The 57,671-nt window shown below is 69.7% G+C and carries 40 protein-coding genes and 1 riboswitch (1 of these 41 running past the window's edge); of the genes, 22 read left to right on the top strand and 18 right to left on the bottom strand.

The features are described from left to right. The 3 genes from GXY85_01890 to GXY85_01880 all read left to right on the top strand — a co-directional run. Positions 1-141, top strand: partial view of a hypothetical protein gene (locus GXY85_01890; GenBank protein ID NLW49582.1) — the 3' portion only. It extends 4,560 nt beyond the left edge of the window; the window shows 141 of its 4,701 coding nt (coding positions 4,561-4,701); its start codon lies beyond the left edge, outside the window; it ends in the stop codon at positions 139-141. Between the two features lie 64 nt (positions 142-205). Next, positions 206-2,167 (top strand): peptide transporter, encoded by a 1,962-nt coding sequence (locus GXY85_01885; protein NLW49581.1) that lies wholly within the window; start codon positions 206-208, stop codon positions 2,165-2,167. 16 nt (positions 2,168-2,183) lie between these two features. Next, positions 2,184-3,569: a hypothetical protein gene (locus GXY85_01880; GenBank protein ID NLW49580.1), complete on the top strand. Its 1,386-nt coding sequence runs from the start codon at positions 2,184-2,186 to the stop codon at positions 3,567-3,569. 3 nt (positions 3,570-3,572) lie between these two features. Here the strand turns inward: GXY85_01880 and GXY85_01875 are convergent, their stop codons facing one another. Then, on the bottom strand, positions 3,573-5,012 hold the full coding sequence (locus GXY85_01875) for an MATE family efflux transporter (protein NLW49579.1): 1,440 nt from the start codon (positions 5,010-5,012) through the stop codon (positions 3,573-3,575). Between the two features lie 139 nt (positions 5,013-5,151). Here GXY85_01875 and GXY85_01870 point away from each other — a divergent pair, with 139 nt between their 5' ends. From GXY85_01870 to GXY85_01850, 5 genes are all read left to right on the top strand, one after another. Then, entirely contained in the window at positions 5,152-6,543 is a 1,392-nt protein-coding gene (locus GXY85_01870; GenBank protein ID NLW49578.1) for an MBL fold metallo-hydrolase, read from the top strand. Between the two features lie 150 nt (positions 6,544-6,693). Further along, positions 6,694-8,049, top strand: a complete 1,356-nt coding sequence (locus GXY85_01865; GenBank protein ID NLW49577.1) for a TrpB-like pyridoxal phosphate-dependent enzyme — start codon at positions 6,694-6,696, stop codon at positions 8,047-8,049. A gap of 38 nt (positions 8,050-8,087) precedes the next feature. Next, positions 8,088-9,410, top strand: a complete 1,323-nt coding sequence (locus GXY85_01860) for an aminotransferase class V-fold PLP-dependent enzyme (protein ID NLW49576.1) — start codon at positions 8,088-8,090, stop codon at positions 9,408-9,410. A 27-nt stretch (positions 9,411-9,437) separates the two neighbouring features. Continuing rightward, positions 9,438-10,946, top strand: coding sequence for a DUF2817 domain-containing protein (locus GXY85_01855; protein NLW49575.1), 1,509 nt, complete (start codon positions 9,438-9,440; stop codon positions 10,944-10,946). 19 nt (positions 10,947-10,965) lie between these two features. Beyond that, on the top strand, positions 10,966-11,268 hold the full coding sequence (locus tag GXY85_01850) for a hypothetical protein (GenBank protein NLW49574.1): 303 nt from the start codon (positions 10,966-10,968) through the stop codon (positions 11,266-11,268). Positions 11,269-11,279: 11 nt separating this feature from the next. On the opposite strand, the gene GXY85_01845 is transcribed toward GXY85_01850, so the two are convergent. Next, the gene (locus GXY85_01845; protein NLW49573.1) at positions 11,280-12,716 is read right to left on the bottom strand and encodes a bifunctional folylpolyglutamate synthase/dihydrofolate synthase; all 1,437 of its coding nucleotides are present in this window, start codon (positions 12,714-12,716) and stop codon (positions 11,280-11,282) included. Between the two features lie 245 nt (positions 12,717-12,961). Between GXY85_01845 and GXY85_01840 the strand changes: the two genes are divergently transcribed. The 5 genes from GXY85_01840 to GXY85_01820 all read left to right on the top strand — a co-directional run bounded on the left by GXY85_01840 (position 12,962) and on the right by GXY85_01820 (position 21,109). Beyond that, positions 12,962-13,729, top strand: a complete 768-nt coding sequence (locus tag GXY85_01840; GenBank protein ID NLW49572.1) for a creatininase family protein — start codon at positions 12,962-12,964, stop codon at positions 13,727-13,729. Positions 13,730-13,737: 8 nt separating this feature from the next. Beyond that, positions 13,738-14,547, top strand: a complete 810-nt coding sequence (locus GXY85_01835) for a creatininase family protein (GenBank protein ID NLW49571.1) — start codon at positions 13,738-13,740, stop codon at positions 14,545-14,547. A gap of 14 nt (positions 14,548-14,561) precedes the next feature. Beyond that, positions 14,562-16,289 carry a family 10 glycosylhydrolase gene (locus tag GXY85_01830; GenBank protein NLW49570.1) on the top strand — a complete coding sequence of 576 codons (1,728 nt, stop codon included), beginning with the start codon at positions 14,562-14,564 and terminating at the stop codon, positions 16,287-16,289. 141 nt (positions 16,290-16,430) lie between these two features. Then, complete coding sequence (locus GXY85_01825; GenBank protein NLW49569.1) at positions 16,431-19,109, top strand: hypothetical protein; 2,679 nt, start codon at positions 16,431-16,433, stop codon at positions 19,107-19,109. Positions 19,110-19,201: 92 nt separating this feature from the next. After that, positions 19,202-21,109, top strand: coding sequence for a hypothetical protein (locus tag GXY85_01820; GenBank protein NLW49568.1), 1,908 nt, complete (start codon positions 19,202-19,204; stop codon positions 21,107-21,109). A gap of 16 nt (positions 21,110-21,125) precedes the next feature. Here the strand turns inward: GXY85_01820 and GXY85_01815 are convergent, their stop codons facing one another. The 5 genes from GXY85_01815 to GXY85_01795 form a co-directional block, all read right to left on the bottom strand. Beyond that, positions 21,126-22,319, bottom strand: coding sequence for an aminotransferase class I/II-fold pyridoxal phosphate-dependent enzyme (locus GXY85_01815; protein NLW49567.1), 1,194 nt, complete (start codon positions 22,317-22,319; stop codon positions 21,126-21,128). Between the two features lie 26 nt (positions 22,320-22,345). Next, positions 22,346-23,302, bottom strand: coding sequence for a D-2-hydroxyacid dehydrogenase (locus GXY85_01810; GenBank protein ID NLW49566.1), 957 nt, complete (start codon positions 23,300-23,302; stop codon positions 22,346-22,348). A 273-nt stretch (positions 23,303-23,575) separates the two neighbouring features. Next, positions 23,576-23,666, bottom strand: a riboswitch (glycine riboswitch). A 51-nt stretch (positions 23,667-23,717) separates the two neighbouring features. After that, the gene (locus GXY85_01805) at positions 23,718-25,097 is read right to left on the bottom strand and encodes a hypothetical protein (GenBank protein NLW49565.1); all 1,380 of its coding nucleotides are present in this window, start codon (positions 25,095-25,097) and stop codon (positions 23,718-23,720) included. A 166-nt stretch (positions 25,098-25,263) separates the two neighbouring features. After that, positions 25,264-30,096, bottom strand: a complete 4,833-nt coding sequence (locus GXY85_01800; protein NLW49564.1) for a hypothetical protein — start codon at positions 30,094-30,096, stop codon at positions 25,264-25,266. A gap of 257 nt (positions 30,097-30,353) precedes the next feature. Next, positions 30,354-31,562, bottom strand: coding sequence for a Glu/Leu/Phe/Val dehydrogenase (locus GXY85_01795; protein ID NLW49563.1), 1,209 nt, complete (start codon positions 31,560-31,562; stop codon positions 30,354-30,356). 250 nt (positions 31,563-31,812) lie between these two features. On the opposite strand from GXY85_01795, the gene GXY85_01790 reads away from it, so the two are divergent. Genes GXY85_01790 through GXY85_01770 form a run of 5 tightly spaced genes read left to right on the top strand, consistent with a single transcriptional unit; the run spans position 31,813 to position 35,635 of the window. Further along, the gene (locus tag GXY85_01790; protein ID NLW49562.1) at positions 31,813-32,568 is read left to right on the top strand and encodes an SDR family oxidoreductase; all 756 of its coding nucleotides are present in this window, start codon (positions 31,813-31,815) and stop codon (positions 32,566-32,568) included. Next, positions 32,558-32,923: a dihydroneopterin aldolase gene (gene folB, locus GXY85_01785; GenBank protein NLW49561.1), complete on the top strand. Its 366-nt coding sequence runs from the start codon at positions 32,558-32,560 to the stop codon at positions 32,921-32,923. Before GXY85_01790 ends, folB begins: the two co-directional genes overlap by 11 nt. Positions 32,924-32,926: 3 nt before the next feature. Then, a complete protein-coding gene (gene folK / locus GXY85_01780; GenBank protein NLW49560.1) occupies positions 32,927-33,457 on the top strand; it encodes a 2-amino-4-hydroxy-6-hydroxymethyldihydropteridine diphosphokinase in 531 nt (176 codons plus the stop codon). Next, positions 33,385-34,023, top strand: a complete 639-nt coding sequence (gene folE, locus GXY85_01775; GenBank protein ID NLW49559.1) for a GTP cyclohydrolase I FolE — start codon at positions 33,385-33,387, stop codon at positions 34,021-34,023. Before folK ends, folE begins: the two co-directional genes overlap by 73 nt. 28 nt (positions 34,024-34,051) lie before the next feature. Then, entirely contained in the window at positions 34,052-35,635 is a 1,584-nt protein-coding gene (locus GXY85_01770; protein NLW49558.1) for an FAD-dependent oxidoreductase, read from the top strand. 128 nt (positions 35,636-35,763) lie between these two features. Here GXY85_01770 and GXY85_01765 read toward each other — a convergent pair whose 3' ends face one another. The 4 genes from GXY85_01765 to GXY85_01750 form a co-directional block, all read right to left on the bottom strand. Further along, a complete protein-coding gene (locus GXY85_01765; protein ID NLW49557.1) occupies positions 35,764-36,930 on the bottom strand; it encodes a hypothetical protein in 1,167 nt (388 codons plus the stop codon). Between the two features lie 41 nt (positions 36,931-36,971). After that, positions 36,972-41,369: a hypothetical protein gene (locus GXY85_01760; GenBank protein NLW49556.1), complete on the bottom strand. Its 4,398-nt coding sequence runs from the start codon at positions 41,367-41,369 to the stop codon at positions 36,972-36,974. Between the two features lie 75 nt (positions 41,370-41,444). Further along, a complete protein-coding gene (locus GXY85_01755) occupies positions 41,445-43,898 on the bottom strand; it encodes a hypothetical protein (protein NLW49555.1) in 2,454 nt (817 codons plus the stop codon). A 202-nt stretch (positions 43,899-44,100) separates the two neighbouring features. Then, positions 44,101-45,219, bottom strand: a complete 1,119-nt coding sequence (locus GXY85_01750; GenBank protein ID NLW49554.1) for a hypothetical protein — start codon at positions 45,217-45,219, stop codon at positions 44,101-44,103. Positions 45,220-45,660: 441 nt separating this feature from the next. Here GXY85_01750 and GXY85_01745 point away from each other — a divergent pair, with 441 nt between their 5' ends. Further along, positions 45,661-47,376: an ABC transporter ATP-binding protein gene (locus tag GXY85_01745; GenBank protein ID NLW49553.1), complete on the top strand. Its 1,716-nt coding sequence runs from the start codon at positions 45,661-45,663 to the stop codon at positions 47,374-47,376. A 39-nt stretch (positions 47,377-47,415) separates the two neighbouring features. Here the strand turns inward: GXY85_01745 and GXY85_01740 are convergent, their stop codons facing one another. The 4 genes from GXY85_01740 to GXY85_01725 are packed head-to-tail and all read right to left on the bottom strand — an operon-like array spanning position 47,416 to position 51,815. Then, positions 47,416-47,949: a GNAT family N-acetyltransferase gene (locus tag GXY85_01740; protein ID NLW49552.1), complete on the bottom strand. Its 534-nt coding sequence runs from the start codon at positions 47,947-47,949 to the stop codon at positions 47,416-47,418. Further along, complete coding sequence (locus GXY85_01735) at positions 47,949-50,150, bottom strand: hypothetical protein (GenBank protein ID NLW49551.1); 2,202 nt, start codon at positions 50,148-50,150, stop codon at positions 47,949-47,951. Before GXY85_01735 ends, GXY85_01740 begins: the two co-directional genes overlap by 1 nt. Positions 50,151-50,181: 31 nt before the next feature. Beyond that, positions 50,182-51,348: a hypothetical protein gene (locus GXY85_01730; protein ID NLW49550.1), complete on the bottom strand. Its 1,167-nt coding sequence runs from the start codon at positions 51,346-51,348 to the stop codon at positions 50,182-50,184. After that, a complete protein-coding gene (locus GXY85_01725) occupies positions 51,345-51,815 on the bottom strand; it encodes a RidA family protein (GenBank protein ID NLW49549.1) in 471 nt (156 codons plus the stop codon). Before GXY85_01725 ends, GXY85_01730 begins: the two co-directional genes overlap by 4 nt. A gap of 105 nt (positions 51,816-51,920) precedes the next feature. Here GXY85_01725 and GXY85_01720 point away from each other — a divergent pair, with 105 nt between their 5' ends. The 3 genes from GXY85_01720 to GXY85_01710 are packed head-to-tail and all read left to right on the top strand — an operon-like array spanning position 51,921 to position 54,954. Then, positions 51,921-53,345 (top strand): PKD domain-containing protein, encoded by a 1,425-nt coding sequence (locus GXY85_01720; protein NLW49548.1) that lies wholly within the window; start codon positions 51,921-51,923, stop codon positions 53,343-53,345. 47 nt (positions 53,346-53,392) lie between these two features. Beyond that, a complete protein-coding gene (locus tag GXY85_01715) occupies positions 53,393-54,034 on the top strand; it encodes a ThuA domain-containing protein (protein NLW49547.1) in 642 nt (213 codons plus the stop codon). Further along, complete coding sequence (locus tag GXY85_01710) at positions 54,031-54,954, top strand: D-hexose-6-phosphate mutarotase (GenBank protein NLW49546.1); 924 nt, start codon at positions 54,031-54,033, stop codon at positions 54,952-54,954. The genes GXY85_01715 and GXY85_01710 overlap by 4 nt, the downstream gene beginning before the upstream one ends. 4 nt (positions 54,955-54,958) lie before the next feature. On the opposite strand, the gene GXY85_01705 is transcribed toward GXY85_01710, so the two are convergent. The 3 genes from GXY85_01705 to GXY85_01695 form a co-directional block, all read right to left on the bottom strand. After that, positions 54,959-55,981 carry a hypothetical protein gene (locus tag GXY85_01705; protein ID NLW49545.1) on the bottom strand — a complete coding sequence of 341 codons (1,023 nt, stop codon included), beginning with the start codon at positions 55,979-55,981 and terminating at the stop codon, positions 54,959-54,961. Between the two features lie 620 nt (positions 55,982-56,601). Next, positions 56,602-56,982 carry a transposase gene (locus tag GXY85_01700; protein NLW49544.1) on the bottom strand — a complete coding sequence of 127 codons (381 nt, stop codon included), beginning with the start codon at positions 56,980-56,982 and terminating at the stop codon, positions 56,602-56,604. Between the two features lie 444 nt (positions 56,983-57,426). Then, a complete protein-coding gene (locus GXY85_01695) occupies positions 57,427-57,645 on the bottom strand; it encodes a transposase (protein ID NLW49543.1) in 219 nt (72 codons plus the stop codon). Positions 57,646-57,671: the final 26 nt, after the last annotated feature.

Here is a 57,671-nt window from a genome sequence, read left to right as displayed (position 1 = left end):
TGGCACCGGATGAACCTGGGATTCCTCAAGGACCTGCGCAAGCAGTTGCTGATCTGGCGCCTGGTCACGACCGACGCCAAGAAGCGGCTGACCGCCGAGGGCCGGGCGCGCCTCAGCGGGCAGGCCGTTCAGACGAGCTGAATGCCGGCCGCCCCCGCCGGGGCGGCCGCTGGGCCATGAAAACGGACCGGAGCATAGGCGACCAATGGCTGGCGGCGAAGACTATCTGAAGATACGCGAGGAGCAGGAAGAGCCCACGGCATTCGCCGACGGATTCGGCATCAAGGCCATCCTGGCGGGCCTGTTCGTCGCGTTCGTCGTCATGCCCGGCTCGATGTTCATGTTCCTCATGCTCGGCCAGCAGCTCGGGCAGCCGGCCGTCTGGGTCACCCTCATCGTCTTCCTGGAAATCGCCAAGCGCTGCCGCACGACGCTGAGCCGCCAGGAGATGTTCGTCATCTACAGCGTGACCTTCAGCGTGCTGGGCGCGGCCATACCGAACCTGTGGATGAACACGTTCGTGGGGATGACGTACTTCGTCCGCAGCGATGCGGCGGTCCAGTTCGAGATCGCCAACCAGATACCGTTCTGGAAGGCACCGCCGCCCGGCAGCGAGGCGTTCATCCAGCGGTCCCTGCTGCACAGGGACTGGTGGCCGCAACTGGGGCTGCTCGCCCTGTTTACGATCTGGGGGCGCCTGAGCTTCTTCAGCCTCGGGTACGCCGTCTTCCGCCTGACCAGCGACGTCGAGCGCCTGCCCTTCCCGATGGCGCCCATCGCCGCCAAGGGCGTGACGGCCCTTGCCGAGAGCGACGAGGAGACGTGGCGGTGGCGCTGCTTCTCGATCGGCAGCACGGTGGGCATCGTCTTCGGCCTGATCTACGTGGCGATTCCCCCGCTCTCGGACGTCTTCCTGCGCAAGCCGCTCTACCTGATCCCCGTGCCGTTCTACGACTTCACCACCAAGCTCCAGAATGTGGGGTGGTTCCGCGCCGTGCCTCTGGCCATCGGCACGAACCTGGCACTGATCTTCTCCGGCTTCGTGCTGCCCTTCTGGATGGTCGTGGGCAACTTCTGCGGCGGCGTGCTCGGGCGGCTGATCCTCAACCCCATCCTCTACCGCATCGGCATACTGAACATGTGGCAGCCCGGCATGGACTACATCGAGACGGGCCTGGCCAACCAGTTCGACTTCTGGCTGAGCTTCTCGATCGGCACGGCCGTGGCCATCGCCCTGCTGGGCTTCTACGCCGCCTTCAGCCAGGCCATCAAGGCCCAGGCCGCACGGTCCGCCACCAGCGGCGGGTCGCTGGCACCCCCCAAAGGCCGGGGCGACGTGCCCATCCCGGTGGCCGTGCTGTTCTACATCGCCGGCACGCTCTGGATGATCATGCTTTGCCACTGGCTGGTGCCCAAGTTCCCCGTCTGGCTGCTGCTCCTGTTCGGATTTGTCTGGACGCCGATGATCTCCTACGTCAGCGCGCGCCTGCACGGTCTGACCGGCCACGCCGTGGGCATCCCCTACGTTCGCGAGGCCGCCTTCGTCCTGAGCGGCTACAAGGGCGTGGACATCTGGTATGCGCCGGTGCCCATGGGCGACCAGGGCGGCAGCGCCCTGCACTTCCGTGAGGTGGAACTGACGGGCACGAGGTTCACGAGCATCTTCAAGGCGCAACTTCTGATGGCGCCGATCGCCGTCGTCGCCGGCCTCCTGTTCTGGTCCTTCCTCTACAAGATCAGCGACATCCCGGAGGACTACCCGAACGCCATGCGGTTCTGGCCGCGCGACGCCACCATGACCGCCTTCTGGATGACGGCCACGACCACGGGCAACGCTTTCTTCCTCAAGGCCCTCAACTGGCGCGTCATCGGCTGCGGCACCGGCTATGCCGTGGCCATGTACACGTTCCTTCGCCTCATCGGAGCCCCCACGCTCTTCCTCTACGGAACGATCACCGGGCTGGTCGGCGACCCCGCCTGGGCCGCACCCATGCTGGCCGCCGCCCTGCTGGGCCGGTTCTACATGCAGAAGGTCTTCGGCCGCCAGCGCTGGGGCAACTTCACCCCCGTACTTGCCGCCGGCTTCGCCTGCGGCACCGGCCTTGTGGGGATGGGAGCCGTGGCCATCCTCCTGATCCACAGAGCCATCACCATGGTGCCATTCTGACAGTCGAGTCCCCACAATGAGCGAAGCAAGCCGCATCGAGCAGGAACAGCAGACCCCCACGCTGCGGGAGGCGGCCACCGGTCCGCTGCTTCCCCGGTGGTTCACGGTCCCCTTCTACGTCATCTTCGTGCCCTTCTGCATCTACAGCGTCCTGCACATCTCGTTCTCGGTGGTGACGCAGGCCCGACTGCGGGCGGCGATTCGCGACCTGCGCGGCAGCCTGGGCGCCGAGGCGGTCGATCTGCAGAGCGACACGGGGCGCCGAGCGATGGAGGTGCTGCAGCGCCGGCCGATGCTCTCCTTCCTCTATGTGAACCAGGAACTCCTGCAGAACGAGGAGGACGACCCCCGGATGGCCCGTGCTCTGGCCCTCCGCAAGGCCGTCGAGTGGCGTGTCACCTCCGCCCGCCGCAGCCTCGTAGGAACCCTCCTGGCCAGCATGTCCGCCGACGGCACGCTGCCCCCTGAGTTCGCACTGAGCGACGAGGATCGCCAGGTGCTGGACGACATGATCGCGGAACGCCGGGCCGACGCCGAGATGACGTACGTCGAGAACCAGATCACCGAAGTGCTCGTCTGGGTCGCCGAAGGACGCCCGGGCCGGGCGGCCGGAACCGAACGCCGCCGCCTGACGGCACTCCAGGAGCAACTGCGCAAGAGGGTGTTCGTGGGCGCCGAGGCGTCGGCCCTCCGGGCGCTCATCGAGGAATCCTCCGCGGCCTCCGAACCCGTTCGCCGCCAGGCCGTCGGGAAGTTCGTGGACATGCTGGCCGACCGCCCCGCCAGCCTCTCCGACGAGGAGGCATCCTACTGCACCGCCGAGGCCGATCGCATGGAGGCGGCGTATAAGGACGGCATGACGAGACTGGCACAGGCCGGCCGCCTGGTCGTCGACGACATCACCCGCCTCATGGCCGAGGGCAAGCGCCTGGACCATCCGCACATCTACCAGTACCTGAGCCTGCTGAGCCACCGATTCGACAGGGTGCGGGAGTTGACGGCCGAGGGCGCCTGGCTGCTCCGGCACAACCAGTTCACGATCCGCTTCCTCTCCTACTTCGCCACCAAGACCACGATCAACCCCTTCATGGCCGTCGAGACCCTGCGCCTCACCCGCGAGGAGAACGAACGGGAGATGCGCCGCGCCAACGTGCGCCGCATGCGGCTGGCTGTGGACCTGCTCGGCCGAATCGGAGCGGACTACGCAGCCCGGGAGGGCGAGTACGACCTGTCCGTCCCGAATCCCACCGAGTTCGTGCACCGGCAGATCGCCAGTGCGCTGACGGAGGTGAGCGAAGAGGAATCCATCGCCGACGTCGTCGCCGAAGCGCTCTCCGCCCTGCGTGCGGCCGATGCAGCGCGCTCCGACGGCCCCCTCTACGGCCCGATCCTGGACAGGTAGCGCCTACGAGGCGGGCGGCGGCGGCTCCCCTTCGTCTTCGTCGCTCCCCTGTGCAAGCCCGCCGACCACGCCCGTCTCCCACCCTCCTTTGAGGAACAGGAAGACCGACAGCAGCGCGCCGGCGACGTTGCCGGCGACCATCCCGAGGTAGGCCCCTACGCTGCCCAGGTGCAGCCAGAAGGCCAGCATCGCCCCCGCCGGAATCCGCACGCCGAACACCCGCACGAACGAGATGGCCATCACCGGACGCGTGTGGCCGGACCCGTAGAACGCCGCCATCAGCACCATCACCACCCCGAAGAAGTAGGTCGACGCCGGCACGATCCGGAAGAACCGGCCGCTCTCGGCGATGACGTCCGCGTCCTGGATGAAGATGCGCGCCACCCACTGCCCCCGGAGCATCAGGAAGGCCGTGGGCGCCAGCAGGATCAGGGCCATCGTGATGACGCTCATCCGCACGGCGCGGCGCGCCAGCGCCACCTTGCCGGCCCCCAGGGCCTGCCCCACGATCGGTGCGGCCGCGTGCGCCACACCGTGCATGGGGGCGTCGAAGAAATGCAGCACCTGAAAGCCGATGGTGAAGGCCCCCACCACGGCCGTCCCGAAGCTGTTGATGATCGTCTGGAAGATGGCCAGGCCCACGGAGTTCATTGCGGACCCGACGCCGGCGGGCACGCCCACGGCGATGATCCGGCCGATCAGCGTCCAGTCGGGCACGAACTCGGCCAGTCCAACGTGCAGCCCCGCCCGGCCCCGGCGCATGCAGACGTAGCACCCGAACGCACTCAGAACCTGCCCGATCGCACTGGCCAGAGCGGCCCCCCGCACCCCCAGAGCCGGCAGCCCGCCCCAGCCGAAGATCAACACCGGATCCAGGGCGAAGTTCAGCAGGTTCGTCGCGCCCACGATCACCACGGCCGTGATCGTGTCGCCCAGCGCCCTGAGGACCGACGCATACGCCATCGAGAAAGCCATGAACGGCAGGCCGGCAATGAAGATGCGCAGGTAGGCGGAGGCGGACGCCACCACACCCGGGGGCACCCGCATGAGCCGCAGAATCCCCGGCGCCAGCAGGACGATGGGCAAGGCAGCCAGCACTCCCATCGCGCTGAGCAGAAGCAGCGTCTGGCCGGCCGCGCGGTCGGCCCGGCGGTGCTCTCCCGCCCCGGTAAACTGCGCCACAAGCGCCGTGCCGCCCATGCTCAGCCCGAACCCGAGCGAGACGGCAATGAACAGAACCGGCCGCACGACGCCGGGCGACGCGACGGCCACCACGCCCTTGCCCTCGCCCAGCCGGCCCAGCCAGAACGTATCGGCCATGCTGTAGAGCGACTGCAGCACGATGCCCAGCACCGTCGGCCAGGCCATGCGCACCAGGTGCCCCATCAGGGGGCCTGATGTCAGGTCGATCTTCTCGGTCCGTCCGGTCTGTCCCGCAGCCATGGCGAAGTCGCCAGTATGGGGCCTCGGCAGGCGAGATTCCAGTTGACGGACCGGACCGTGCCGCTGTTTGACCCGACGGGGCTTCCCGGGTATCGTGGAGCGTTCCCCACATTCCTGTGTAGACTGTCCGGGAGGCGGAATGGACCTTCAGTTCTTCGGCGCCGTCGGCACGACGACGGGCTCGATGCACCTTCTCACCGTCGACGGCAAACGCATACTGCTCGAGTGCGGGCTCTACCAAGGCAAGCGCAAGGAGGCCTTCGAGCGCAACCGTGAGATCCCGCTGGACTGCTCGTCCATCGACGCATGCGTGCTCTCCCATGCACACATCGACCACAGCGGCAACCTCCCCTCCCTGCTCCGGCGGGGCTACCGGGGCCCGATCTTCGCCACGCCCCCCACGCGGGGCCTGTGCGAGATCATGCTGGCGGACTCGGCTTACCTGCAGGTTCAGGACGTCGCGTACGTCAACCGCAAACGCCGGCGCCAGGGCAAGAACCCGTTCGAGCCGCTCTACACACCCGAGGACATACCGGCGGTCCTCGAAGCGTTCCGGACGGTCCCCTACGGAAAGCCGCAGGAACTGACCTCGCGGGTGACGCTCACGTTCCACGACGCGGGGCACATCCTGGGCTCGGCGTTCGTGCAGCTCGACGTGCGCGAGAACGGCACGACGCGCCGGCTCTTCTTCACCGGCGACATCGGGCGACGCGCCATGCCCATCATCCGCGACCCGCACGTGCTGCACGACGTCGACGTCCTGATCACCGAAAGCACCTACGGCAACCGCCTGCATCCGGCCCGCCAGGACGTCAAGGCCACGCTGGGCGCGCTGTGCGAACAGGTGCGGCACGACCGCGCGCGGCTGATCATCCCCGCCTTCAGCGTCGGTCGCACCCAGCAGATCGTCTACTTCCTCAGCGAGCTGTGCCGGGAAGGCGGCATGGGCGAGATCCCCGTGTTTGTCGACAGCCCCCTGTCGACCAAGGCCACTGCCGTACACCGGCGCCATCCCGAATGCTATGATGAGGAAGCCGCCGCCCTTCTGCAGAAGGGAGAGGACCCCTTCCGCTTCCCCACCCTCACGTACACGGAAGACGCCGAAGAGTCCAAGAAGCTCAACGACATGTCCGGCCCCGTCATCATCGTCTCCGCCTCGGGCATGTGCGAGGGCGGCCGAATCCTGCACCATCTGAAGCACTCCGTCGGCGATGAGCGCAACGTCATCCTGATCGTCGGGTACCAGGCCCGGCACACGCTGGGCCGGCGGCTGGTCGAGCGGCAGAGCCCCGTCAGGATATTCGGCGAAAGCTACGACCTGCTGGCGCAGGTGCACACCATCAACGCCCTGAGCGCCCACGCCGACCGAAAGGAGATGGGCGACTACTTCGCGGAGATGGGCCCAGAGGTAGACAAGGCGTTCGTCGTCCACGGTGAGGACGAGGCCGCATCGACGCTGGCTGCCGACCTGCAGAAGATGGGCGCCCGGGAGGTCGTGCTGCCCACGGAGCAGGAGACATACTCCGCCTGAAGCACGGCGGCGGAAGATGGCCTCTCGACGCATGCGCCGTCGGACGTGTGCCTTGCACCCGGCGTCGGGACGCGATAGTATGCTGACTCCTTGTCACTACACCTGCAGCCGATTGCCCGGCAGGAGGGACAACTGCCCGTGAGTACGCCAATGCGGATCATCCTGAGGGAAGACGAGATCCCTCGCCAGTGGTACAACATTCAGGCGGACATGCCCAACCCGCTGCAGCCGCCGCTGAACCCGGCGACGGGCAAGCCGGTGTCCCCCGAGGACCTGGCCCCCATCTTCCCGATGAACCTGATAGAGCAGGAGGTAAGCCAGGAGCGCTGGATCGACATCCCCGAGCCCGTCCTGGAGAAGCTCGCGCTCTGGCGGCCCAGCCCCCTGCACCGCGCAAAGGCCCTGGAAGAGGCCCTCGGCACGCCGGCCCGCATCTACTACAAGAACGAGGGCGTCAGCCCCCCGGGCAGCCACAAGCCGAACACCGCCGTCGCCCAGGCCTACTACAACAAGGTCTACGGCATCAAGCGCATCACCACCGAGACCGGCGCCGGCCAATGGGGGAGCGCCCTGGCCATGGCGTGCGCCCTGTTCGGACTCGAGTGCAAGGTGTTCATGGTCCGCATCAGCTTCGACCAGAAACCCTTCCGCAAGCTGCTGATGGCCGCGTGGGGCGCCGAGTGCGTGGCCAGCCCCAGCACGGAGACCAAAGCGGGCCGGGCCATCCTGGCCAGGATGCCGGACACGCCGGGCAGCCTCGGCATCGCTATCAGCGAGGCGGTCGAGCAGGCGGTGATGTCGGAAGACACCCGCTACTCGCTCGGCAGCGTGCTCAATCACGTGCTCCTGCACCAGACGATCATCGGCGAAGAGGCCCTGAAGCAGATGGCCCTGGCCGGCGACTGGCCGGACGTGGTCATCGGCTGCGCCGGCGGCGGCTCCAACTTCGCCGGGCTGTCCTTCCCCTTCATCCGGGAGAAGATCGCCGGCAAGGAGGTCCACATCCTGGCCACCGAACCGGCGGCCTGCCCCACGCTCACGCGCGCCCCGTTCGTCTATGACTTCGGCGACACGGCGAAGATGACGCCCCTGCTGCCGATGTACTCGCTGGGGCACGACTTCGTGCCGCCCCCCATCCATGCCGGGGGGCTGCGCTACCACGGCATGGCGCCGCTGGTGAGCCAACTGGTCCGCGACGGACTGATCGAGGCGCGCGCCCTGCACCAGTTGGAGTGCTACGAGGCGTCCGTCCTGTTCGCGCGCACCGAGGGCTTCCTGCCCGCCCCGGAGACGTCCCATGCCATCGCGGCCGCCATCCAGGAGGCGAAGAAAGCCAAGGAAGAGGGCAAGGAGAAGGTGATCCTCTTCAACTGGTCGGGACACGGCATGATGGACATGGCCGCATACGATGCCTTCTTCCAGGGCAAGCTGCAGGACATGGCGCTTCCCGAGGAGATCCTCAAGGAGTCGCTCAGCGGCCTCGAAGGCCTGCCGAAACCCCGCTGACCCAACGAGACGGCGCGCGTTCTTTCAGGAGTAGAGTCATGGCCGACGGGAAAGACACACTGGCCCTTCTGGGCGGACCCAAAACGGTGACCCTCGACGCGGGCGACGCCTTCGTCTGGCCCATCGTGACCGAAGAAGACGAGCAGGCCGTGCTGGGTGTCCTGCGCGACCGCGCGATGAGCGGCACGGCGATCACGAAGCAGTTCGAGCAGGAGTTCGCGCAGTGGATCGGGGCGCCGTTCGCCCTGGCCTATCCCAACGGCACCGAGTCGCTCCGCGCCGCCATGTGGGCCTGCGGCGTGGGAGCCGGCGATGAGATCATCTGCCCCAGCATGACCTACTGGGCCAGCGCCGTGCCCGCCCTGTCGCTCGGCGCGGCCGTCCACTTCTGCGACATCCTGCCGGACACGCTCTGCATCGACCCCGACGACATCGAACACCGTATCGGCCCCCGCACGCGGGCCATCGTGGTCGTCCACTACTGCGGCTATCCCTGCGAGATGGACCGGATCATGGCCATCGCGCGCAAGCACGGCGTGAAGGTCATCGAGGACGTCTCGCACGCCCAGGGCGGGCTCTACAAGGGCCGGATGCTCGGCACCATCGGCGACGTGGGCGCCATGAGCATGATGGCCGGCAAGAGCTTCGCCATCGGCGAGGCCGGCATGCTCGTCACCAGCGACCGCGCCATCTACGAGCACTGCATCGCCTACGGCCACTACGAACGGACCGGCGGCTACTCGCGCTGGAACCCGGTCGATCCGCAGGTCACCGACCCCGAACTGAAGAAGTTCGCCGGAATCCCGCTCGGCGGCTTCAAGCACCGCATGAACCAATGGTGCTCCGCCATGGGACGCGTCCAACTGAAGTACTACCCCGCCCGCATCGCCGAGGTCCAGGCCGCACTGAACCGCTTCTGGGACCTCCTGGACGGCGTGCCCGGCATCCACGAGCACCGGCCGCCGAAGGACTCCGGCTCGACGATGGGCGGCTGGTACTACGCCCGGGGCTGCTACCGGGCCGCGGAACTCGACGGACTCTCCTGCGCGAAGTTCACCGAGGCCGTCCGCGCCGAAGGCGTCGGCGCGTGCAATGCCGGCGCCAACTTCGCGCTGCACCTGCATCCCGTCTTCCACGAGGCCGACCTGTTCCGCATGGGCAAGCCGACGATGGTCTCCTTCGGCCAGCGGGACCTGCGCCAGGGACGCGGCGCGCTGCCCGTCTCCGAATCCATCAACGAGATCGCCTGCGGCATCCCGTGGTTCAAGAAGGACTATCCCGAACTGATCGCGCAGTACGCCGCCGCCTACCGCAAGGTGGCGGAAAACGCCGACCGAATCCCGCGCGACGAACAGGCATAGCGGCGACGCCACAGCTCCGGAGTTGCCATGGCCCGCAGGCGCAAGGACATCCTGCTTCTGGCCGATCCGTCCCGCAGCCGCATCGGGGAGGACCTCGATATCCTCTACCCCGGCCGGCTGGACCGGCTCGACTACACGAAGGAACGCATCACCTCGGCCTCGCTGGCGCCCTACGCCTGCGTCATCACGCAGGTCGCCCACGGCGTCCTGCTGCCCAAGCTCAACTACCGGGCCCTGACGGCCTATGCCCGCCAGGGCGGGCAGGTCCTGTCCTGCCTGCTGGAGTATTCCGAGAACCGCGGCCTGCGGCTGAGCAAGACGCACCTGCTCGATGCAGAACCCCCGGCTCTGCGGATCGAGGTCGAATGCGACGTGACCAGCGGCTTTGCGGTCGGCGACCGGATCGGCTGGTTCGGCTGCGTGGAGCGCACCGCCGACCTGCGCTACGAGAACCAGACGTTCCAGCGCCAGCTCTTCGGCGTGCGCGAGTCCGAGACCGTGCGCATCCTGGCCACCTCAACCGTGAACCAGGGCGCCGTCATGGTCGAGGAGAAGGTCGGAAAGGGCCGGATCGTGGCCCTCGACATGCTCTCGCCCGGCCGCCCGACGTTCAACAGCCACGGCTCGACCAACAAGTACCTGTTCCTGGCCAACATGCTGGGCAGCGGCGTGCGCTACGGCCGGAACTACCCGAAGCGCTGGAGCTACGAGGAGTTCGCCGACGCCATGGCGGACGTTGCGCGTGCGCACCCCGCGTTGACGCTCCGGAACGAGGGGCCCTCCAGCGACGGCCGGCCCATGTGGAGCCTCAGCCTGGGCCGGCAGGACAACCCCACGCTCTACGTCGGCGCCTCCATCCACGGCTGGGAGTGGGAGAACGCCTACGGCGTCCTGCGGCTGGCCGAGCTGCTGGCCGAACGCCCTGACCTCGAAGGGCTCGACACGTCTCGCCTGCACTTCCAGTTCGTGCCCATCCAGAACCCCTGGGGCCACGAGCACTTCACCCGCCAGAACTCGCGCGGCGTGGACCTGAACCGCAACTTCGACTGCGCCTGGGACGCCCTGCCCGAGGTCCAGGACGTCGCGACGCCCTGGGACTACAACTACAAGGGCCCCCGGCCGGCCTCTGAACGCGAGACGCTCGTCCTGCAGCGGATCCTGGACCGGTGCCGCCCCCTCTGCGCCATCGACTTCCACACGGCCGACTACGGCCTGATCCGCGCCCACAAGGGCGACCACGCGTTCGTCGACGACATCCATGCCAACATCCGCGCCCGGCTCAAGGACCGTTTCCTCTGCCAGAGGCCGGACTTCGGACCGTTCCAGCAGGTCAACATGGACGACATCACGAAGCCGTCGAGACAGATGCCCTACCTGATCGGCTACGCCGCCGAGGGCGGCACTCCGGCCGCGTTTGTGATCGAGATGTCCGGCAACCGCGACGGCATGCACGCCATCCTGATGAACACCGAGACGGTCGTCGAGATCGCCCTGGCCGCCGTGCAGGAATGCCTCCGCCGCATCGCCGGCCGCTGAGCGAAGAGACGGGGCCCCTATGATCGACGAGCACGACGCGCGGCGGCTGCGATGCCGCCGACTGGGCCACGAGGTCGCCTTCCGATACTGCCGCACACAGGAAGGCGACACCGTCTGCCCGCTGGTCCTGGACTGCTGGTGGGAGGTCTTCGACGTCGCCGGGTTCCTGCGCGAGCACCTGGAGCCGGAGGCGTTCGGCACGCTCGCCCGACGCGGCTTCCGGCCGAAGGTCGCCTCGCTGCTCGACCTCATCGAGCAGGCCCGCCGAAGCGCCGAAACCGCGCCGGACGCAGACGCGCCCGACGGCCCCCGCACCTCGTAGCCCCCCGGCGGTCACGTCTCTTCGGCCGCCTCCGGATGCCGCTTCGCCCACTCGGCCCGCACCTCCCCGGCCACGTAGAAGGACCCGGTGACGCAGACGACGTCCGCCGGCTCCGCCCGCTCCAGAGCGACTCGAACCGCCTCCCAGGCGTCCGGAATGGTGTCGATCCGGCAGCCGGCGTCCGCCAGCCCGCAGCCGACGGCCGCCTGGGCCACCTCGACGGCCGGCCGCGCCCGCCGCATCCGCGACTGCGTGGCCGTCAGCGTCGCGCAGTGGCCGCGCATGGCACCCAGCATGCCCTCGGCGTTCTTGTCGGCGCTGCACCCGAAGACGACGTGCACGCGACGGCCCGGGAAATGCACCGACAGCGCGTCGATCAGCGCCTCGGTGGACTCGATCGTGTGGGCCACGTCGAGCACGAACGCCGGCTGCCGCTGGAGCAGCTCCACGCGGCCCGGTATCCGGAAGTCGGCCAGGGCCGCCGGCAGGGCGGCGGCCGGGAACGCCAGGTCTCCGTGCTCGACCGCCATCTCCAGGGCGGCGACGGCCGCCGCCAGGTTGTCGAGCTGGTGGGCGCCCAGCAGCGGCGTGAACAGGTCGTGGTGCTCGCCGCAGGGCGTGCGAAGCCCGAATCGCCGACCCACCGGCGCGGTCGGGGCCGAGGCCGGCGCCGCCAGCACCTCGTTCCGGATCAGCACCACGTCGCGGCCCACCTCCCAGCACGGGCAGTGCCGCTCGGTCGCCATGCGCCGGAGGGTCTCCCGCGCATCGGGGTAGCGCTGCCGCCCCAGCACGAACGGCACGCCCTCCTTGAGGATGCCGCCCTTCTCGGCGGCGATCTCGCCCGGCGTCTCGCCCAGCTTGTCCATGTGGTCGTAGCCGATCGGGGTGATGACGCAGACGGCCGGGGAGACGACGTTGGTGGAATCGAGCCGGCCGCCCAGGCCCACCTCGACGACCGCCCACTCGGCGCCCCGCCGGGCGAAGTGCTCCAGCGCCAGCACGGTCAGCATCTCGAAGTAGGTCGGCGCACGGTGGCTGTCCAGCCCCTCGGCAGCCCGCCGGGCCTCCACGTGCGGCTGCATCCTGCGCACGATCGGCCAGAACTCGTCCTGCGAGATCATACGGCCGTCCACGCGGATGCGCTCGCGGTGCGTGACCAGGTGCGGCGAGGTCAGAAGCCCGGTGCGCAGCCCGGCCCGGTGCAGGCAGTGCGCGGCCGCCCCGGCGGTGCTGCCCTTGCCCTTCGTGCCGGCCACGTGCAGGACCTTGTAGGCCCGGTGCGGGTCTCCCATCGCGTCCAGCAACGCCGCCACGCGGGGCAGGTTCATCCAGCGCGCATTGTGCAGCCACCGCCGGGTGCGCTCGTAATCGATGCCCTTCTCGAGGAAGACAACGGCCTCGGCAAAACTGCTGACCGGCGGCATGGCCCACTGCGGCTGGTGCACCAGGGATGACCTCGCTGGAGGCTCCGCCCGATGGGACGAAGGGGATGACGCCGTTCGCTCACGCCCGGCGGGGGGACGGGCGCGGGTCCGCGCGTCGGTTCCCGCACACTCTCCCACAGTCCGCCGGCAGAGTCAAGCGCGCGCCGAACCCCTCAGGCCGGCCCGCCGGTTCACTTGACAGCCGCAGCCGGAGCGCATACACCTTGCTGCCGGAGCAGCCGCCGCCCTTCGCAGGAGACCTGCCCGTGAACCGCGTGCTCGACGGCCTGAAGACGTCCCCTGAGTGGCGCGACGCCGCCCCGACGGCCTGCATACTGCCGATCGGGTCCTTTGAGCAGCATTCCGGCCACCTGCCGCTGCTCTGCGACACGATCGTGGCGGACTACTTCGCCCGCTTCCTGGCCGAGGAACTGAACGCCGCCCTGTTGCCTCCGCTCGCATACGGCACCAGCCTGGAACAGACGGGCTTCGCCGGCACGGTGACGCTCCGGCCGGAGACCCTGATGCAGATCGTCCGCGACATTGCCGACGCCGTGCAGGAACAGGGCTTCAGGACGCTGATCGTCGTCAACGGCCACGGGGGGAATTTCGCCCTGGCGCCGGTCATCCGGGATATCAACCGCGCGGACCGGCCGCTGAGGATCCTCCTGGTCCACGTCTGGGACCACCCCGACCCCGACATCCTGGAGACGCACGACCGGCCGGGCCTCGACGTCCACGCCGGAGAGGGCGAGACGTCCCTTCTGATGGCGCTGCGGCCGGACCTGGTCGGGTCGGACGTCCAGGACATGGTGCCGGACAAGCCGGGGTGGCGGCAGTCCGACCTGAACACCTTCGGCATGGGCTGGGCGGTCCCGCGGGGCGTCTACGGCCGGCCGTCGGCCGCCTCGCGGGAGAAGGGCGAGCGCATCCTGGATTCCATCAAGGCCAACCTGCGGGCACACGTCACCGAACGCCTGGAATGGCTGGCCGAGAACCGGCCGTACGGCGCACACGAGACCCCGGAACGGTAGGAGAACGCATGGCATCGGGCATTCTGGCCGATATGACGCTGGATGAGGTACGTGCATTCGCCCCCGAGGCCGTGGTTCTGGGCGTGGGGTCGACCGAGCCGCACGGGCCGGTCCTGCCCTACGGCACCGACTTCTTCTACTGCGACGAACTCTGCCGGCGCGCCGTCGTGCGGGCCAACGAACAGGGCGGCCGCGTGCTGATGTACCCCACGCTGCCCATCGGCAACAACGTGAACTTCAAGGCATGGCCGTTCGCCTGCCGCATCGGCGTGCGCACGCTGATGCGCGTGCTGCTGGACATCATCGCCGCCCTGGAAGAGGATGGCATCCGCAAGGTCGTGCTCGTGAACGGCCACGGCGGCAACACCGACACGCTGCGAGCAACGCTGCGCGAGCACTTCGGCGTCACCGACCCCGACCGCCGCGCGTTCGTCTGCCTGACCGGCGGTTCGGCCTTCTGGCCGGAAGCCCGGGAGGTGATCGAGCACCCCTCGGACCACGGCGGCGAGCGCGAGACGTCCCGGATCATGCACCTGCATCCCGACCTCGTCCACGCCGAGCACCTGCAGGATCTGCCGTTCGGCCGTCCACTGGTCGAGTTCCGGGCCAACCGCCCCGTCTACTACGTGCGCCCCTGGCACCTGCACGTCCCGCTGGGCGGCGGGGGCGAGACCCGCCGCTCCAGTGCCGAGAAGGGCCGACTCGACATCGAGGCGTCGTGCCGCGGCCTGGCGGAGTTCCTGGTCGAACTCTGCGCGCTCCCGTGGCACCCCCGGTTCCCCTACCCGCCGGGCGACGCGGCCATCGAACACCCATGACGAAGGAGCCCGCCGTGCGGCCACTCCTCGCCGCCTGCCTGCTGGCCATCGCCCTGATGCCCGCGTGCGCGGCGCCGCCCCCGGCCGAACTCAGGGGCGCCTGGGTCTCCGCAGACGCCTGCATGGAGCCGGCCGCCATGGACGCCCTCCTGAACCGGGCGCAGACGCTCAACTTGAACAGCCTCTACGTGCAGGTCTTCCACAAACGCGGCCACGCCCTCTACCGCAGCGGCATCGTGCCGCCGATGGCCGGCATCCCGGCCGGGTTCGACCCGCTGGCCTACGTCGTGACCGAGGGCCATCGGCGCGGGCTCCAGGTCCACGCGTGGTTCGTCAACGGCTCCTATGGCTGGGGCCCCGAACCCGGCATCCTCGACGAACGGCCGTCCTGGCGCACAATGGACCTGCGCGGGGTCCGCGTCGACTGGTACGACCTGTGCCGCCCCGAGGTGCGCGAGTGGCAGACGAACCTGATGGCCGAAGTGCTGGAGCGCTACGACGTCGACGGCGTGCATCTGGACTACGTCCGGTTCGACAACAAGGCCGTCTGCACCTGCCCGGCCTGCCGCGAGAATGCCCGGGCGGACCTCGGGATCGACATCGGGTCCCTGGCCTACCCCGAGCTGCCGGCCTGCGGCGCCCTCAGCGCCAATCCGCTGGCTGCCCCGACGACGGCACAGGTCCTGGCGACGTTCGATGACGGCGTGCCCGCCGTCGCGCTCAACCAGGTCGGCAGGGGCTCGGTGCTGCTGCTGAACTGGCAGGTGACGTCCTGGTGCCCGCGCTTCGTCGTCGCCGCGGTGCAGAACACGCTAACTGCGGCCGGCGTCGCGCCCCGGGACCGGGTGTTCCTGCTCGACTCGGACCTGAATGCGACCCGCTACCGGCGCACCTACTGGCGCGACCGGCCCTGGCTGGAGGCATTCGGCTACCGAGTCGAGAGGACCACGGACGCGGGCCTCGCGCAGCTCCCGCCCGGGACGGCGGTCGTGCTGCCGGGCTTCTACATGATGAACGAGGACATCGCGCGCACGCTGCTCACGCATGTGCGCGCGGGCGGCTGCGCGCTCTTTCTGGACGGGCCGGTGTTCGCCATGTCGCACGCATCGGCCCGGGAACTGCTCGGCTTCCGATCGACGGCGAAGTACTTCCGCGGCGAACGGACTGTGCGTCCGACCGGCGCCCGACCAGACCTCGTCCCCATCTCCGCCCGGCCGTTCGCGATCGCCGCAGAGCGGGCGAAGCTCGCCCTCTGGGACTCCTGGCGCAAGGAGCAGATCACGCGGCTCGTAGAGTCCGTCTGCCGCCGTGCGAAACAGGTGCGGCCCGACGCCGTCGTGACCGCCGCCGTCTACCATACCGAAAGCGGCGCGGACAGCGTCCTGCAGGACTGGCCGCGTTGGCACCGCGAGGGCCTCTGCGACTACGTCATCCCCATGTCGTATGTGCGGACCCCGGACGCCCTTGAGGCGGCCTTCGCCTGGTGGAAGCGCATCGACCCCGCGCTCACGCGCATCCTCCCCGGCGTAGGCGCCTGGGACATCGCCCCCGACACCCCCCGGGCCGCCCGGGCCCGGGAGATCGAACGCCAGATCGCCGCCTGCCGCCGGCAGGGCGCGCGCGGCGTCGTGCTGTTCTCATTGAACGCGCTCGACGACGAACTGGCCGCCCTGTTGGGACCGACGGCCTTCCCGGGCCCGGCCGCGCCGCCGGCGCCCACCGGGGGAAGCCGTCGCCGCTGACCGGCCCCCGCGCCGCTGGCGGGCGGCGGCGGTTCATGATATCCTGCACGGTGTTCCTGAGAACCACGGAGCCCCGTGCCGGCCCCGGCCGCCCTGCCGAAAGGCCGCTCTCCTCGGCCGGGCCTGAGAGGTCAAACAAACATGGACGGCAATCAGACGATGAAGTCGAGGCGGAGGAGCGTCCGGGCCCGTGCGCTGCGCGCAACGGCCCTGGTCCTGGCTGTGGGAGCCGTGCTGAACGGCATCGCGTACGGCGCCGCCGTCGAAGCCGCCGGCCCCGAACCGACCGTCGTGCTGGACTCGCTGAGCTTCTGGCGCTGCTACCACACGGCCAGGCCCCCGGTCGCCGAGGTCGACGGCCTGATCGTGCCGCTGGACGACCCCTGGCCGGAGTGGGAGAAGTACAGCCCGCCGGCCGACTGGACGACCCCCGACTTCGACGACCGCGGCTGGGCGCGCAGCCTGATCCACGTCACGCCGTTCGACATCAAGCTGGAGCGCCTCTGCCTGCGGGGTAAGTTCACCGTCACCGATCCGTCGATGGTCGACGGCCTGAAGGCGTCCGTCGCCTTCTACGGCGGAGCGATCATGTACGTCAACGGCCGGGAGATCGCGCGCGCACACATCGCGCCCGGCGCCGACCTGGCGGAACCCTATCCCCCGGAGGCATTTCTGAAGGACGGCACCCTGGCCCCCCGCATCGGCCCGGGAAGCGTCCGGAGGAACGACCCGAGGGATTCTGTAGGCCAGGCGCGCCGCCGCGTGCTCGAAGACGTCGATATCCCGCCCGACGCGCTCCGGACGGGCGTGAACGTCCTCGCCGTTGAGATCGTCCGGGGGCCCTACTCGCGGGACGTCCGCGATTATCAGCTCAAGAACGGCAACGACACCCGCTTCCGCTGGCCGCTCTGCGTGGCGCTGGACGCATGCCTGACGGCCGAACGGGCCGACGGCCTGGTGCCGAACGCCCGCCGGCCCGAGGGTCTGCAGGTGTGGAATCAGGACCTGCTGGCCAGCGACTTCATCACCGACCGGGCCGACCAGGCCGAGCCGCTGCGCCCCGTCCGGATCGTCGGCGCCCGCAACGGCGCGTTCTCGGGCAAGCTGATGCTGGGCTCGACACGCCCGATCCGGGGCCTGGACGTGAGCGCATCGGACCTGGAAGGGCCGCAGGGCGTCGTGCCGGCCTCCGCCGTGCAGGTGCGCTATGCCCTCCCCTGGGGCAGCAACTACACCCACACCTCCCGCAACAGCCGGAGTATCGCCGATCCCGAGCTGGGCTGCCTGGTCGAGACCCCTCCCGCCGAGATTGCCCCGGCACCGAGCGTGCTCTCCCGCAACCTGGCCGAGGCGGCCGTCACCACGCTGTGGCTCACCGTGCGGGTGCCCGAGGACGCGGCCGCAGGGACCTACGCGGGCACGGTCCGCATCGCGGCGCAGGGCGAGGCGCCCCTGACGGCCCCGGTGGAACTGGAAGTCGCCGACTGGACCCTGTCGGCCCCGCAGGACTACCACGTCTGGGCGGAGATCCTCCAGTCGCCGGACACCCTGGCACTGGAGTACGACACCCCCCTGTGGTCCGAGCGGCACTGGGAGATGATCGCCCGTTCCTTCCGGCTCGTGAGGGACTCGGGCACCCGGGTCGCCTACGTGCCGCTGATCGCGGAGAGCAACTTCGGCAACGCCGAGAGCATGGTCCGCTGGGTCCGGAAGCCCGACGGCACCTACGGGTATGACCTCTCCATCATGGACCGCTACTTGACCACCGCCGAGGAGAACCTGGGTCCCCTGAAGATCGTCATCGTCCCCGTGTGGGAGGCGTACATGGCCCGGCAGGAGGACTTCCAGGGCCGCGGCTACCACAAGGAGTTCATGGAGAAGAACAACCGTTTCGAGGGCAACACCGGACCGAAGGTGACCGTGGTCGACGAGGTGGCGGGAACGATCGAGACCGTGGTGCTGCCGGGCCTGCAGGACCCGGGAAGCCGGGAGTTGTGGCAGCCGCTGATGGAGCAGGTCCGCAGCCACCTCGCGCAGCGGGGGCTGGAGGATCGGATGATGCTCGGGATGATGAACGACGCCTGCCCGAGCAAACAGGACATCGCCTTCTTCGCCGAGGTCGCGCCGGGAGTCCCGTGGGTCGTCGCCGCCCACGGCACGTACACCAAGGCCGACTTCGGCTACCGCGCCATCGTCTATTCGAAAACGGGGCACGAAGAGAGCCTGGCAGGCTGGAGCCGGCCGGAACTGATCGCCTACTTCCACCGGGGGAACAACCTGGAGAGGATCGATCAGGCCACGTGGCGGACCCTGCCGACGTTCGCCATCGCCGGCAGCTGGCGCGGCGTGGGCCGTGTCGGGGGCGACTTCTGGAAGGTGATCCGCAACAAGAAGGGGGAGCGCGCCGCCCGCGTCCCCGAGCGCTACCCGCAGAGCAACTGGCGCAACCTGGACGTCTACATCGCCCTGCTGGCACCGACGCCGGAGGGGCCCGCCGTCACCACCCGCTACGAGCACCTGCGGGAGGGCATCCAGGAGGGCGAGGCCCGGGTCGTCGTCGAACGGGCCGTGAAGGACGCGGAGCTTCGCGCAAAGCTGGGCGAGGACCTGGCCGCGCGCTGCGAGGAGGCCCTGGAGGAGCACTTCCGGGCCCAGCAGCGCCTGCGTGGCTGGACCGGCCAGGCGGTCCCCCACTGCCTGAGCGCCGGCACGGAGATGGGCTTCGCCTGGTTCATGAGTTCGGGCTGGCAGGCGCGGACCAGGGCGCTGTTCACCCTGGCGGGCGAGGTGGAACGGGCCACCGGCTCGACGCCGCCCTGAAGCGGGTACTTGCGCAGGAAGCGCGCGTCTGATAGCTTTCCGGACGGGTTGAAGGCGATTCCGCCCCATCCGCAAGTCGGCACGGAGCCCCCATGACCTGGCGCGCGTTCTTCCTGGGCCTCTTCCTGGCCGGGCTGCTGAACTGGTCCGACGTCTACTGCGGCTGGGCCCATATCTGGGGGCGGATGACCGAGAGCAACTTCCCCGTCTCCTGCGTCTTCGCGCTGGTCGTCCTGACGCTGGTCGTCAACGTGGTCATCAAGTTCGTGCGCAGGGGATGGGCCTTCCGCCAGGCCGAGCTGATGCTCGTCTGGATCATGCTCCTGGTGGCCTCCAGCATTCCGACGACCGGCCTGCAGCGCTTCTGGCTGCCCATGCTTGCGGGGCCTCCCTATCTGGCGGGGCGCTCCGACATCATCTGGCGCGAGACGGCGCTGAACGCCGTCGCCGACGACCTGGTGGTGAGCAAGGACCCGCTGTCGGTCGCCGCCCGGCGGTTCTACGAGGGCGGCGGCAGCGAGGCCCGCGTGCCCTGGCACGCGTGGCGCACGCCTCTGCTGAGCTGGGGGGTCTTCTGGCTGATCTTCTTCACCGCCGTGCTGTTCATGTGCATACTGCTGCGGAAGCAGTGGGTGGATCAGGAGAGACTGCAGTTCCCCCTGGCCCGCGTCCCCCTCGAGTTCAGCGAGGGGGCCGACGGCGAGGGCTGGCTGCCGATCATCTTCGGCAACCAGGCATTCGTGCTGGGGTTCGCCGGAGCCACCGTGTTCCGGTTGATCCGTGCGGTCCCGCTGCTGGTCGGCGGCACCGTATGGTCGCCGAAGCTTCCCCTGCAGACCACCTTCGCAGGCACGGCCCTGGAGGCCGCCCGGTTCGTCGACGTGCCGATGAGCTGGATCGCCCTCGGCTTCGCCTTCCTGGTGCCGGTCGACGTCTCGATGAGCATCTGGTTCATCTACCTGTTCACACGCGCGGAGTTGGTCGTCTCTGCACAGGTCGGCAGCACGATCAGCCCCTCGAACCTGTTGAGCTGGCAGATGGGAGGCGCCTACGTGGCGTTGACCATCGGGGCGCTCTTCATGTGCCGGCGGCACTTCGCGGACGTCCTGCGCAGGGCGTTCGGCCGGGGGCGGGAGACGGACGACTCGCGCGAGGTCCTGCCCCTGGGCTGGGCCTTCTGGGGCCTCCTGCTGTGCTCCGCGCTGGTGGTCGCCTGGCTCCGCGTGTTCCAGATGCGCCTGCCCACGGCCATCGCGTGGTTCGCGGTGCTCATGTGCATCCAGTTCGTCCATGCGCGCCTGGTGGCCCAGAGCGGCGTGCCCGACCCCTGGCTGGCATGGGACCCGACCGACCTGGTTTACGGCATCACGGGCGGCACCGCCTTCGGCCCGCCCGGGGCCGTCCTGGCCCACATGCAGCGCCGCATGATGTACAGCATCCCTCACGGCCCGGCGATGATGCACTCGGTGCGGATCAGCGAGGTGTTTCCGAAGAAGCGCGCCCTGCTGCTCCCCATCATCGTGCTCGTGCTGATCGTCTCCCTGACCATATCGAGCTGGACCTACCTGGATCAGGCCTACAAGGTCGGGGTGGTGAACTTCAACGACGCCGCGTGGTCGGGCATCGGGAACGTGCGGACCGCGTTCGACCTGGCCCACACGAAGATCGTCGGACGGGGCACGGGCCGCCTGTTCTACACCGGCCCGTTTGTCGCCGGCATCCTGTTGACGTCTTTCGTGATGTTCATGCGGGCCCGCTTCTACTGGTGGCCGCTGCATCCCATCGGGCTTCTGACCTGCCAGGGCTGGAACCCGGACCGCATCTGGCTGCCCTTCCTGATCGGCTGGTTCATCAAGGTCGCCGTCTCGAGGTTCGCCGGCGGCCGCATGCTGCGGCAGGGCCGCCTCTTCTTCATCGGCGTGATCATGTCCGAAGCCGCCGTGTCGGGCGTCAGCACCGTCCTCGGGTCCTTCACCCGCGGCGCCGTCCCGGGCTTCTGATCGCGGCCCTCCGGGCTCATGCTTCGGCGAAGCGCCGGAACCGCTCCAGCCCCTCCTCGATGCCTTCAACGCCGATGCCGGAATACGCCAGGCGGATGTAGCGCTCCCCCTCGCCCTCCCCCGGCCGGCCGAAGTGCAGCCGCGTGCAGAAGGAAACCCCGGTCTGCTCCAGGCAGGCCACCCGGAACTGCGAGTAGTCCGTCATACCCTTCCGCGCCATCAGCTCCGTGACGTTCGGGAACAGGTAGAACGTCACTTCCGGCCGGTGGCACCGGACGCCGTCGATCGCACCGAGCAGGGAGACCGCCGTGTCGCGCCGGCACTGGAGTTCGCGAAGGATCCCGCGATGTCCCGACTGATCGCCCGTCAGGGCCTCCAGTCCGCCGTACTGCACGAAGTGATTGGTGCAGGACTCGTCGTTGACGTTCAGCTTGGCGATGACGTCGACCAGCGGAGCCGGGCCGACGGCCGCTCCGAGCCGCCAGCCCGTCATGGCGTAACGCTTCGAGAACGTGTAGAGCAGCAGGCAGCGCTCCTGCATCCCGGGCAGCGAGGCCGGCGAGGCGGACCGGCCGGCGTAGCGGATGTCGAAGTAGGCCTCGTCGCAGAGCAACAGCAGGTCATGCCGCTCCGCCAGATCGGCCAGACGCTGCAGTTCGTCCGGGCGCGCCTCGGCGCCGGTGGGATTCTGCAGGTCGTTCAGGATCAGCAGCCGGGTGCGGGGCGTGACGGCCGCCTCCAGCCCGTCCAGGTCGATCACGAACCCGTCCGGCCCCTCCCGGTACGCATACGGAACGGCCCGCCCGCCGTGGAACTCCACCTGCGACTCGTAGATCGGGTAGCCCGGATTCGGGTAGAGCACCTCATCGCCAGGGTCCATCACGGCCTGGATGAGCTTGCCGATCGTCGGCTTGCCGCCCGGCTCGACCACAACGTTCGCCATCGTGTAGGCGGTTCCGTGCGAGCGGTTTACGTCGTCGGCGACCGCCTCCCTCAACGCGGGCAGGCCGTAGTTGGAGCAGTAGCCCGTCTTGCCGTCCCTCATCGCGCGAACGGCGGCCTCGACGATGTTCGGCGGCGTGGGCAGGTTCAGGTCCCCAAGGTGAAACGGATAGACACGGTTCCCCTGTGCGGCATAGGCCGCCGCCTCGGCAGAGACGGCGAAAGCCGTTTCGGTCCCCAGCCGGGCGACTCGTTCCGACAGATGCATGGCGCCTACCTCCCCGTGAAGGCCCCTCAGTTCACGACGTTGATCGGACGGCCGGTGATGAACGCCCTGACGTTCTCGACCGTGGTGCGCATCAGGCGGCGGCGAGCCGCCAGCGACGCCCAGGCGATGTGCGGCGTGACCAGGCAGTTGCGCGCGCCCAGAAGCGGGTTGTCCGGCCGGATCGGTTCGGTGGAGACGACGTCGACGGCGGCCCCCGCGATGCGCCCGTCGTTCAGCGCCGCCGCCAGATCGGCCTCGTTGACCAGGCCGCCGCGGGCGGTGTTGATCAAGAACGCCCCCGGCTTCATCAGACCCAGCAGACGCGCATCGACCATCCCCGCGTTGTCCGGGGTCTGCGGGCAGTGCAGCGAGACCACGTCGGCCCCGGCGAACAGCTCGTCCAGCCCCTTCCAGGCAAACGGCCCGTACGGGGGCGCCTCGCCGGGCGCGGCGTCGTGGGCCCAGACGGCCATGCCGAAGGCATGCGCCAGCTCGCCCACGCGCCGGCCGATGCGGCCGAATCCGACCACCCCCATCGTCTTGCCGGCCAGCTCCACCAACGGGGTGCTCCAGAAGCAGAAGTCCTTGCATGCCGCCCATCGGCCGGCATGCACCTGCTGGTCATGGAGGGCCACGTGGTGGCAGTGCTCCAGCAGGAGCGCGAAGACGAACTGCGCCACCGAGTCGGTCCCGTAGACGGGGACGTTCGAGACCGGGATGCCCCGTGCGCGCGCCGCCTGGACGTCGACCACGTTGTAGCCGGTGGCCAGCACGGAGACGAAGCGCAGCTCGGGCAGCCGGGCCAGGGTCGGCCCGGTCAGGGGCGTCTTGTTGGTCAGGACGATCGCCGCGCCGGCCGCCCGGTCCACGATCTCGTCCTCGGCCACCCGGTCATGGACCGTCAGATCGCCGAACGCCTCCAGGTCGGTCCATGGATTGTCGCCGGGGTTCAGGGCATGTCCGTCCAGCACGACGATACGCATGGTGTGTCTTCTCCGGTGGTGAGGGGTGGAACGGCGGGCGGGCGCCGGGGAACGGGGGCCCGGGAGTCCGGCAGGGAGCGGCAGCGAGGTCCTCGCACGGGTACAGCGGCAGCCGGGTCGACAGAACGGGCGGGCGAATCTGCAGACACGGGGACATCCTGGGCTCTCCGGTCCGGACGCAAGTGGAGCAACGCTCCCCTTGACCCCTGTCCTGGAACCTGAGAGATCGGCCTTTTAGCCTTGCCCCTTCGGTGGCGGCAGACTCTCCAGAGGTCGGCTGTCGGCGTCCTTTGGCCTGAGAGTTTCGTCCGCGCGGGACTTGCCCCTTCGGCGGCCCGTTCGGGCCCTCTCCGCCGACGCCACGGAGTATAGCGCCTGCCCCTGTCCGGATGCAAGCACCTGCCCCGGAAACGGATTACTCGAGGTAGCCCAGGGCGCGCAGGTGCTCGGTGACGGCCTCGTCCGTGCGTGCAGACGTGCGCACGGCATCGTGGCGGGCCAGGCGTGGGCCGTAGGTGGGCACGGACGGCGGGGCCGGGTGCTCCCGCCGCCAATCGGCCGTGAAGACATCCTCCAGAGGGCGCCCCTTGAGTTCGGCCGAGAGCGGGAACCCCAGGGCGCGAAGCACCGTCGGCGCCACGTCATACACATCGGCCTCCGGGATGCGCGCGCCGGGTTCGATGCCGCTGCCGCATGCATACAGGATGCCGGGCGGCTTGCAGAGGGCGTGGCCGTAGGGGCCGTGGCGCCCGCCCGGCCTGTCGGCCTGCACGGCATAGCCATGATCGGAGACGACGAAGAGCGTGTCCTCCGGCCCCATGCGGTCGACGACCCGGCCGAGCTGTTCGTCGGCGAAGCGGTAGGTCTCGGGCACCACGCGGCCGAACGCCTCCCGTTCCTCGGGGGTGGCGTCGGAGTTGACGGACGAGGGCATGTAGCCGAACGCGCTGTGCTGGCTGATGTCCGGCCCGCGCAGGTACACACAGGCCAGGCACAGATCGTCGAAGCGGTCCACACAGTGCTCGAAGAGGCGGCTGTAGGTGAGGTCGGCACTGACGAGGAAGCGGAGTTCGTGAACCGGGCTCCGCTTCCGGTGGGGCTGCTCGATCAGCGCCTGTATGCGCTCCACGGGCAGGTTCACCCAGCGCTGCAACTCCTCGGCGGTCACCTCGTCCGGAGCCATCAGGAGGTCGCGCGCCTCGTCCAGAAGCTCAGGCGGGTAGGTCAGGTGGCTCTGTTTCGGCTCCTTGCCGCGCGCGGCCGACCGCCAGTAGTGGACGCGGTCGCTCACCACGCATCCGTTGATCGGAGCGGCCGGCCACGAATGCCACCAGTTCACCAGGACGGCGTTTCGGCCGGACTCGCTGACCAGATCCCAGAAGGTCTTCGCGAGGATGTGCCGCCCGTCGAAGTGGAACCTCTTGCGCAGATGGAGCGCCTTGGCGACCGCTTCGACCAGGCGGATGCCGCGACGGCGGTACTTGCGGATGGTTGTGCGGGTAACTTTCCGGCCCAGGATCGTATAGTACTGGAAGCCGTCGATGCCGTGATCCGCATGGTGGCGTCCGGTCGCGATGGTCGTCCACAGAAGCGATGAGTTCGTGGGACGGATGGTCTCCAGGCGCCCGAAGCTCCCCTCACGGGCCAGCCGGGCGAAGGTGGGCAGGTCGCCCGCCTCGACCATCGGCTCGATGAGGTCCAGGGTCATCCCGTCCAGGCCGACGACATAGACCGTGCCTTCGCGCTCCCAGGCGGGCTCCAGAGGCACCGAACGTTCGCTCTGCTGATCGGTCATCGCGGGGTCGCTCCGAAGGGTCGCGCGACGTGAGACAGACACCATCCCGCGATTGTAGCACACGGCGCCCCGCCGGCGCCAAGGATAGCCGCCGGGCGGCGCATGAAGACGCGCCCCCGGGCCGCTCCGTCGGTCTCAACCGATGTGCGGCCCGGCGCCCGACGCCCTACCAGCGGAAGAAGCGGTAGGGGTCGTCCCATTCCTCCGGCGTGTCCATGTAGAGCCCTTCGAGCCAGCGCCCGACCGTCGGGTCGCCGATGGGCTGGAGCCGGACGTCCGAGAGCAGGAGCCGGCCGCCGCCGCGCCACCAGACCTGGAAGCGCGTGCGGCCCTCCTTCGTGTCCCGGCCCTGCAGGTCGAACGAGAACTCCTTCCATTCCGGGCCGGGCGCGAAGGTCGTATAGGGGAGCACGGCGGCCCATTTCTCCGTGTCATTAACCGCCAGTGTGATCTCGGGCGGCTGGATCCCTTCGGCACGGGCCTTGAACGACACGCGATACCACTGGCCGCGCTCGATCCGCAGGCCCGTCTGGCTGATCATGCGGCTGCCGTCGCCGCCCTCGGCGGTCCCGATCACCTGGCACCACTCCTCGCCCACCTTCTCCCGACGGGCCCCGCCCGACACGGTCCATCCGTCGGCAGCGCCGTCGGCGTTCTCGTCCGAGGCGAAGTCGCCTCCCTGGAGAAGGGAGGTGGCACCGCTGACTCCGGCCGGCTCGGCGAAACGCTCCAGAAGCGGCGTCGCCGAGGCCGCGCCCATGTTGGCCAGCAGCCGGCTCACGAGGCACGAGGTCCGCCTGTACGTCCGCTTGATGTTATACTGGTGAACGTTGCACGTCAGCGTCCAGGACGCGGTGTCCTCTTCGAAGCTCGGATCGGCGAACATGTTAGGGGCCTGCTGGTCGGCACGGGGGGTGTACGGCCCCTCGTACAGCCGGACGGCATCGACCAGGAACCGCGCGCCCGGCTGCATTCCGAGCAGATAGGCGCGCCAGCCCTGGGGATACGGCTTGTCGGTCCGGAAGGTCGCGTGCAGCTCGGTCCATTCGGTCCCGACGGCCACGGCGTCCGCCCTGAGCGCGCGGTCCCACGGGCTTCCCGCCCGCTCCACTTCCAGCCTGACCTTCGCCGTGCCGTCGAGCGCCCGGACGAAGGCCGCGAAGGTATAGGTGGCGCCCTCTTTGATGTCTTTCACGTTCTGGCTCAGCGACGCCCCGACCGCCGTGACCGGCCCGAGCGTCACCAGGGCGCTCTTCTCGCCGTCCACAGAGTCCAGATCGGTGAAGGACAGCGCCGTCACGGCGTCCTGGGCCGGGTTGATCTCGTAGGGAACCAACTGGCAGAAGACGGCATTCGCGTCCTCGGCCACGGCCAGGACGCCGTCGCCGACGACCCGTGCGCCGCCGGTGACGAGCGGGAACTCGCGCGGGCTGCGGTTGTGCACGTCGGCCGGCGCGACGCCCGCCAGCGGAGAACGCGCGGCCGGCCGCTCGAAGACGGTCGCGATGTGTTCGCGGTCCTCGGTGTCCACGTGGAACGGCAGGAAGGCGTCCGCCTCCGCTTCGGTGAGCCCCAGGGCGAGCAGGCGCCCGCCGGCCCGCAGCCAGGCATCCAGCGCCGGCTTCTGAGGCTTCAGAGCCGCCGCCCCTTCGGAGGTCACAACCAGCACGTGATCGGACGAGAGACTGCCGCCGACGTACGGAGTGACGGCGAAGCCGGCGCGCTCCAGGTGGGCCCGCCCGACGTCATCGCCGGCGTAGACCACGGCGTGCCGGGGAGACGGCTGCCAGGCGGCCGCGTATTCCAGGACGTTGGCGGCCAGGGCTTCGGCGGCGGGGTCGGTCTCGGTCCGGCCGGTCACGTCCATCTGGCAGAAGAGGACGAGGCCGTTGCCGTCGCGGTGCTCCATCAGGGGGCTGTACTGCAGGCTATAGCCGCCGTCGATGATGGGGAGGAAGTCGCCGGCCGCCGGCTTCTCGATCAGCGAGGAGGCAACATTGCCGCGGTTGCCCGCCCGCCATACGCGGGTGACGGGAATGCCGCACCACGACACGGTCGGGGCACCGAACTGAGAGCTGATCCGGTATTCGAGCTCCGGCGGCAGAATCGTCGCATCGCCGCGCCAGTTCTCGAGATGCTCGGGACGCAGGCCGCTCAGAACCGGATGGTCGGGCACGCGCTGGAAGACGTTGCGCAGTCCGTAGGCCGTGACGCGGAAGCCGAGACGCTGCTCGAGCACCTCCGGCGTCTGCTCGAAGACCACGACGCGGGCGCCCTCGCGGACCGACGCCAGGTCCGGGCCGGGCCCACCGACCGTCAGCGCGCCCTTGCCGACGATCAACAGGTCGTATGCCGACGCATCCACGTCGGCATCGACGCGCTCGAAGGCGACGCCCAATCGATCGAGCAACTGGGCCGTCTCCCCCCGGGGGTCGAACAGCGCCAGACGCCCCGCCGCCCGCACGGGCTCCCGCACGGGCAGCACGTCCACCGCAAAGGAATCCTGCTGCGTCTCCCCGTTCCCGAACCTGAAGGTCGCCGTGAGCATGTAGCGCCCGGGCGCCAGGCCGGCAGGCAGGCCGAACGTCAGGGGCAGACGCTCAATCTGCCCCGTCGCCAGCACGACGGACTCCTTGCCGCCCAGCGCGCGCGGAAGCGCGAGGGACCACTCGCACGCGCACGAGACGGTCTCCCGCGAGTTATTGATGACGATCAACTGCTTCTGGAACGTCTCGCCGGGATGGAAGTTGTGGTCCTTGCTCGTGAAGGCGTCCGGCTTGCCGCCGATGTAGGCGAGCAACGGGCCGTTGTTCTCGACCAGGGCCTGCGCGGCCACGCCGGGAATCCAGTCTTCACGCTCGTAGGCCAGGTCGATCCTCTCGTAGCGGTCCTCGATGAAGTCCGGACTCATGCCCGGACGCTGCAGGCTGTCCCAGTCCACCTGAAGGTCCTGGCGCCCCCGGTCGACGCCCTCGCGCAGGCGCCAGAAGTGGCCGTGGTCCCAGGGGGAGTTGGCCGACATGCCCCAGGTGCGGAACGCTCGCCAGTTGTCCTTGAAGTAGGCAGCGTAGACGGGATCGCGTTCGACGAACGCGCTCGAGCCGACATTCGTCGGGTAGTCCCAGCGATGCCAGAGCCGGCCGTTGCGGAACTGCTCGCCCTCCCAGCGCAGGTTGCGCTTCTCCGGCTCGCTGATGCGGAACGCCTCGTCGCCGAGGAACTGAGCGTTCCATTCCGCCAGGCAGAACTCCCATGGAACCGTCGCGCCTCCGTAGTTGCGGGCCCCGCGATACCAGCCGCGGTACATCGTCCAGTCCCAGGACATGGGCACGCAGTACTCGCAGGTGAAGATGGGCTTGACGCCGTGTGTGGCCCAGTAGCCGAACCAGTCGGACATCTCCTGGATCGGCGCCCAGTTCGTGTAGAAGTTGACCGTGAACATCGAGCCCAGGTCGCCGGATGAGTGGTGATAGACGATGCGCGTCGGGTCCAGCGCGCGGATGATGCTCTCGGCACGCAGGATCTGCCGGATGCGGCCCAGGGAGCCGCCGCTGCGCGGAGGGTCGCGATCGTCCAGAATCGACGGGTTCATGTCCTCCGCGTAGCCCGCGCTGTTGTGGCTCGTCGGATAGAAGACGACCGACGGGTGATTCTGCGCGACGCGCACGTAGAAGGCTGCGTGCTCCGCGTAGCCGTTGGTCTTCTCGGCGTCCGGGCTGCTCCAGTCGTACTGGCCGAAGTGCGGCTGCGAAAGCCCGACGAGCATGCCGACGTCGTCGGCGGCCCGCAGGGCCTCCTCGAAGCTCACGTGCGTGCCGGGCTCGCACCCGTAGTTGTGCGTGTAGACGTAGTTGATGCCGATCCCGCGCAGCCGCAGCATGCTCTCGCGGGCGGCCGCGTAGTTGGCCGAGCCGACGCCGAGCTGGGCGTTGTCCAGGGGCACCGAGGAGAGGAAGATGCGCGTGCCGTTCAGGTAGAAGTCGCGCCCGTCGATCCAGAACTCGCGGAAACCGAACCGCACGGGCAGGGCCGCGTCGCACAGCCTGCCGTTGGCGTCCTCCAGCGCGATCTCCAGGTCATACATGTTCTGCGGCGTGTGGATGTCCCACAGGTTCTCCGGCATCCAGGGCTCGGCGAACGTGAAGCGGCCGTCCTGCAGGTCGCCGGCCTGAAAGCCCGGGCTGGTGAACTCCGCGGCCGTCCGCTCCCCGTCCTTCACGCGGGCGCGGAGGCGGTATTCGGTGCCCCCGGCGACGCCCTCAAGGTCGGCGTGCAGGGTGATGCGCGTCTCGCGCACGGACGTGTCCACCTTGACGTTGCAGATGCGCGGCCCGGCCGGCGTGGCCGTCAGGTACACGTCGCCGCACAGACCCCGTCGGGCCACGCTGCCTCTGACCTCCCGCGGGCCGATGGTGTCGTTGTAGGCGATCATGACGTCCTTCAGAGGGACGGCCGCCACCCGCAGGGTCAGGACGTGCGTCTGTCCCGGCCGGCAGACGGACGTGAGGTCCGCTTCCCCGGCGGGAAAGGAGATCTGACCGGCCGCCCGGCCGTCCACGTAGACGGCCGCGAACGAGTTGACGTAGTCGGCGGTCAGGGCGATGCGCCGGCCGGCCCATTCGCGGGGGACGGTGATCTCGCGCTGATACCAGGCGGCGGCGACATCCCGGAGGCGCACGTCCGCCCAGGACGGATGCGCGAACAGCGTCTGGTTGTCCTTCTGGATGTAGTTGGTGATGCCGGGCCAGGGGCCGGGCACCCGGTAGTAGCCCCAGCGCCCTCCGGGCACCTCCTGCCCGTCGGTTGCGGCCGGCTGCCACCGCCAGAGGCCGTTGATGCACACCCGCTCGCGCGTGGGGGTGGCCTCGCGGTGCGCCTTGCCCAGGTCCCACACGGCGCGCACACCGGCCGGCAGCGCCACGGCGACGTCCGTCTGCGCCGCCGCCGACCGCAGGCACACACACGCCAACCCGGCCAACACACACAACGCGACCTTCACGTGGTGCCTGCAACGCATAGCGGGAAACCCCTCGAACGGGATGATCCGCCGCCTCGCGCCGGCGGATGGGCTCTGAAGGCCGCCGGGCCGGCGGCCTCCCAGAAAGCGGACAACGTTCCGTCCGTCAGGCCGAGTTTAGGGCAATCCCCGGAGCCCGTCAATGCTCCGCATCCGCAGAGGGCGCCCACAGGGAAACCGCAGCGCGCGGCTTCTGCGCCGCGGCGCGTCCCTCCTGCGCGGAGATGCGGCGGGGGCGCCTACACCCAGCCGCGGTCGATCATGGAGTCCGTAAGCTCCTTGACCGCGATGGCGAAGCAGGCCTCCCGCAGCGAGCAGCCCTTGGCCGCGGCCATGTCCAGCATCTGTGCGAAGGCCCACTCCGTGCGCTCATCGACGAGCGCGAACGTCTCCTCCCTGGTCGTCAGCGCACCGCTCTTGGCCTTGCGCCATTCGACGTAGGAGGCGATGACGCCGCCGCCGTTGGCCAGGATGTCGGGCACGACCGGCACACTCCGCGCGGCAAGGATGGCGGCCGCCTCGGGCGTAGTGGGCCCGTTGGCCCCCTCGACCACGGCCGCTGCGCGCACGTCCCCCGCGTTGCCCTTGTGCAGCACGTCCTCCAGAGCGCACGGGAGCAGCAGGTCGACGTCCATCGCCAGCAACTCGGCGTCGGAGATGGGCTCGGACTCGGAGAAGCCGGCCACGCCGCCCGTCCGGGCCACGTGCTCCCTCAGGGCGGCCACGTCCAGCCCGCCCTCGTTGTGCACGGCTCCGGTGATGTCGCCGACGGCCTTCAGCTTCACCCCGGCGTCGGCCAGGAAGGCGGCGGTGTGGCTGCCGACGTTTCCGAAGCCCTGCAGGGCGGCGGTGGCGCCCCGGACCGGCTTCTTCAGTATCTTGTCCAGGGCGAGCAGAGCGGCATGGCTGACGCCCCGGCCGGTGGCCTCCAGCCGGCCCGGCAGCCCGCCCACGCGCGGCGGCTTGCCGGTGACCGACTCGAGCATGTGCGTCTCGCCGAAGATCACGGCCATGTCGGTCGGGCCGGTGCCCATGTCGGGGGCGGGGATGTAGGCACCGTGCTCCAGCTCCAGGCGGAGCATGTGCACGAACTCCTTGAGCATCGCCGTCTTCTCGAACCGGTTCAGACTGGCCGGATCGATGGCGATGCAGGACTTGCCGCCGCCGAACGGGATGCCGGCAAGCGCCGTCTTCAGGCTCATCAGTTCGGCCAGCCGCCGGACTTCCTCCAGGGTGCCGTGGGCGCTCATGCGGATGCCGCCCTTGGCCGGCCCGCGCACGGTGCAGTGGTAGACCACGAAGCAGTCGCCCTCGATGAGCGCGCCGCTGCTGCTCTTGAGGTTCAGGTTGAAGCAGATCTCCTTCTCCGGCTTGCTCAGCAGACACCGAGCCGCCTCGGGGACATCCATGAACGTCCGCAGGGCATCAAAGTCGACTACGCTGCTCATCTTTGACCACCACGCATGCGCAAGGAGGAAACCCCTCATCCGGGGCCGCTGCAGGCAGCGGGCGGTGCCGCGCCTCGCGCGCGGCCTCCGCTGTCGGCACAGAGTCCGTACATACTCGCCCGACTTATACCCCGTCCGGTCTTCCGCTGTCAACCGCCCGCTCGACCTTGCCCCCCCGCCGACGGGCGTGGATAATACCGGCTGGCAGCCACGCACGTCGGCACACGGCGTCCGCCGGGGGGGGAACGGGATGGAGGGAAGAACTCTGAGGGCCGGGCAGGTGGCGCTCGTAACGGGCGCCGCGCGGCGCCTGGGCCGCGCGCTCGCGGAGGCGCTGGCCGCCGAAGGCCTCCGCGTCGTGGTGCACTACGGCACGTCCGCGGCCGAGGCCGAGGAGACGGTCCGCCTCGTCAGGGACCTGGGAACCGATGCCTGGCCCCTGCAGGCGGACCTGGCCGACGGCTCGGCGGCGGAGGCTCTGGTCGCGAGGGCGGCCGACCGGGCCGGCGCCCCCGTCGACGTCCTGGTCAACAGCGCGAGCATCTTTGCCGAGAGCCACCTCCTGGAGTTCTCAGGGCAGGAACTGGCGGCGAACGTGCAGGTGAACGCCCTGGCCCCCTTGCAGCTCTCCCGCGCCCTGGCCGCCCAGGGCCGCAGCGGGCAGGTGCTCAACCTGCTCGACTGCCGCATCCTGTCCTACGATGCCGAGCACGCGGCCTATCACCTGAGCAAGCGAATGCTCTTCTCGCTCACGCGCATGCTGGCCCTGGAGCTGGCCCCGCGACTGCGCGTGAACGCCGTGGCCCCCGGCCTGATCCTGCCGCCGCCCGGCCGCGACGAGGCCTACCTGCAGGCGCTGGCCCGCACGAACCCGCTGCAGCGCCACGGCGGCGCCGGCGACGTCGTCCGCGCCGCCCTCTTCCTGATGCAGAGCGGCTTCGTCACGGGACAGGTCATCTACGTCGACGGAGGCCACCACATGACGGGGAGGACGTATGGAGGCTGAACGGCTCGACCGCATCCACATCCGGGACCTGCTGCTGCGCTGCGTGATCGGCGTGCGCGAATGGGAACGCGAGGCGCTCCAGAACGTCCTGCTGAACATCACCCTGCATGCCGACCTCCGGGCCGCTTGCGCCGGCGATGCCCTGGAAGATACGGTGGACTACGTGGCCATCAAGAAACGGGTGATCGAATTGGTCGAGGCCTCGGCATACGGGCTCCTGGAGACGCTGGCCCAGGCCGTGGCGGACGCCTGCCTGGAGGACCCGCGCGTGCGGCGGGTCGACGTCACGCTGGAGAAGCCGGGGGCGCTCCGTTTCGCCCGCAGCGTGGCGGTGGAGATCTCACGGGAGCGCTGAGGAATGCCGAACGGCCGCCGGGTGGATGCCTTCGTCGCCGTCGGCTCGAACATCGAGCCCGCGCGGAACGTCCCGGCCGCCCTGGACCTGTTGCTGCAGGAGGTGCGCGTGAAGGCCGTCTCGACCATGTATCGCGCCGCGCCGGTCGATCGGCCCGGGCAACCGCCGTTCGTCAACGGCGTCTGGCGGATCGAGACGGACCGGACGGCCCGGGACCTGAAGTACGCCGTCCTGCGGGAGATCGAACGGCGCCTGGGGCGGGTGCGCACGGACGACGCGTGCGCCGCCCGGCCGATCGACCTGGACATCGCCCTGTTCGGCAACGCCGTCATCGAAGAGCCGGACCTTGTCTGCCCGGACCCGGACATCCGACGCCGGCCGTTTCTGGCCGTGCCGCTGGCCGAACTGGCCCCCGACCTGCCGCTGCCCGGCACGGACGGACGCCTTGCGGATCTGCCCGTCTGCCGGGACACGCAGGGACTGGAACCGCTGCCGCATTTGACCGACCAACTCAGACGGAGGATCGCGCGGTGAACGTAGAGAGAGTGGCCGAGCTGGTCAGGGAGCTGCTGATCGAGATCGGGGAGGACCCCGACCGCGAGGGCCTGCTCAAGACACCGATGCGCGTGGCCCGAGCCTATGAGTTCCTGTCGAGCGGATACCGCGCCGACCCCAAGGAGGTCATCAACCACGCGCTGTTCGCCTCGACGACCAACAACATGATCATCGCCCGCGACATCGAGGTCTACAGCCTGTGCGAGCATCACATGCTGCCGTTCTTCGGGCGGTGCCACATCGGCTACATCGCCCACGACCAGGTGCTGGGGGTCAGCAAGCTGGCGCGGCTGGTCGACGTGCACGCGCGCCGGCTCCAGATCCAGGAGCGGCTCACACAGAGCATCGCGCAGGAGATCAGCGAAGCGGTCGGGGCCGAGGGGGTGGGCGTCGTCATGGAATGCCGCCACCTGTGCATGATGATGCGCGGTGTCGAGAAGCAGAGCAGCGTGATGCAGACGTCGACCGTGCTGGGCAGCTTCCACGAGGACCCGGCCACCAGGGCCGAGTTCCTGAATATCATCAACCGCCGGGTCGACTGGTAACCGAGGCGAACGGACAGGGGGGGGCCTCATGGCCGAACACATAGTGGGCAGACGCAACGAGTTCGCGGACGGACGGATGGCGGCGGTGGAGGTGGACGGGCGGAGACTCCTGATCGTCAACCAGGGCGGCCGGCTCTCTGCGGTGAGCGCGGAGTGCACGCACCACGGCGCGCCCCTGGAGGAGGGCGTCCTGCACGGCGGGCACGTGCGCTGCCCGTGGCATCAGGCGTGCTTCTGCGCCCGCACGGGGGACGTGCTGCAGCCGCCGGCCATGGATTCCCTCCAGCAGTTCGACGTCCGCGTCCATGACGAAGACGTCATCGTCGACATCCCGGAAGACGCCGCGCCCCACCGCCTGCCCGAGACGGTACCGTTCGATCCGCAGGCGGACGGGCGCACGTTCGTCATCGTCGGCGGCGGCGCGGCCGCCGGCGCGGCCCTCGAGGCGCTCCGGCAGGCCGGCTACCAGGGGCGCATCGTCATGGTCACCCGCGAGGACCGGGGCCCCTACGATCGCACGGAACTGAGCAAGGGGGTCCTGTCCAAGGACGACCCGTCCGCGGTGGCCCTCCGTCCGGACGACTTCTACCGCCGGCACGGCGTCGAGCTGCTCACGGAACGCGAAGTCACCGCCGTCGAGCCCCAGGCGCAGCGCGTCACCATGGACGGGCGCGAGTCGATCCGGTACGACGCGTGCCTCCTGGCCACCGGTTCACGGCCGCGGCGTCTGCCCGTCGAAGGGATGGACCTGCCGGGCGTCCGGACGCTGCGCAGCCTGGCCGACGCCGAGGCGCTCCGCGCGGCGGCCGGCGGTGCGAACGACATCGTCGTGGTCGGCGGCGGGTTCATCGGCATGGAGGTCGCAGCCGGCCTGATAGAGGAGGGGAAGACCGTCACGGTCGTCGCACCGGAATCCGTGCCCATGGAACGCGTTCTGGGCCGGCAGGTGGGGGCGGCGCTGCAGGGGCTTCAGGAGAAGAACGGCATCCGATTCCGGCTCGGGAGCGCCCCGGAGCGCTTCGAGGGCGACGGGCACGTGGAGGCGGTCGTCCTGCGGGGCGGGGAGCGCCTGCCCGCCGACCTCGTCGTCGTCGGGATCGGTGCGGAGCCTGTGACCGACTACCTGCGGGGCGTGCAGTTGAACGCCGACGGGAGCGTCACCGTCGATGCCGCCATGCAGGTTGCGGACGGCCTCTGGGCGGCCGGCGACATCGCCCGCTTCCCGGCCCCCCGCACGGGCGAGCCGGTCCGTATAGAGCACTGGCGCCTGGCGATGCAGCTCGGGCGCGTGGCGGGCCTGAACATGGCGGGCCGCCGGGCCCGCTACGACGACACGCCCTTCTTCTGGACGGCCCAGGGCGGCGTGAACCTGGCCTGGGTGGGCCACGCGCCGGAATGGGACGAGACCATCGTGGACGGCGACGTCGCCTCCGGCAGCGGCTTCCTGGTGCACTACGTTCGCGACGGCCAGGTGCGTGCGGCCTGTGCCGTCTACCGCGACGCCGAGATGGGCGCCATCGCCGAGCTCATGCGCGCCGGCGCCATGCCGGCGCCGGACGAACTCCGCGCCGGCGCCGTAGACCTGGTCGAGCGCGCGCGTCAGGTTCCGTAGACACGGCCATGCGTCGCTGAGTGCAGGCGTGCGGCGCCGGGCGCTCACAGGGAACGCCGAAGCGCCCCGAGATCAGATTCGCCGTGATCCGGCCGGACTCGTCGATGCCCGTTCCTCCGGACCGGCGGTCACGGCAGCGAGAGTTCGCGGCGGATGCTGTCGACGAGCCGCTCCTGGGCGTCCGGGGCCAGCTTGCGGCGGCGCGCCAGGACGATCTCGTAGCCGCCCTTCGCCCATTCGGACTTCGGCGGCACGTAGACCAGCGGGCCCGCGTGGCTCAGCACCATGGGACGCCGCCCGGCCTTGCGGAGCATCTGCTTGACGGTCGCTCCCGTCTCGACGAACTGCTCGCCCGGGAACGAGACGATCGTCACGTCCCCCAGTTCGAACGCCGTCAGGGGAACCTCCATCCCCCCCTCGGCGCCGACGTCCACAGTCCAGCGCCGCGTCCGCACCGCGGCGTTCTCCACGGGTTCGCGGGATCCGAGGGCGTCCACGACCGCTTGCCCCAGCTTCGTGCCGAGCAGCTCGACCTCTTCGAACGTGCCGCTGCTCCGGTCGTAGATGCCGGTCAGCGGATCGTCCGTGTACCAGGCCTCGCCGTGCTCGTCCAGGAGCTTGCGCACGGAGGGCGTCAGGGGATTGGCGTCGCCCGACGGCGCGGTGCCGAACACGACGGCGGCACCGGGCAGGGCCGCCTCGACGACGCGGCGTGCGACGCCGATGTAGTCGGCCGAGATGCTGAGGTTCACGTGCCCCATGATGACGCCGTGCAGGCTGAAGGCGAACAGAACGCCGGCGATCCGCCCGCCCTCGTCCTCGACCGTCAGGAAGATGACCTCCTCGTCCACCGGTCCGCGCAGGGAACGGCGGTTGATGCAGAGGCCTTCGGCCTTTGTCGTGCCGTAGGAGAGGCGGGCGGGCGCCCGGCGCTTCCATGCGAGTTCGCCGGCGCCGGCGACCAGCTTCGGGAGCAGCTCCCCGTAGGCGCTGCCCGGACCATGCAGGGCCGGACCGGAGTGGGTGTGAGTCGAGGCCACGACGATGCGGTCCGGCGGCACGCCGATGCGCTCGCCCAGATGGCCGCACACGCCGTCCACACACGACTGCGGCATCATGCACACGTCGGCGACGCACAGGATCGCCGGCGCCCGCCCCGATTCGAACGCGATCGACCGCGCGGTCAGTTCGTCATGCACGTCCTCGGCCACGCCGACACGCTGGAAGTAGCCCGCCATCCTGACGCCGAGCGGCGGGGTGATGCCGTACGTCCCGAATCCCACGTTGAGCGCCATGCAGCGTCCTCCTTCAATCCCAGATGTCTCACGTCGGCACGTCACCAGCGGAAGTAACGGTAGGGATCGTCCTCCGGATCCGGTTCGTCCAGGTACAGGCCGTCCAGCCAGCGCCGGTTCTCCCGGAGCGACTGCAGGGGCGGCACGTCGGGTATGCTCCGGAACCCCATGATCCCGCCGGACTGACGCAGGTCCACGACCCGGACGGCGATCACGTTGTCGCCGGCCACGAGCGTGCCCGCCGGCAGGCGATAGCGTCGCGCTGCCTGCCAGTAGTCGCGCGGGTTCGTCTCCTGAGTGGTGGAGCCGACCAGGCGGCCGTTCACGTAGGTGAGGTCCTCGTCGTCGATCGCACCGAGCACGAGGAGCGCGTCTCCGGCGGCGATCTCCGTCGGCACGTTGACTCGCACCCGGTAGAGGAAGGTGCCGTCGAACTCGGCAAGGTCCCCGGACTGGTCCTCCCAGGTGCCGGGCACGGCGATGTCGCGCCAGGCCGTGTCATCGAAGCCCGGGTCGGTCCAGCCCTGGGGCGCCTCTCCCGACGAAAGCGGCAACCCCCGCCAGCGACGGGGCAGGCGGATCGCCCGGTCCTCGCGCTCGATCCGCACGGTCTCCGTATACTCGGCCGGTGGCTGAGGCGGAAGCACCAGCGGGCTGCCGAACCGATCCAGCAGCGGCGTCTCCAGCCGCACGCCCATGTTGCCCAGCAGCCGGCTGAGAACGAAGCCGGACTGCCGGAACATCCTCTTCGTGTTCGGAAGCGCCTCGTAGTCGAACTGCCAGGGCAGCATCTGGCAGAAGGCCACGGGGGCGTCCCCCGCCTCGGCCAGCACGCCGTTGCCGATCCGCCGCACGCCATCGACCACCAGGGGCAGGGCGCGCGGGTCCCGGTTCAGCAGATCGCCGCCCCCGATGCCCGCAAGCAATGAGCCGGCCGGCTCGGGCTCGAAGTAGGAGGAGATATGCTCCCCGTTCTCGATGCGAATGGGGAACGGCAGGACGGATTCGGCCACCGCCTGGTCCGCACCGAGCGCCAGCAGCCGCCCGCCCGCCTGCACCCAGGCGCGCAGCCGGTCGGCCTGCGGCACCGGTTCGGTGCCGGCAACCACGAGGACGTCCCGTTCGGCGTCGGGCGGCTGCCCGTCGTAAGGAGCGACGTCGGCGCCGGCGGCCTGCAGGTAGCGCAGGCCATCTGCGTTGCCCGCGTAGAGCGCGCGGCGCTCGGGCCGCGGCTCGTAGGAGTCCACGTAGGACAGGATATTGGCGGCCAGCCTCCGGGCCGCCGGGTCGGCCTGGCTGCGACCCGTCACGTCCATCTGACAGAACACGACGACGCCCCGCCCTTCGCGGTAGAGCATCAGGGGGCTGTACTGCAGACCGAAGCCGCCGTCGACGAGCGGCAGGAAGTCGCCGCGCGCCGGCTTGTGGATCATGACCGACGAGACGTTGCCGTAACAGCCGGCACGGAAGGGCCGCCGCACCTCCAGGCCGCACCACAATATGTGGGGGTCCCGGCGCGGGCTCTCGGACTCGACGTACGGCGGCACGAGCGTGGCTTCGCCGTGCCAGTCGTGCAGGTTCTCGTTGCGCAGGCCAGCCAGGATGGGATGGTCCGCCACACGCGCGAACGCCTGCCTGAGGCCGTATTCCTGCACGCGGAACCCGAGCCGCCGCTCGAGCGCGGCGAACTCCTGTTCGAACACCACCACGCGCAGGCCGTCCCGCACGCCGGAGAGGTCCGGAGCCGGGTCTTCGACCCTGAGCGCCTGCCTGCCGAGGATGAGCACCTCGTAGCCGGCCAGGTCCGCATCGGCCTCCACGAGGTCGAAGGACACGCCCAGATCGGTGAGCAACTGCGCCGTCCGGCCGTGCGGGTCGAACAGGGCGGTGCGGCTTCTCACCACCGGCGGCTGCGGGGCCGGCATCACGTCGATTGTGAAGGCATGGTCCTGGACCTCGCCCGTGTCGAAGCGGGCGGTCATGGTGATCTCGTAGGACCCCGGAGCCACGCCGGCTGGAATCGCGAACCGGATGGGCGCACGTGCGTTCTCGCCCGGCTGGACGCGCAGGGTGGCCGCTCCGCGGACGGGCTGCGGCAGGTCAACCGTCCACTCACAGGCACACTCCACGGGCCGGCGCGCGTCGTTGACGACGATGGCCTGCTTCTCCACTGTCTGGCCGGCCAGGAAGTTGTGTCCGCGTTCGGTGAAGCGCTGCGGGGCGCCGCCGATATAGGCCAGCAGCGGCCGGTTGTAGCGCAGGAGGGCTTCGCCGCGGACGTTCAGTTCGAAGTCGCCGCGGTCCGCCGCGAGCATGGTGGTCAGGCCGCCGGACACGGGGATGCGGTCCACGCTCAGGCCGGGACGCTGGAGGGACCGCCAGTCGGTCTCCAGAAGGACGGGCTGGGGGTCTCCGGTCAGCATGGCCGACTCGCTGACGTGCCAGATGTTGAAGCCGGACAGTCCCAGCGTGCGGAATGCCGGCCACGCCCGGGCGATGTACTCCGCCTGCACCTCGCGCAGGTTCAGGGTGTTCGCATAGAGCCCGCCGACCTCTCCCCGCGAGGGATAGCGCATGGGGTAGTCCCAGCGCAGGAAGGGCTGCCCGCTGCGCCAGCGGCCGGCCTCCCAGCGCAGCCATGCCTTCTCATACTCGCTCAGGTCGAAGGACCGGTCACCCCACTGCTGGGCGCCCCATTCGGTGTAGTAGTGCTGGTGCAGGCTGGGATTCCGGAAGTCGGCCCACGAGGCGCGCACCGAAGAGTAGCTGAAGATAAGCGGCTCGCCGTACTCGACCAGGAACAGCGCCCGGTCCCCCTCCTCCGACCAGGGCAGGAACCACTCGGCCCGCTCCTGCATCGGCACCCAGTTCAGATAGCAGTTGACCGTGGTGATTTGGCGGGAGGGGCCGGAGTGATTGTAGACGGGCCGGGTACCGTCGAACCGACGGAGGATATGCTCCCGTTCGTAGACGACCGGGACCCTCGGATGCGACTCCAGCGCCTCTCCGTGCGGCAGCGCCAGGGGGTTCTGGTCGGCGGAGGAGGCAATCGAGTTGTGGTTCTGGCTGTAGAGGACGACGCTGGGGTGGTTCTGCGCCTGGCGCACGTAGTGCTCCAGGTGCCGCTCATAGGCGCGGGCCGCCGCGTCGTCCGACCAGTTGTAGGCGTTCATGTGCGGCAGCGAGAAGGCGAGCAGCAGCCCCGTGTCGTCCGCTGCGTTCAGCAACCCGTCGAAGCTCAGGTGCGCCCCCGGGGTGCACCCGTAGTTATGCGTGTAGGCGGCGTTGAACCCGAGCCACTGGTAGCGCTCGATGATCTCGCGCGCGCCCTCGTAGCAGGCGTAGGCGGGACTGGTCTGGGCCGCTGCGATGGGCAGAGCCCGCAGGCCCGTGCGCACGCCGTTCAGGTAGAAGTCACGGCCGTCCACCCAGAACTCGCGGAACCCGAACCGCACCGGCAGGCAGGCGTCCGCCAGCCGCCCACCATCCCACAGCTCGACGCCGATGCGATAGATGTTCTCGGGAGTCTCGGTATCCCAGAGCTTCGGGGCCTGCCACGGCGCGCTGAAGGCAAACCGCCCGTCCTGCACGTCGCCGGCGGTGAACGGCTCGCTCTGAGCGGCCAGGACCTCCTGGTCGCCGTCCAGCACGCGGGCGCGCAGGGCGTACCGCCCGCCTTCCTGCAGGCCGGCCAGCCGCGCGGTGACCGTCAGGCGCCACTCGCGAACGGAGGTGTCGATCCGCACGTCGTCAATGCGGGCTCCGGCCGGCGTGCCGGCGAGGAAGACGTCGCCGATCAGGCCGCGGTTGCGGCCGCCGCCGGCCTGGTTCGGGCCGCGTTCGGACGGCAGCGGCCGGGAGTGGTCCGACGTGAGCCGCCGCGCGGTGACCTGCAGGGCCAGCCGGTGCGTCCGCCCCGGGGTGACGAACTCCGTCAGGTCGGCCTCGCCGCCCGGGAACACCACGCTCCCGGCCTCGTGGCCGTCGACGAAGATGCGCGCGTAGGAGTTGATCCACTGGAGGTGAAGCGCGATGCGGCGTCCCTGCCAGTCCGCCGGGACGGTCACGTCCCGCTCGTGCCAGACGACGTCCAGATTCGGCAGCAGGTGGGCCCACCGGGGCGCGGGGAAGACGGCCTGGCAGTCATCGGAGCCGGACGGCCAGGGGCCCGGCACCTTCAGGTAGCCCCAGCCGGAGTCGGGCACCGGCACGGGCTCCTCCTCGGCCCCGGCCGGCTGGAAACGCCACAGGCCGTTGATGCAGATCCGTTCCCGCGTGGCGGTGGCTTCACGATCGGCCGCCTCCATATCCCAGACTGCCTCCACCCCGCCCGGCAGCACCACGTCGCCCGCGTCCTGCGCCGCCGTCCGGGCGGCCACGAATAGAAGGCCCATCGCGGCAACGCACACGCCGATCGCCCCCAAATCAACACGTCTCATCCGTCGTCTCTCCGTTTGTCTGTTTCCCTGTTCATCGGCGAGCGGACGAGGGGCCGATGCCGCCATCGCGCCCGATCACTCGATCCGGGCGGGCACCACGGGCTCGGCGCCCCAGGAGCCGCCCACCGGCGTGGGCGCGAACGGCAGGCCCGGCCGGAAGGGCCGGACGCCCGGGAACGCCCCCAGCTCAATCAGGTCGTCGTAGCGCCTGCCCTCCATCAGCATCATGCACGCGATGACCATCCCCTGGTTCATCCCGATCGCCGGCTCGCCGAAGTACCAGTTCCAGCGCGTCACGCGCATGCGCCGGGCGGCGAAGCGGGACAGGTTGCCGCCCTGATCGACGCTCATGTAGCAGACGTAGCCCGGCATCCAGGCGGTGCGGCCGGGCGTCCATTCGTACATGTTGAACGGCGTGCTGAACGTCTCCTCGGCCACGTTCGTCACGTCGCACAGGCGGTAGATATTCCGCCCGCAGACGTAATCGACGAACTCCTGCGCCAGGTCGCGGTAGCGGTCCTGCCCGGTGAGCTTCCATGCCATCGTCAGCAGCGCGGCCGTGTGGCCGAGCCGGGGCGGCGAGTGGAACCACCCGTGGGGGCAGACGGCGATGCGGTAGGGGTCGCCGGCCGAGAGATCGAACAGCACGTCGAGCTGGCCGACGAAGCGCCGCACGAAGGCCTCCCGCAGGGCCGGGTCTGCCCGTTCGTCCTGCGCATACGAGACCCATGCCAGCGGGGCCGAGTCGTCCTTCCAGGCGTTGCTGTCCCACCGTCCCGCCGTGTCGGCGAGTTCGCGCACGACGTCGTGGTATTCCGCCTCGCCGGTAAGCCGCCAGAGTTCGACAGCCAGCCAGAGCACGTCGTCGTGCCAGCCGGCCGCGCGACCCGGCCGCTCCGCCGGCTCGTTCTGCCGCGCGTAGTCCCAGGCGCGCCGGGCGGCCGCGCCGAAGGCCGCCGCATCGTCCGGATCATAGGGCCGGATCAGCCGCGCCATGCCGGCCATGCCGGCGCCGAGCCGCGCACTGCGCTCGTAGTCGATGCGGTCCACGATGACGCGCGGGTCGGGGTCGTTGTCCCAGCCCTTGTTGCGGCCCAGATCGGGATTGCTGCCGCTGCGGGTCGACGGCAGAACGTATCCGAGCACGGCCCCGTTGTCGAGCTGCATCTCGCGGAAGTAGGTCACCTTCCAGCGCAGTTCGTCCAGGAAGTCGGGGATGCCGTTGCCGCTCTCAGGCAGGTTGAGCTGGCCGTCAAAGTGCTTCTCCTGCGTGAACTCCCAGCCCTGCATGAGGAACCCCACGTCGAACCCGTGCGGGTAGACGCGGGCGTCGCCGGCGTCGATCCACCCGTGCAGGATGCGGCGCGTCTTCGTCGGGTCGCTCTGGAATGGCGTCGGGGCCGTGTAGCACGGCCCGCGTGCCCATTCGAAGGCCACGGTCTCCGGCAGGGCGCAGTCGCCGCTGCGCTGGTACATGAACATGCGCGCCATGTGGTAGTACAGGTAGTCGTAGACCGCCTCATGCACGTAGAAGGCCACCGAACGCCCCACCCCGGGCACCTCGAGGACGTAGCGCCCGGGACGCCGCAGGGCGCTGAAGTCGGCCTCATAGACCCACTCGCCGTAGGTCCGCGGCTCGAATGCCGCGCGGAAGGCCAGCTCGCCGCGCAGCACGGGCTCGCCGGCGGGCTCGCCGTCCTGACCCACGGCGCGCACCGTGAAGGGCCGCCCGGCGATGTCGAACAGCCGGCTGCCGGCCACCAGCGCCACCTTCGGGGCCGCCGGCAGATAGCCGACGTGGTTCAGGCGCACGGGGCCTCGCTCGGGTTCCGGGCCGTCCGAACGCAGCACGATGTTGTCCAGATCGATCTGCAGCCGGCCGGCGTAGCCGCGCCCGCCGATGAGCACCCGGCTGGCGACGTGCAGGTCGTTCCTCGAATCGCTCAGGTCCATGTCGCGCACCGGCACGGCCACGCGCTGCCAGTCGGTGGTGTCGGCCAGGTAGGCGTCCAGCGGCGTCCACTGCGGCATGACGCTGCCTTCGTTCGGTGCGTAGAAGGCCACGGCGAGCCCCTTGCCGCGGGCCTCCCCGCGCAGGTCGAACTCCAGCGTCCCCTGCGACCGGTACGCGTAGACGTCGAACAGGTTCTTGGTGCGGGCGATGTGGGCGATCGGCGGGGTGATCTCGGCCGCGATCTGGATGCTCCAGACCGGGTTCTCCCCGGCGATGTTCAGGTCCAGGTGCAGGCCCAGTTCGCCATCCCTCGCCGCTTCGGCGGTCGGCAGGGCGGTGGCCGCGGACCCCAGCCCCTCCACCCGACCGGACTCCACTGCCGCCCACAGGAACCACCTCTGGGGCCCCCGGGTGGTCTCCCGCGTCGTTTTCTCCCTGAAGAACGTGATCTCGCCCAGGCGCGTGGCCTCGGCGACCTTCTCCGGCGTCCACTCGCTCTGCGCGCCCCGGGCGGGCGGCACCAGGCAGAGGCAGAACACAAGCGCCGCCCAACCGTAACCTCCGCGACTCCGCATGTCCGACTCCCTCCCTCGCGAGGCAGCATCCGGCGCCCTGCCCACGCGCCCGCGCCGGCCGCTCAGTCATCGCATGGTACACTACTTGATCGCGACGAACCAGCCAACCCGTCCGGGAGGCGGGGGTTCGGGGCTTCGAGGGGGCCACGCCCGGGCTCCTCGGCAGGCACGCGCCGCAGGCCTCCCGACCACGGCCCCGCGCTCACGGCCCGTCGGCTCCCACGAACCGTCTGAACCCCGCGTCGTCGTACAGTCGCGCCGCCAGCAGCGCGTAGCCCTCCGCCAGCGGGTGGCCGGCGTCGGCATACAGCTCCGCCGGCAGGGCGGCCGGCACGGCGTGCGGGACCCAATGCTCGGTGAGCCAGAGCGCCATGGCCGCCCGCAGGCCCTCGTATCGCCGGCGGCACTCGGGTGCCAGAGCGTGCTCGTTGATCGGCCCCAGCACAACGAAGACCTCGTTGCCGCGCTCACGCAGCCGCCGGATGGCCCGGCGGAACGAACGCCACTGGTACGACTCGTCCGGGTCCACCCAGGCGATCGCCAGAGGGGCCGGCCCGCCTCCGGGCCGGGACGCGGCGTCGTGCCCGGGCCCCTGCCCCGGATCGGCCGGCGGGAGCCGATAGGGGCTTTCGAGCGTCCACATCGGCAGCGCGGCCTGGCCGAGCCGGGTCGCGCGCAGGTGATGGGCCCAGCCGAAGAACGGCACCTCGCGCTCAAGAACCGTGCCGGCCCGGTGCGCCCAGGACGCCCTGTAGGCCGGGGGCGGCTGCACGAACTGGGGCACCAGGCGGTCATGGTGGACGCTCGTGCCCGGGACCCCGCTGAGGTCGTGCCGTGCGGAACGCATCCAGAGGGGGTTGCAGTGGACGATGACGCGGCAGCCGGCGATGGCGTCGCCGTGGTACTCGATCAGCCCGGCCAGGGCAGCCGGGTGACCGCCGTCCAGGCCCAGATTGGCGAACCGTGCCTCGCCGGCCATCCGGTTCAGATAGTGGCCGAGCGTCTCCTTCCGGCCGACGTACTGCCCCCACACGAGCGAATCGCCCAGCAGCATGACCCGGCCCTGCACGGCGGCCTGCCGGCAGTAGCGGCCGATCTGCCAGTAATCGGTGTTCAGTGCACGGGCGATCCGGTGGTCCGGATCCTGATCGAGCGGCTCGAACCGGGACCAGACCGCCGGCGTGACCGCAAACACTGACAGCAGCAGCGCCGCCGCCACCAGCCACTGGCGGGCCGACAGACAAAGACGAGGCCAGGAGGGCGTCTCCCGCTCGTGCGCTCGGGCAGAGGCTTCGGCCTCATCAGCGGTCAGTACGGCCATTGCTCGATCCTCGGGTTGCGTCATGGCGCATGGTGGACGAACGCGGGGCCGCCGGCAGAGAAGGCCGCCGAGTTCCACACCACACCCCGGAGTGGTATGGGGAGTACCCTCTTCGGCAACATATCACGCCTCGAGCGGCACCGGCGCCGTGCGGCTCCGGTTGACTCCGGGACAGTCTTCCCAACATCGTGCATTCCCGACACCGCGAAAACGCACGCCTCCAGCGTACATACGGTTGGGGGGAACGTCAACGGGGACAGCCACCGTGTGCCCACCCGCCCGTGCGGCGTCGCATCGAATGTTGCGCGGCCTGTGGGCGCTGCATAGAATGGGTGGTGCAGGGGGCTCCGATCTGGACACCACCGCGGGGACGGTCCGACAGAGGCCGCCGCCGGCCGGGATCGTCGGGAGGTTGGCCACGTGGCATCCGGGAACACCGATCTGATGCGCCGGTTCGTCCGCTACTACCGGCCCTACCGTGCGCTCTTCGCGCTGGACATGGGGACGGCCCTCGTCCGCTCGGGGCTGGCGCTGTGCATACCGCTCCTGATCCGCAACATGCTCAAGTACGACCTGCCGGCCGGCAGCATGGGCCGAGTCTGGACGGTGCTGGGCACGGTAGCCGTGCTGACCGGCCTGCTGAGCATCGCCGCGTACGTCAACACGAAGTGGGGCCACGTGCTGGGCACGCGCATGGAGGCCGACATGCGCGCCGACCTGTTCCGCCACCTCCAGAAGCTGTCGTTCAAGTACTACGACAACACGAAGACGGGCCACCTGATCTCGCGCATCGCCAACGACCTGTTCAACGTCGCCGAGATGGCCCATCACTGCCCGGAGGACGTCATTGTCTCCGGGCTGAGCCTTGTGGGCGCCTTCGTCGTGATGTGGTGGTTCTCGTGGTCGCTGGCGCTGATCGCGCTGATCCCCCTGCCCTTCATGGCCGTCTGGGGGTATATCTATGGCATGCGGATGCGCAATGCGTTTCGCCGGGTGCGCGAGCGCATCGCCGACATCAACAGCAGCGTCGAGAACTCGATCCAGGGCATCCGCGAGGTCAAATCGTTCACGAACGAGGACTTCGAAGTCGAGAAGTTCGGCGGCGTCAACAGCGAGTTCCGCTGCGCCAAGGAGGGCATGTACGCCACGATGGCCGCCTTCCACAGCGGGATGATGTTCTTCATTGAGTGCTACACGGTGGTGATCATCGGCGGGGGCGTGTTCCTCGTGCACGGGGGCACGATCGACCTGGCGGACCTGATCGGGTTCCTGCTGTACGTGCCCTACATCATGAACCCCATGCGCCGGTTCGTGAACTTCATCGAGCAGTTCCAGCAGGGGCTCGCATCGTTCGAACGCTTCACGGAGGTCATGGACGTCGAGCCGGACATCGTGGATCGGCCGGCGGCGGTCCGGCCGAGCGCGATCCGCGGCGACGTGCGGTTCGAAGACGTCTGCTTCCGGTACGACGATTCGGACGAGTGGATCCTCGAGGACGTTTCGATCCGCCTGCCGCAGGGGCGGACGGTCGCCCTGGTGGGCGAATCGGGCGCCGGCAAGTCCACCCTGGCCTCACTCATTCCGCGCTTCTACGAGTGCACGCGCGGGCGGATCACCATCGACGGGATCGACGTGCTGGACCTGCAGCAGCGATCGCTGCGAGAGAGCATCGGGCTCGTCCAGCAGGACGTCTTCCTGTTCGACACGACCATCCGCGAGAACATCCTGTTCGGCCGGCCGGAGGCGACCGAACAGGAAGTGATCCGGGCGGCGAAGTCGGCCAACATCTACGACTTCATCGTGTCGCTGCCCGACGGGTTCGACACCCTGACCGGCGAACGCGGCGTTCGGCTCTCGGGCGGACAGAAGCAGCGCATCTCGATCGCCCGCGTCTTCCTGAAGAACCCGCCCATCCTGATCTTCGATGAGGCCACGTCCTCGCTGGACACCGAGTCGGAGACGCTCATCCGGGCGGCCATGGAGGAACTCTGCCGCGGCCGCACGACGCTGGTGATCGCGCACCGCCTCTCGACCGTCCGGCAGGCGGACTATACCTACGTCCTGCGGCGCGGCCGAGTTGTGGAGGAGGGCCGCCACGAGGAGCTGCTCGAGCGCCACGGCTACTACAGCGAACTCTACGCCCACGGGGTGCTCTGAGCGGCCTGCCCGGGAGCCGCCGGGCGAGGAGGCGCGGCCTCAGCCCTTGTCTTCCTTCCGGCGCCGCTCGGCCCGTTCGCTTCGCTCTGCCAGCCGCAGGCGCAGTTCGGACAGCCGCGCGTTGGCGGTGCAGACCATGGGGAGGAACCCGAAACCCTCCCAGAACTGCGCCGCCCCCCGGTTGGCGAGGACGTAACGGACCGACGCCTCCTCGACGCCCTTCGACTCGAAGAACTCGAACAGCCGCGCGACCAGCGCCGTGCCGACCCCGCGCCCCCGCCACTCCTCGCCGATGTACGCCGTCTGGACGTAGCCCACGACGCCCGGCGTCGTGCCTTCGCGCTCCTCCACCCGGCCCGAGAGGAACCCGACGATCTCGTCCCCCTCCTCGGCCACGTAGACCGCCCCGTTGGCGGAGCGGATGTTCTCGTCGTGAATGGACCGGCGCTGGGCCATCGCGTAGAACTCGGGCCGCCATATCCGGGGCTCGACGGACTCGTGATGCACCTGGAGGCGCTCATGCAGGGCCATGAGCCGGTCCAGATCCTCCAATCTCGCAGCGCGTATGATCATCACCGTCCGTCCTTTCCGTAGACCGCCACACGATACAGAGCCGCCGCCTGCGGCGCCACGGGCAGACGCGACCCGCCCTCGCCGTCGGCCGAGACCCTGCTCCCGGTGCAGAGATCGACGAGTTCGGCCGGGCCGGACAGGTCGGGGGTCACCCCCATCAGCGACGACGAGAAGTTGACGGCCAGCAGGTAGCGGCAACCGTCGCGGCCCTCGACCAGCACGGCGCGGCCGTGATCCTCGGCGCAGGCCAGGCGCCCGGCCGCCCGCCCGGAGAGCGCCTCCGTGGCCGCGCGGTCCACCGAGGCGACGATCAGGCAGCCGGTGTCGAGCACGTCGGCCGGCCCGAAGACGTCGTGCATCTCGGCCCGCGCCGGATAGCAGAGCCGGTCGCTGAAGATGCTGCCGGCGTGCCCGCCGCTGCGCTCGGCTTCACGCACGAGCGACCAGCCTGGGGCCCCGTAGACGCCGACAAGGCCCAGTCGGTCCTCGACGTTCACCCACGCGGAGCGGAAATCCACACGGTCGTCGCCCCGCGGCGGGGCGGACACGTGCTCGCCTCCCGCATGGTAGTAGGTGCGACTCATACCGTTGAACAGGTCGTTGGCGATCCGCAGCGAGACGCCCTCGACGCGGCGCAGGTAGACGCGCACGCCGCCGATGGCCGCCCGCTCGAGCCGCACCGCCGTGTGGCCGTCCGGCAGGGCGGCGAAGGCAATGCGGTGGTCGATCAGATCGGAGGCCCGGTAGCCTTCCGCCAGGTAGACATCGGCGCCCTCGTTGACCCTCCCCATCGTCAGGAACCCGCCGTCGAAGGAGCGGACCCATTGCCAGAGCACCCTGCGCCGCCCCGAAACGCCGGCCGGGGCCACCCTGCCGGCCAGGTTCTCCTCCCATTCGGCCATGTGCGCGCCGTCCGGGGGCAGGCAGAGCCCCTGCGGCCGCTCGGCAGCGCGCCAGCTCCAGCTCACGATGCGCGTCGGGCACCGATGAAAGGCCGCGCCGTGCTCGCGCTCCTCCCAGCCGCCCCGGACCGACTCCTCGAAAGACACGTCCGGCGCCGGGGCGCGGATGCCGAACCGCCGGACCCACTGCGCCGTCATGCTGAGCACGACGGCCTTGTCCGACTCCAGCCGCGTGTAGTAGTAGGGGTTCGTCCGCGCGATGTGCCCCAGGCGCCGCCCGACGAAGCTGCCGTCGCCGTTGTGCCCCTGCTCGACCGCAATGGTGTCCAGGGCGCCCTCGGCCAGCATCAGGGCGTGCGGATCGCGCAGGTGGTCGGCCGCCCAGACGAGTGCGGGCAGCAGGTAGTCCTGGCAGTAGCAGTAGCGCTGGCGCGTGTCGCCGCCGATGCGCAGCAGGCGTCCGTTGGCGAAGACGAGCCGCCTCACCAGCGCCCACAGGTCCGCCGCGTGGTGGTAGAGCGACGCCGGGGCGTCCGTGCCCCGCGCCCGAAAACCGTAGTGGAGCATCGCGACGTTGCTCAGGCAGATGACCATGTAGCCCACGTTGAGGTAGGCGTGATGGTCCAGTGCGTAGTGCGGGAAGAAGTTCGCCCCGACGTGCCGGTCGCCCAGCGCCGGGTCAGCGGCGTCGGCGGGCACCGAGATGCCGTTGAGCAGGAACACGTCCGCCTTCCGGCGCCACTCCCCCGCATGGGGGTGGTCAGGGTACATGAGCGCCGCCCGCGCGAGGATGGCGCCGTTCCAGATGTTGGACTCGGGCTTGTTGCGTCCCGAATCCCCCCAGAGGCCGGCGACGACCTCGGCCCGGAGCTGGGTCTCGGCCTCCGAGACCAGTACCCGACGGAGGCCCTCCCGGTCGCGCTCGGTCAGGCGCGGCTCCAGCGCCTCGATGCCGTGCATCATGCGCTCGATGCCGAGCCCGGAGATCCAGGTGCATCCCCACTGCGACCCGTCGGTGCGCGGCCGGCTGCCGCTCTTGTGCGTGGCCAGCGAGTAGCGCAGCGCGCTCAGGGCGCGTTCGAACAGCCGCTCGCGGTCCATGCCGCACGCGCCCGCATCGAAGTCCGGGTCCGCAGCCAGGGCGGCGCAGGCTCCGAGGTACTTCTGATTCGTCTGCACCCCCCAGCCGTCAAACCCCGTGCCGAAGCAGCCCAGGCCCGGGGCGTTCGGGATGTCACGCCAGTGGCGTTCGGCGAACGCCGGCCACGGCACAAGGGCCTTCATCGCCTTGGATCGCATGCACAGCACAGCTCGCTCCTGTCGCGCGGGGCTATCCGTCCCGTGCATCGATGTCCACCCGCTCGACGATGGCGCCGTCCCGCACGCGCAGGGCAAACGCATACTGGTTGACGGTCGGACAGACGTGATTGGGGAAGACCAGCACCACGTGCCCGAGCAGCTCGCTCGGGTCGGCGTCCAGTTCGGCATCGGTCGCCCGGTCATGCCCGAGCCAGAGCAGGCGGCCGAACCGTTCGTTGACCCCGAAAACGCGGTATCCGCGCACGTTCAGGACGTGCACCGGGCCGCTGTCGGTGCTGGCGCCCATCTTGTGGCCGCAGTCCGTGGTCAGGATCCAGCCGTCCCGATACGGACGCGCGTCCACAACGCGCGCGGCCACGGCCGCCGCGTAGTCGAACTCCCCGGGCATCAGGTCGTTGTAGTTCGAGTCCCAGAGCACCGTCGTGCCCGGCGAGACGGTGTGGTGCCAGGCGTAGCCGCCGGCGGCGTGTGCGCCCAGGTTGGACAACGCGGTCACCGACGACGACGTGACGACCTCGCCGACGGCGTCCGGGCCGCCGAGTGCCGTGACCATCTCGTCGATGCGCGCCATCAGGGCCTCGGAGTAGCGCCGCACGGCGACGGCGTTCGGGTGGTGCACCTGGCCGTCGTAGACGTGCAGGCCCACCGCTCGCAGGCGCGGCAGGCGGCCGACGAGGTCCGCCAGCTCCAGCAGGCCGGCCCCGATGGCCACGCCGGTGCGCAGCATGCCGGCGTCCACGTCCAGGAACACGTCCACGTCGTCGGCAGCCTCGCGCGAGAGTTCTTCGGCGCCGATCCGGTTCGAGACCATGGCCGCGATGCGCCGGTCCGGGTGTTCGGCGCGCAGGGCCAGGAAGCTGCGCACGGCCGGCCCGTGCAGCGGGAAGGCCACCAGGATGTCGGCGATCCCCGTGCCCCGGGCCACGGCGCGCGCCTCGCTGACGCACGAGGCCTTCATGGCCCTCAGCCCGTCGCGTCGGTACTCCTCGAAGACCGCCGAGGCCTTGATCGTCTTGGCCATCAGGCGTACGCGGCGGAAGCCGTCCGAGGCGGCCTTCAGCCGCTCGCGGTTGGCCCGGAGCGCCCAGTCGAACAGCAGCAGGCGCGGGGTCTCCACCTGGTCCAGATCGCGCACGGCGTATCGTTCGGGCCCGGCAACGCAGAATTCGCGGTTCATTTCTCCACCATGGCTTCGAACTGGATCTCGACCAGGGCCGCCGGCTGCGGCAACGTCGTGCGCATGACCGTCGTGCGGATCGGGTAGTCGGCCACGCCGCGCTTCTCGAACTCGGCGGCGTAGGCGTCGTCGAAGCGGGCGAAGGCACGCGGGTAGTCCTCCCGGAGGAACACCAGCGCCGCCGTCAGGTCGGCCACGGTCACCGGCGTGCCGATCTCGCGCGCGACGTCCTCCATCAGGCGCTCGAGCTGGCGGAACACATCGGCCACCTGCCGCTCCAGGGCGTCCGGGGCGAAGCGGCCGTTGTGGTCTTCGTAACCGATGACGGCGCCGCTGGCGGGATCGTCGGCCGCCTTGCCGGCAAAGGTGATGCGGTAGACCGGGCCCAGGTCCACGACAATCGCGTCGCTGTAGAGGCCCGCCCCGATCAGCCGCCCGTCGGCAAACAGGCGTCGTATCCGTCCCATTCGTTCGTCTCCCTTGCAGGTGAGCGCCGGACATGATATGACGGCACGATCATCCTGGCAATGGCGCACGGGCGCCGGGGCCCCGGGAAGCACGGAGAGCACGTCATGGACTGGCAGACAGACGAGAAGGCGCTGCACGCAGCGGTCGACCTGATGCTGGGCGAGGAGAAGGCCGTCGAGCTGACCGACGGCAGCACGGCCACCGTCAAGCTGCAGAAGCTGGTGGAGACGCGCGACGACCTGCACGATGCCGTCCGGCGCGCCGTCGTGACCGTCCAGGTGAACGGCACGCCCGTCGACCTCGTCTCGGGCACCTACCGGCTGCCCGTCACCGCAGGCGGCATTCAGATCGACTGCCCGGTCACGGGCGGCTACGTGCCCAACAGCCGCCGCAACGCCTGGGCCATGGAATGCGACGCGCGGCTGCGCCTCTGGCCGGCCGGCTCGCCCTGGATCACGCCGGGCACGTTCGTCTACCCCATCCGCCAGCGCTGGTTCGCCTCGCAGACCCAGATGGGCAACGAGCCCGTGTTCGTGGACGGCCCGGAGAACCCCGCCCGCAAGGACATCTACTACCACGAAGGGCTCGACTTCGGCGGCGCCGAAGGCCTGGTCGAGTCCGTTGCCGCCAGCGATGCCCTGGTCGTCTCCTGCGGCGACCAGATGCTGCCCGGCTATGAGGACACGCCCGCAGAGACCCGCTACGACGTCGTCTACCTGCTCGACCGGCGCGGCTGGTACCATCGCCACAGCCACCTGAAAAGCATCGACCCCGCCCTCAAGCTCGGCGAGACGGTGACGATGGGCCAGGTTGTGGGGCTGCTGGGCAAGGAAGGCCACAGCGGCGGCTGGTCGCACCTGCACTACGGGATCTCCTGCCCGCAGCCGTCCGGCCGATACGGCGCCGCCTACGGCTATCCGTTCATCTGGCAGGCCTACCGGGCCGAGCATTCCCCGAAGCTCATCGCCGTCGCCCGCCCCCACCACTTCATCTGGTCCGGCGACGGCGTGACACTAGACGCCTCGATGTCGTGGAGCGCCGAAGGATTGCCGCTCCGCTTCGAGTGGACGTTCAGCGACGGCTCCACGGCGACGGGGGCGAAGGTCAAGCGCACCTACCCGCGCCCCGGCGTCTACTCCGAGGTCGTCAAGGTGACCGACGCCGTGGGCCGGGTCGAATACGAATTTGCGGTCGTCCAGGTCGCGAACCGGGAAGACCCCGCCCAAGGCCCCAGCGGCATCCACGCCGCCTACGCTCCCACGCTGGCCCTGCACCCCGGTCGGGAGATCACGTTCAAGGTCCGGTCCTTCCGCACGCAGCATGGTGAGGAGGTCTGGGACTTCGGCGACGGCTCGGCCACGGTGGCCGTGCGCTCCGACGGCAACGCCGACGTCCACAACCCCGACGGCTACGCCGTGACCGCGCACAGCTTCGCCGAACCGGGCGACTACCTGGTGAGCGTCCGCCGCACGAACGAACGGGGCTTCGAGTCGGTCGACCGCCTGCACGTGCGGATCGAACCCGACTGACGCCAACACCGCACACCCCAAGGAGGTGCACATCCGTGAAGGCGCTGATCACATACGGCGGATGGAACGGTCATGAACCCGGACCCGTCTCGGAGATATTCGAAGGCGAACTGAAACGCCACGGATTCGACGTCATCCGCACCGACACGCTCGACGCCCTGCTGGAGGCCGACGTCATGACGGACCTGGACCTGATCGTGCCCCACTGGACGATGAGCCAGATCTCCGGCGAGCAGTGGAAGGCCCTCAGCGAGGCCGTCCGTAGCGGCGTGGGCATCGCCGGCCAGCACGGCGGGATGGGCGACGCCTTCCGCCAGAACACGGACTACCAGTTCATGGTCGGGGGCCAGTGGGTCGCCCATCCGGACGGCATCATCGACTACCGCGTGCACATCGTCGACCACGCGGACCCGATCACCGCCGGGCTGCACCACTTCGACATGCACAGCGAGCAGTACTACATGCACGTCGACCCCGCCAATCACGTGCTGGCAACCACCACGTTCGAGTTCAACGGCGCCACGGTGCCGGTCGCATGGAAGAAGATGTGGGGCCGGGGACGCGTCTTCTACTCCTCCCTGGGCCACGTGGCGGCCGACTTCGACGTGCCGGAGGCGCTCGCCATCCAGACGCGCGGCATGCTCTGGGCCGCCCGGGCGTGCAGCCCTTCCTCGGAGGCGCAGCCGTGACGCAGGACGTCCACCCGAACCGGCTCAACGAGCGTTACGGCCTGCCGGGCCATCTCGGCTTTGAGCCCGGCCCCGGGGGGCTGCCCGTCGCCACGATCGAGAACGCCGACGCAGCGGCTTCCGTCTGCCTGGCCGGCGGACACGTGCTGTCCTTCCGCCCGCACGGTGCCGAACCCGTCCTCTGGCTGAGCCGGCACAGCCGCTTCGAATCGGGCCGGCCGATCCGCGGGGGAATCCCCGTGTGCTGGCCCTGGTTCGCCGCACACCCCGAGGATCCCGCGAAGCCGTTCCACGGGTTCGCCCGCCTGGCACACTGGTCCGTGCTCGGCACGGAAGCGCTGGACGGCGGCAACACGCGCCTTCGTCTGGGCCTGACGGACGATGAGGCCACCCGGCGTCTGTGGCCCCATGCCTTCGAACTGGAGATGGCCGTCACCGTCGGCCGGGATCTGCACGTGGCGCTGACCGCCCGCAACCCGGGCCCGGAGCCCTTCACCTGCACCGGCGCGCTGCACACCTACTTCCGCGTGGGCGAGGTCGCGCGGATCGCCGTCCACGGCCTCAACGGCTGTCGCTACCGGGAGGCGGGGACCGACGGCGGCGTCCAGCAGGGCCCCGTGACCTTCGACCGCGAGGTCGACCGGCTCTACCTGGACACCGACGCCGCCTGCACCATCGAGGACCCGGTGCTGGCCCGGCGCATCCGCGTCGCCAAGGCCGGCAGCCGTTCGACCGTCGTCTGGAACCCCTGGATCGACAAGGCCCGCCGCATGCCCGACTTCGGCGACGACGAGTACACCGGCATGGTGTGCGTCGAGACGGCGAACGCCGGAACGGACGCGGTGACCATCCCCCCGGGCGGCGCCCACTGCCTGGAGGCACGCATCGCGGTCGAGCCCGCGCCGCACGGCCCAAGCTGACAGGTCACATGGGCGGGCGCGTCTCGAACCCCGCCCGCGCCGGCACGTCGCCGCGCCGGTGCCAGATGTTGCCGCTCCGCGCCGTGGAGTAGATGGTGGCCCCCCGGTTCTGCAGGGCGGCCACCAGCGCCGGGTGCGGGTTGATGCCCGTGCCGGCGCTCGAGATGTAGGCCAGCGCCGGCCGCATCAGATCCAGCAGGTCAGGGCTCAGATTGTGCTTGCTGCCGTGGTTGGGCACCTTGAGCCAGTGCAGCCCGCGCACCGTCTCCAGGTCGGGGCAAGCGGCAAACGCCTCCCGCCCCGCGTCGCCGGCAAACAGGTACCTGTCGCCCTCGTAGTCCAGCAGGAGGATCAACGAGGCCTGCTTGTGCGACTCCGGGCTGTCGACGGCCTGCGCCAGCACCTCATCGGGCTCGGCCGGGCCGGCGCCGACCGTGGTGCGGCGGCGCATCGATATGCCCGCCTCGACCATCCGGTCCAGCCCCCGTCGGTCATCGTAGGTGCGCACAGACTCCTCGAAGAACGCACGCGTCGGTCCGATCACCTCGAACGGGCCGATCCGGGAGTTCTCGTCGGCAAACGGCTCCGCAACGGCGACCCCCTTCTCCCCGAGCATCTCGGTCAATCGCCTGGCGGCGTCCACCGAGTCGGCCACGTGCCGTGCCACGGCCTTGACCGGCGTCGACTGCGCCTGCTCGGCCAGCCCCCGGGCCAGTTGAACGGTCTTGCCGACATCGACGCCGTGTCGCGAAAGGTCGTGCACCCAGGCCCGGCCGATCCGATCGGCGCCGAGCGATTCCACGATGCGCAGAAGCCCGCCCACGTGCTCGATGTCCAGGTGGGACAGAATCAGGTGGTCGATGCGCCCCCCGTAGTAGGCGTTGACCTGACGAAGGACGCGGTCCCCGTCTTCCCAGTCCTTCCCGCCGTCGATCAGGCAGACCTGGGCCGGCCCGTCCGTCTGGACTTCGACCACGAACGCATCCGCATCCCCCACAGGCAGCATGTCGATCTGAAGGCGTGCCATTCCGCCGTCCCCCCCTGAGCCAGCCGCCTCACGGGCGGGCCCCCACGCCCGCCCGCCTGATGCAGGCTAACTCACAACGCACCCGGCGTCAAGCCCTGCATCGGCCGGCCGCCCCGCGGACCAGCGGCCGGCATGGGCGCCGGACACCCGCTAAGCGCCTGACTGCAGTCTGGCCGGGGACGCGCCTATACCGGCTGAGTGCCCCCCGACAGCCCCGGTGCAGGGCCTGTGCACGGGCCATGCAGAGCGGCTGCGCGGCCGCCGCCTCCATGCAGGGCGTCGAGCGGACAGGCGCTCTCCTCCAGTCAACGCGGAAGTCAGAACGGCTCAGACTGTCAGAGATCCAGAAGCAACGGCGTTGACAGTTCGACGTCTACTGCTCTGCACAGGCGTGGCAAAGAACAGGCAATAATTTGACACCCTCCAAGGAAAGCGCCACAATACACACATGCCGGATTCCCGGTAATGATTGGAGGCTGTCCAAGGAACGGCAGCAACAAGGCACGACAGGGCAACGGGCACGAGGAACACCTCGGCACTACCATTCGCGTCAAGGTGGATGGAGAGGACAAGAAGAAGTCGATGGTCGGCGTGGAGGTAACCGTTCACGGGTCTCCCGGTCAAGCCGGCAGAAGCGACGGCGCGGGCTGGCACGTGAGGGAAGCGGTGAGGGCGTCGTGAAGGAATCGGAAGACAGAGCGGCCCTGCTGGGCGCTGGTGGCGCGCACCGTCCAGAACCGCTCGCACCATTGCCGTCCGGCCTCCCCCTGCGTGCCCTGCGTCATCCGCCGGTCGATCACCACAAACCGCAGCGCCTGCTCGGCAAGGTTGTTGGTCGGCTGCACGCCCGGCGTCGTGATGAACCGGAAGTGGGCCTCGCCGTGTCGACGGAACCGCTCGGCCATGTTGCGCGCCTCCTTCGTCCACGGCGGATGCGTGGCCACATGCACGATCAGCTTCCGTTGGGTCTCCAGGGCGCACGCGAACCGGTCCGGCGCCATGCTCTCCCGCCGGTGGATGATCCCGAACAGAACGCGCAGGTGACCCAGGCGCCGCTCGCCGTACCTCTTCGAGCGGCCCTCCGCAGTCGGGGCAGCACTCGAGCCGATACTCGCGCGTCTGGTCGATCTGGTCGGGCGGAAAGGGCGTGCGCTCGTGTCGCGGATGGCGCGGCTGGTCGCCCATCCTCCGCTTCTTGCCGCGCCGGCGGCTTGACGATATCGCTGGACGGCGGCTTGTGCGAGTTGGAGGAGTCCTTGCGCAGCCGGGCAATCTCGGACTCAAGCGAGGCGTTGTGCGCCTCCAACTCCGTCACGCGTGCTTCCAGAGCGACCAGAAGGCCTTCGAGCCGCCTGCAGGTGGGGCATCCGGATGTCGCTGCGTCTGCCATGATCCGGCAGGATACGCAAACCCCGAGGGCAGATTCTCAGGAAATCCGTGAACGGTTACGCCAGCAGCTTCTTCAGCCGCGCATTCTCCTGGGCGAGCTGGCGCATCGTGCGCACCTCAGGGACGTTGAGCCCCTTGAAGCGCTTGCGCCAACCGTAGAAGGTGTTCTCCGAGACGCCGTGGGCCCTGCATACCTCGCCGATCGTCTTGCCCGGCTCGTCGGCCTCCTGCAGGATGCCGACGATCTGCTCCTCCGACAACCGCTTCTTCTTCACTTCGGACCTCCTTGAGCCGTCAGTTG

Source organism: Candidatus Brocadiaceae bacterium (genome assembly GCA_012728835.1).
In the GTDB taxonomy this organism is placed as follows: Bacteria; Planctomycetota; Brocadiia; order SM23-32; family SM23-32; genus JAAYEJ01.
The sequence above is the reverse complement of the archived record's forward strand: the minus strand, read 5'-3'. Positions and strand labels throughout refer to the sequence as shown.

Excerpts from the sequence above, each read along its gene's own strand:
- GXY85_01735 (NLW49551.1), bottom strand. The coding sequence starts at position 50,150 with ATGCGATCCAAGGCGATGAAGGCCCTTGTGCCGTGGCCGGCGTTCGCC.
- GXY85_01885 (NLW49581.1), top strand. The coding sequence starts at position 206 with ATGGCTGGCGGCGAAGACTATCTGAAGATACGCGAGGAGCAGGAAGAG.
- GXY85_01815 (NLW49567.1), bottom strand. The coding sequence starts at position 22,319 with ATGCATCTGTCGGAACGAGTCGCCCGGCTGGGGACCGAAACGGCTTTC.
- GXY85_01875 (NLW49579.1), bottom strand. The coding sequence starts at position 5,012 with ATGGCTGCGGGACAGACCGGACGGACCGAGAAGATCGACCTGACATCA.
- GXY85_01865 (NLW49577.1), top strand. The coding sequence starts at position 6,694 with ATGCGGATCATCCTGAGGGAAGACGAGATCCCTCGCCAGTGGTACAAC.
- GXY85_01755 (NLW49555.1), bottom strand. The coding sequence starts at position 43,898 with ATGCGGAGTCGCGGAGGTTACGGTTGGGCGGCGCTTGTGTTCTGCCTC.
- GXY85_01825 (NLW49569.1), top strand. The coding sequence starts at position 16,431 with ATGGACGGCAATCAGACGATGAAGTCGAGGCGGAGGAGCGTCCGGGCC.
- GXY85_01770 (NLW49558.1), top strand. The coding sequence starts at position 34,052 with ATGGCCGAACACATAGTGGGCAGACGCAACGAGTTCGCGGACGGACGG.
- GXY85_01750 (NLW49554.1), bottom strand. The coding sequence starts at position 45,219 with ATGGCCGTACTGACCGCTGATGAGGCCGAAGCCTCTGCCCGAGCGCAC.
- folB (NLW49561.1), top strand. The coding sequence starts at position 32,558 with ATGGAGGCTGAACGGCTCGACCGCATCCACATCCGGGACCTGCTGCTG.
- GXY85_01870 (NLW49578.1), top strand. The coding sequence starts at position 5,152 with ATGGACCTTCAGTTCTTCGGCGCCGTCGGCACGACGACGGGCTCGATG.
- GXY85_01835 (NLW49571.1), top strand. The coding sequence starts at position 13,738 with ATGGCATCGGGCATTCTGGCCGATATGACGCTGGATGAGGTACGTGCA.
- GXY85_01740 (NLW49552.1), bottom strand. The coding sequence starts at position 47,949 with ATGATCATACGCGCTGCGAGATTGGAGGATCTGGACCGGCTCATGGCC.
- GXY85_01705 (NLW49545.1), bottom strand. The coding sequence starts at position 55,981 with ATGGCACGCCTTCAGATCGACATGCTGCCTGTGGGGGATGCGGATGCG.
- GXY85_01795 (NLW49563.1), bottom strand. The coding sequence starts at position 31,562 with ATGAGCAGCGTAGTCGACTTTGATGCCCTGCGGACGTTCATGGATGTC.
- GXY85_01810 (NLW49566.1), bottom strand. The coding sequence starts at position 23,302 with ATGCGTATCGTCGTGCTGGACGGACATGCCCTGAACCCCGGCGACAAT.
- GXY85_01805 (NLW49565.1), bottom strand. The coding sequence starts at position 25,097 with ATGACCGATCAGCAGAGCGAACGTTCGGTGCCTCTGGAGCCCGCCTGG.
- GXY85_01790 (NLW49562.1), top strand. The coding sequence starts at position 31,813 with ATGGAGGGAAGAACTCTGAGGGCCGGGCAGGTGGCGCTCGTAACGGGC.
- GXY85_01760 (NLW49556.1), bottom strand. The coding sequence starts at position 41,369 with ATGAGACGTGTTGATTTGGGGGCGATCGGCGTGTGCGTTGCCGCGATG.
- folK (NLW49560.1), top strand. The coding sequence starts at position 32,927 with ATGCCGAACGGCCGCCGGGTGGATGCCTTCGTCGCCGTCGGCTCGAAC.
- GXY85_01850 (NLW49574.1), top strand. The coding sequence starts at position 10,966 with ATGATCGACGAGCACGACGCGCGGCGGCTGCGATGCCGCCGACTGGGC.
- GXY85_01855 (NLW49575.1), top strand. The coding sequence starts at position 9,438 with ATGGCCCGCAGGCGCAAGGACATCCTGCTTCTGGCCGATCCGTCCCGC.
- GXY85_01820 (NLW49568.1), top strand. The coding sequence starts at position 19,202 with ATGACCTGGCGCGCGTTCTTCCTGGGCCTCTTCCTGGCCGGGCTGCTG.
- GXY85_01720 (NLW49548.1), top strand. The coding sequence starts at position 51,921 with ATGGACTGGCAGACAGACGAGAAGGCGCTGCACGCAGCGGTCGACCTG.
- GXY85_01725 (NLW49549.1), bottom strand. The coding sequence starts at position 51,815 with ATGGGACGGATACGACGCCTGTTTGCCGACGGGCGGCTGATCGGGGCG.
- GXY85_01730 (NLW49550.1), bottom strand. The coding sequence starts at position 51,348 with ATGAACCGCGAATTCTGCGTTGCCGGGCCCGAACGATACGCCGTGCGC.
- GXY85_01880 (NLW49580.1), top strand. The coding sequence starts at position 2,184 with ATGAGCGAAGCAAGCCGCATCGAGCAGGAACAGCAGACCCCCACGCTG.
- GXY85_01765 (NLW49557.1), bottom strand. The coding sequence starts at position 36,930 with ATGGCGCTCAACGTGGGATTCGGGACGTACGGCATCACCCCGCCGCTC.
- GXY85_01860 (NLW49576.1), top strand. The coding sequence starts at position 8,088 with ATGGCCGACGGGAAAGACACACTGGCCCTTCTGGGCGGACCCAAAACG.
- GXY85_01700 (NLW49544.1), bottom strand. The coding sequence starts at position 56,982 with ATGGCGCCGGACCGGTTCGCGTGCGCCCTGGAGACCCAACGGAAGCTG.